The sequence below is a fragment of the Stenotrophomonas maltophilia group sp. msm4 genome, assembly GCF_032025605.1.
GTDB lineage: Bacteria > Pseudomonadota > Gammaproteobacteria > Xanthomonadales > Xanthomonadaceae > Stenotrophomonas > Stenotrophomonas sepilia.
On record NZ_JAVSKK010000002.1, the window covers coordinates 1 to 56,426 of the forward strand.

Here is a 56,426-nt window from a genome sequence, read left to right on the forward strand (position 1 = left end):
GGGCCCCGGAGGGGTACTTGCAGCGCCCCCCCTCAACCGGACCCACCCCGCCATCCGACGGAATGCACGCTGTTGCTGTTGCTGTTGCTGTTGCTTTGGCCTCGGCAGGTGCAGGGCTGCAAGCCCTGCCGAACACCCCTTAACGCCTGGGCGCCAGCTGCTCGAGCATTTCCCAGGACTTCAGCCCGCGCGGCCCCAGGTGATGGGCCAGCACCCGCCGCATCGGCAGGCGCAGGCTAGCCAGATCGGCGGCATCCGGCTCTTCGTCAGCCGCCAGCGCCAACAGCGCCGACCCGGTGGCGGCTGCCCGGCGCTCCCCGCCGCGCTCGCTCAACAGGCGCTGCGCACCCTCCTGCGGGTCCAGTTCGTACCGCGCCGCCGGGTCGATCGGCTGGCCATCGCTGGCGCTGTCCAGCTCGAAACCCAGGCCCAGCGCAGACAGCAGCTCGCGTTCGAAACGGCGCAGGGTCCAGGCCAGGCCAGCGCCCACCGCCAGCCGCGCACGCGCCTCGCCGTAGGCGAGGTACAGCTCCGGCAGCGGGTCCTGGCGCGGGGCCAGGCGCAGGGTCAGTTCGCTCAGGTAGAAACCGGCCAGCATCGCCTGCCCGACCAGGCGAGGCGCCGCATCCAGCGCCTCGGCGCCACGCAGCTGGGCCAGTTCCCCCCGCTGCTGGGCACTGAAGCGGATCCACTGCAACGGCTGCAGGGCGGCGCGCAGCACCTGGCCCTTGGCAGTGGACACGCCACGCGCAAGCAGGCCGATACGGCCATGCTGCGCGCTCAACACTTCGACCAGCAGGCTGGTCTCGCGGTAGGCCCGTGCGTGCAGCACGAAGCCGGTGTCGTCCTCGATCATCATCGAAGCGACTACAACGCCTTACTCGTAACCGAAGGCCTTCAGCGCGGCCTCGTCGTCGGACCAGCCTTCACGCACGCGCACCCAGGTTTCCAGGAACACCTTGGCCCCGAACAGACGCTCCATCTGCAGGCGGGACTTGGCGCCGATCTCCTTCAGGCGGGCGCCGCCCTTGCCGATCACGATGGCCTTCTGGCCTTCACGCTCGACCCAGATCACCGCACCGATGCGCAGCAGGTTGCCGTCCTCGGTGAAGCGTTCGATCTCGACAGTGGTGGCGTAGGGCAGTTCCTCGCCGAGCTGGCGCATCAGCTGCTCGCGCACCAGTTCACCGGCCAGGAAACGCTGGCTGCGGTCGGTGATCTCATCCTCGCCGAACATCGGCGGGGCTTCCGGCAGCAGCTTCAGCACGTCGCGCACCAGCGCTTCCAGGCCGTTGCGCTTCTGCGCGGAGATCGGATGCACGGCGGCGAAGTCGCGACCCTCGGTCACCTGCTGCAGGAACGGCAGCAACGCGCCCTTTTCCTTCAGGCGATCGATCTTGTTGACCACCAGCACCACCGGGATGCCGGCGTCGCGCAGCACGTTGAACGCCAGGCTGTCCTCTTCATCCCAGCGACCGGCTTCGATCACCAGCAGGCCGGCATCGACGCCTTCCAGCGAGCCACGCGCGGCGCGATTCATCACCCGATTCATCGCCCGCTTCTGCACCTTGTGCAGGCCGGGGGTGTCGACCAGCACCAGCTGGCCCTCCGGATAGGTGGCGATGCCCAGCAGGCGATGACGCGTGGTCTGCGGACGGTTGGAGACGATGCTGACCTTGGCGCCGACCAGGGCATTGGTCAGGGTCGACTTGCCCACGTTCGGGCGGCCGATGACGGCCACGCTGCCGCAATGATGGGGAGTTTGTTCGCTCACTTGGAATCCAGTTGTTCTAGGACGGCCGCAGCCGCCTGTTGTTCGGCAAGCCGCCGCGAGGCGCCTTCGCCCTCGGTGCTGGCGGCCGGGTCGGCTACGTTGCAGCGTACCCGGAAGTGCTTGGCGTGGTCGTCACCGGATTCTGACACCAGTTCATACTGCGGCAACGCCTTCTGTCGGGCCTGCAGCCATTCCTGCAGGCGGGTCTTGGGGTCCTTCTCGGGTCGGCCAGAGGCCGGCAGTGCCTCGATCGAAGCGCTGAACCAGGGCAGGACCACTGCCCGGCAGGCCTCGAAACCGGCATCCAGGTAGATCGCAGCCACCACGGCTTCCACCGCGTCGGCCAGGATCGAATCACGACGGTGGCCACCGGACTTCATTTCGCCCGGGCCCAGGATCAGCCGCTCGCCCAGTTCCAGGCTACGTCCAATCACCGCCAGCGCGCCCTCACGCACCAGTTCGGCGCGGGCACGGGTCATCGCGCCCTCGTCAGCCTTGGGCCAGCGTCGGTACAGCGCCTCGGCCGCCATCATGTTGACGATGCTGTCGCCCAGGAATTCCAGGCGCTCGTTGTGTGGCGCACCGGCACTGCGATGCGTCAGCGCCTGCTTCAGCAGCGCCGGGTCGCGGAAGGGATGACCGATCAGGTCACCACGTTGGAAAGGTTTATTCGGCACCGCTTCGAGTCAGGTCCTGGGATGAATCGAATTTGCCAACCACGTCCAGGTTGCCGACCAACGGACGGCGCACTTCGTAGTTGACCTTGAGGGTCCAGCCATTGTCGCGACGGTCGAACTTCACGTTGGCCGGCTTCACGTTTTCCGAGTAATTGATGTACAGGCGCTTGAAGAACAGATCCTGGATCCGGGCCGGCTCCATGCTGCCCACGCCCGGCTCCTTGGCCAGGCTCTTCATCGCCGAGCGCACCGCGTAATACTCCTGGTACATCGGGAACAGCTTCATGCCGATGTAAAGGAAGAAACCCACCACGATCAGGACCGCCAGGAACGAGGTCAGGGTCATGCCACGCTGCGTGTTCATCGTCTTCATTGCGTTCTCCCCAGATACGCGTTGGATGTGAAGGTACTCAGTTGATGCTCGAGCCGATCCGCGACGGCTCGAAGCCATCCTTGCAGAACCAGCCCTGGCAGTTCAGCCAGATCAGGAAGGCCTTGCCGCGCAGGTTTTCTTCCGGCAGCAGGCCCCAGAAGCGGCCATCGTCGCTGTTGTCACGATTGTCGCCCATCACCAGGTACTTGCCGGCCGGTACGGTCCACTGGCCCTGGCCACGCGGATAGTCGGTCTCCAGCACGGTATGGGTACGGCCCGGCAGGTGCTCGACCAGCAGGTTGGCGCCCTCGCCCTGGCCCTTGTGGCCGGCATAGATGCCCTTGTTGTCGTACTTCAGCGGTTCGCCATTGAGGATCACGCCGTCGCCTTCGAAGACCACGGTGTCACCCGGCACGCCGATCACGCGCTTGATGAAGTTCTCGCCCTTGGCCGGGTCGTTGTCGCTGTGGCCGGGGAAGTGGAACACCACCACGTCGCCGCGCGACGGCTCGCCGAAGGGGACGATCTTGGTGTTGCTGATCGGCAGGCGCAGGCCGTAGGAAAATTTGTTGACCAGGATGAAATCGCCGATCAGCAGGTTCGGCATCATCGAGCTGGACGGGATCTTGTACGGCTCGGCGATGAAACTGCGCACGATCAGCACGATCGCCAGCACCGGGAAGAATGCACGCGAGTAGTCCACCAGCACCGGCTCGGTGTCGAGCAGGCCCGCGCGCTGGGCGCGGCGCTTGGCGAGGTACAGCTTGTCGGCGAGCAGGATCAGGCCCGAGGCCAGGGTCAGCACGACCAGGAGGATCTCAAACAGTTTCATTCAGGGTCCTTTGCAACGTCACCAGACGACCGGCCCCGCGAGGCCGGTGCGGGCTTACTTGTTGTCCATCTGCAGCACGGCCAGGAACGCTTCCTGCGGGATCTCCACGCGGCCGACCTGCTTCATGCGCTTCTTGCCTTCCTTCTGCTTTTCCAGAAGCTTCTTCTTGCGCGAGACGTCGCCACCATAGCACTTGGCCAGCACGTTCTTGCGCATCGCCTTGACCGTGGTGCGGGCGATGATCTGCGAGCCGACGGCGGCCTGGATGGCCACGTCGAACATCTGCCGGGGGATCAGGTCCTTCATCTTCTCGCACAGCTCGCGGCCACGGCGGTCGGCGTGGCTGCGGTGCACGATCAGCGACAGTGCGTCGACCTTGTCACCGTTGATCAGCACGTCGACGCGCACGAACGGGCCGGCGTCGAAGCGCACGAAGTGGTAGTCCAGCGAGGCATAGCCACGGCTGACCGACTTGAGCTTGTCGAAGAAGTCCAGCACCACCTCGGCCATCGGCAGCTCGTAGCTGATCTGCACCTGGCTGCCCAGGTAGTTGATGCCGATCTGGCTGCCGCGCTTTTCTTCGCACAGCTTGATGATGTTGCCGATGTATTCCTCGGGAGTGAGCACATTGGCGCGGATGATCGGCTCGCGGATCTCCTCGACCTGGTTCACCGGCGGCAGCTTGGCCGGGTTGTCCATGTTGATGACCGAGCCGTCGGTCTTCAGGACCTCATACACCACCGTCGGCGCGGTGCTGATCAGGTCCAGGTTGTATTCGCGTTCCAGGCGCTCCTGCACGATCTCCATGTGCAGCATGCCCAGGAAGCCACAGCGGAAGCCGAAGCCCATCGCTTCGGAGCTTTCCGGCTCAAAACGCAGCGCGGCATCGTTCAGGCGCAGCTTGTCCAGCGCTTCGCGCAGGTCCGGGTAGTCCTCGGCATCGACCGGGAACAGGCCGGCGAACACGCGCGGCTGCATTTCCTGGAAGCCCGGCAGCGGCTTCGGCGCCGGATCGCCGGCCAGGGTGAGGGTGTCGCCGACCGGCGCACCATGCACGTCCTTGATGCTGGCGGTGACCCAGCCCACTTCACCGGCACGCAGCGCCGGCAGCACCTTGCGCTTGGGAGTGAACACGCCGACGTTGTCGACCTGGTGGTTGCGGCCGGTCGACATCACCTGCAGCTTGTCACCGGCCTTGATCTCGCCCTGCATCACGCGCACCAGCGAGACCACGCCCAGGTAGTTGTCGAACCACGAGTCGATGATCAGCGCCTGCAGCTTGTCGGTGTCGCGCGGCACCGGCGGCGGGATGCGATGGACGATCGCCTCCAGCACGTCCTGCACGTTGAGGCCGGTCTTGGCACTGACCGGCACGGCGTCGGAGGCGTCGATGCCGATCACGGCCTCGATCTCGGCCTTGGCGCGCTCGATGTCGGCGGTGGGCAGGTCGATCTTGTTGATCACCGGCACCACTTCCAGGCCCTGCTCCACTGCGGTATAGCAGTTGGCCACCGACTGCGCTTCCACGCCCTGCGCCGCGTCGACCACCAGCAGCGCGCCTTCGCAGGCGGCCAGCGAGCGGCTGACTTCATAGGAGAAGTCGACGTGGCCGGGGGTGTCGATGAAGTTCAGGTGATAGGTCTGCCCGTCCTTGGCCAGGTACGGCAGTGACACCGATTGCGCCTTGATCGTGATGCCACGCTCGCGCTCGATGGGATTGGAGTCGAGCACCTGCGCTTCCATCTCGCGGGCCTGCAGGCCACCACAGAGCTGGATGATGCGGTCGGCCAGCGTGGACTTGCCGTGGTCGACATGGGCGATGATGGAGAAGTTGCGGATGTTCCGCATCGAATCAGAAGACATAGGTGGCGGCGGCGCGCGGCGTCGTCAGGGTAACGGTCGATTATCGCATGCCCGGCGCCCGGCCGCGAAAACTGCCTCATCGGGCCGGGGCCAGAACGGCCCCCGCCCCCCCCGGGGGGGGGGGGGGGGGGCCCCCCGCGGGGGGCCCCCCACACCGGATTACGCGGCGACCGGTGCCTGCGGCGGCGAGGACGGGCTGTTGCCGTTGTCGTCCGGGTGATCGTCGTCATTGTCGGCGTCATCGCGCCAGCGCCAGTCGGCCGGCGTCAGCGGATCCAGGCCATAGGCAATGCGCGCCTTGTCGCACTGCGGGCTGGCCTTGCCGTATTCCCACGATGCATCCACCTCACGGCACACGCTGGGCCGGTTGGGGTGGATGGTGCAGCGTGAATACACGCCGATCTGCGCATCCAGCGCGACGCAGCGCACCGGCTTGGAATGGGTGCCGCGCATGCACAGGCGGTGCGGATCCAGCACCTCGGTGAGCTGATGCGGCACGCCGCCGGGGGTGACCTCGTCCGATTCCATCCAGTGGAAGGCCACGCGGTACTGGGTGCAGCAGGCGCCGCAGGTCATGCAGGGATGTTGCATGGGCAAGCCGCCTCGGGCGGCAGTCGGAATCAGGAACGAGGGAGCGGATTTTCCACGAAGTGGGCCGCCGCGCAAGAAATTCCGTAAGCGGCGACAATGAACGGATGAACCGACCCTGCAATATCGCCGCACGGCTGCCTGAACTGGCGCGTGAACGCCCCGACCAGATCGCCATCCGCTGCCCCGGCCGCCGCGGCGCCGGCAACGGCATGGCCGCCTACGATGTCACCCTCGATTACCGTCAGCTGGACGCCCGCAGTGATGCCATGGCCGCCGGCCTGGCCGGCTACGGGATCGGCCGTGGCGTGCGCACGGTGGTGATGGTGCGGCCTTCTCCGGAGTTCTTCCTGCTGATGTTCGCGCTGTTCAAGCTGGGCGCAGTGCCGGTGCTGGTCGATCCGGGCATCGACCGGCGCGCGCTGAAGCAGTGCCTGGACGAGGCGCAGCCGCAGGCCTTCATCGGCATTCCGCTGGCGCATGTGGCGCGGCTGGTGCTGCGCTGGGCGCCGTCGGCCACCCGGCTGGTGACGGTCGGCCGCCGCCTCGGCTGGGGCGGCACCACGCTGGCCGCGCTGGAGCGCGCTGGCGCCAGCGCTGGGCCGATGCTGGCCGACACCGATGGCGAGGACATGGCGGCGATCCTGTTCACCAGCGGCTCCACCGGCGTGCCCAAGGGCGTCGTCTACCGCCACCGCCACTTCGTCGGCCAGATCCAGTTGCTGGGCAGTGCCTTCGGCATGGAAGCGGGTGGGGTGGACCTGCCGACCTTCCCACCGTTCGCGCTGTTCGATCCGGCGTTGGGCCTGACTTCGGTGATCCCGGACATGGACCCGACGCGGCCGGCGCAGGCCGACCCGGGACGCCTGCACGATGCCATCCAGCGCTTCGGCGTGACCCAGCTGTTCGGCTCGCCAGCGCTGATGCGGGTGCTGGCCCGGTACGGGCGGCCACTGCCGACGGTGACCCGGGTGACCTCGGCCGGGGCACCGGTGCCGCCGGACGTGGTCGCCACCATCCGCAGCCTGCTGCCGGCCGATGCGCAGTTCTGGACCCCCTATGGCGCCACCGAGTGCCTGCCGGTGGCGGTGGTCGAAGGCCGCGAACTGGAGCGCACCCGTGCGGCGACCGAGGCCGGTGCCGGCACCTGCGTGGGCAACGTGGTGGCCCCCAACGAGGTGCGCATCATCGCCATCGACGACGCACCGCTGCCGGACTGGTCACAGGCGCGGGTGCTGGGGGTGGGGGAAGTGGGGGAAATCACCGTGGCCGGGCCGACCGCCACCGACAGCTACTTCAACCGCCCGCAGGCCACTGCGGCGGCGAAGATCCGCGAGACGCTGGCCGATGGCAGCACCCGCGTGGTGCATCGCATGGGCGACGTCGGTTATTTCGATGTGCAGGGCCGCCTGTGGTTCTGCGGGCGCAAGACCCAGCGCGTGGAAACCGCGCACGGGCCGCTGTACACCGAGCAGGTCGAGCCGGTGTTCAACACCGTGGCCGGCGTGGCGCGCACGGCACTGGTCGGCGTCGGCGCCGCCGGCGCGCAGGTGCCGGTGCTGTGCGTGGAACTGCAGCGCGGCCGGTCCGACAGCCCGGCGCTGCAGGAAGCGCTGCGTGCGCACGCGGCCGCCCGCCTGCCAGAGGCCGGCCTGCAGCACTTCCTGGTGCATCCGGCGTTCCCCGTCGATATCCGTCACAACGCCAAGATCGGCCGCGAAAAGCTCGCCGTCTGGGCCAGCGCCGAACTGGAGAAGCGCGCATGAAGATCCTGGTCACCGGTGGCGGTGGTTTCCTTGGGCAGGCGCTGTGCCGCGGGCTGGTCGAGCGTGGCCACCAGGTGCTGGCGTTCAACCGCAGTCATTACCCGGAACTGCAGGCGATGGGCGTGGGCCAGATCCGCGGTGATCTGGCCGATGCGCAGGCGGTGCTGCATGCGGTGGCCGGCGTCGATGCGGTGTTCCACAACGGCGCCAAGGCCGGCGCATGGGGCAGCTATGACAGCTACCACCAGGCCAACGTGGTCGGCACCGACAACGTCCTCGCGGCCTGCCGCGTGCATGGCATCAACCGGCTGGTCTACACCTCCACGCCCAGCGTGACCCATCGTGCCACGCACCCGGTGGAAGGCCTCGGGGCTGACGAGGTGCCGTACGGCGAAGATTTCCAGGCGCCGTATGCGGCCACCAAGGCAATCGCCGAACAGCGCGTGCTGGCCGCCAACGATGCGTCGCTGGCGACGGTGGCACTGCGCCCGCGGCTGATCTGGGGCCCCGGTGACCAGCAGCTGGTGCCCAGGCTCGCCGAGCGTGCGCGGCAGGGACGCCTGCGCCTGGTCGGCGATGGCAACAACAAGGTCGATACCACCTACATCGACAACGCCGCGCTGGCGCACTTCCTCGCCTTTGACGCCCTGGCACCGGGCGCTGCGTGTGCGGGCAAGGCCTACTTCATCTCCAACGGCGAGCCGTTGCCGATGCGCGAGCTGGTGAACAAGCTGTTGGCTGCGGTGGGTGCGCCATCCGTGGACAAGGCGATCAGCTTCAAGACCGCCTACCGCATCGGCGCCGTCTGCGAGCGGCTGTGGCCGCTGCTGCGCCTGCGCGGCGAGCCGCCGCTGACCCGCTTCCTGGCCGAGCAGCTGTGCACGCCGCACTGGTACAGCATGGAACCGGCGCGCCGTGACTTCGGCTACGTGCCGCAGGTCAGCATCGAAGAAGGGCTGCGCAGGCTGAAGGCTTCATCTGCTGCATAGATCGCCATCACTGGTTGCACACCGCAGGATCGGGAGGATGGACCCACGCCATCCAAGGCTCGACCACCCGCGAGGAGCGCCATGCTGCACTATGCCATCATCTTCTTTGTCATCGCCATCATCGCCGCCGTTCTGGGTTTCTCCGGAATTGCCGGCGCCGCAACGAACATCGCCTGGATCCTGTTCGTGGTGTTCCTGATCCTTGCGGTGATCTCGATGTTCCGCAAGCGAGGCTAGCTGGTAGTGCCGGCCGCTGGCAGGTATCGCTTTCCGCAGAGTCGAGCCATGCTCGACTCTGCGGGCGATAACAACGCTATACAGCGCTCTGCAGTTCGCGATCGGCTTCATGGCGCTCCAGCGCCAGCTCGATCAGGCGGGCGATCAGCGTGGTGTAGTCCACGCCGCTGGCACCCCACAGCTTCGGGTACATGCTGATGCGGGTGAAGCCCGGCAGCGTGTTGACCTCGTTGATGGTGATGTCGCCGCCCGCGGTGAGGAACACATCCACGCGCGCCATGCCGGCACACTCCAGCGCCTGGTAGGCCCGCAGCGCGATCTGCTGGATCCGCGCCTGGGTTGCAGCATCGATATCCGCGGGTACCACCACTTCGGCACCATCGGCGTTGATGTACTTGGTGTCGTAGGCGTAGAACTCGTCGTGCACCACCACTTCACCGCACAGGCTGGCCTGCGGATGTTCGTTGCCCAGCACCGCGCACTCGATCTCGCGGCCGATCACCGCCGATTCCACCAGCACTTTGTGGTCGTAGCGCAGCGCCAATGCCAGCGCTCCGGCAAAGCCCGCCGCATCCTTGACCTTGCTCACGCCTACCGATGAGCCTTGGTTGGCCGGCTTCACGAACAGCGGCAGGCCAAGCCGGGCGATCACCGCATCGACATCCACTTCCGCCACCTGGTGGCGGCGGATGCACAGCCACGGCGCCACCTGCAGCCCGGCGTCGCGCAGCAGGCGCTTGGTCACGTCCTTGTCCATCGCCGCTGCCGAGCCCAGTACCGGCGAACCGACGAAGGGCAGGTTGGCCATGCGCAGCAGGCCCTGCAGCGCGCCGTCCTCGCCCAGCGGCCCGTGCACGATCGGCAGCACCACATCGACCTGGCCGAGCGCGTAGGCCGCATCGCACGGCTGCAGCTGCCCCTGCTCGGCGCCCGGGCGCACCACCAGCGACGTGCCGGAGCGATGCAGCGCGATGCGCGAGGGATCTTCGGCATTGATCAGGAACGTCTCCGGCTGGCTCAGGTGCCACTGCCCCTGCTTGTCGATGCCGACCAGCACCGGCTCGAAGCGCTCGCGATCGAGCGCATCGAGGATGTTCTTCGCCGACTGCAGTGAAACTTCGTGCTCGGAAGACTTGCCCCCGAAGATGATGCCGACCCGGGTCCGTGCCATGGGGAATGCGATGTCCTGTGCGTTGCGTGGCCTCATAGCATGAACCTTCATCAGCCCTCCGCGTGAGGCACAGATGAACCGGATATCCATCCACGCATGGCGTGGATCTGCCGTGTCGACCAAGGTCGACACCCACCAACAGCAACACAGAACGCCGTCCCGACAGATCGCAGCAAGCTGTCGAAGGCGGGGTGGGTCCGGTTGCGGGGGCGTGAGCGCCATGGATGGCGCGACCGAGCTTACATGGACGTACTTGCAGCGTCCCCCGCAACCGGACCCACCCCGCCATCCCACGGATAGCCAGCTTTTGATGTTGCCCTGGCTGTTGCATCTGCGGGTGCCGGGCGGCAGCCCGGCCCAAGCCCCCCACCCACGCAGGTAGAATGCGCCCATGGCTCTTTCCCTGCTCAAGTCCCTCAAGCCGGTCGCTGGCCGCGCCCTGCAGATCGCCCTGAACCGCGCGCTGGCGCTGGATCCGGATACCCGCCATGCCCTGGCCAGCCTCGATGGCCGGCACATCGACCTGACCCTGGAAGCGCCGTCGCTGGCGATGCGCATCAGCGTCGACGGCGACCAGCTGCGGGTCGGCCCGGTGGATGCGCAGGAAGCCGACCTGGCCGTGCGCAGCAGCCTGGCCGGCGTGCTGGCGCAGCTGCCGCTGCTGGCCAACGCACGGCGCGGCGAGTCCAACAACAAGGGCCGTGTACGCGTGGCCGGTGACGCCGAACTGGCGCGGCGCCTGCAGCAGCTGGCCAAGGGCTTCGACCCGGACTGGCAGCAGCCGTTCGTCAGCGTGTTTGGCGAGGTACTGGGCGTGCAGGTCGCCAACACCCTGCGCAGCGCCCTGCAGCACGCGCGCCAGGGCGCGATCGACCTGGCCCACAGCGCCGCCGAATTCATCACCGAGGAATCGCGCGACGTGGTGCCGCGCGCCGAACTGGATGCCTTCCACGATGATGTGGACGTGCTGCGCGATGACGTCGAGCGTCTTGGCGCGCGGGTGCAGCGCCTGCGGGGTGCCGCATGAAGGCCGTGCTGCGGGCGAGCCGCATCGGCCGGGTGATCCTGCGTTACCGCCTTGACGACCTGCTGCAGGGCACGCCGGCCGAGCGTTGGCTGCGCCTGGCCAAGCCGTTCGTGCCGCGTGCCTCGGCCGACATCGCCGCACAGTCGCGCGGTGCGCGCCTGCGCCTGGCGCTGCAGGACCTCGGCCCGATCTTCGTCAAGTTCGGCCAGATCCTGTCCACCCGCCGCGACCTGGTGCCGCCGGACGTGGCCAACGAACTGACCCTGCTGCAGGACCGGGTCAAGCCGTTCGACGGTGACACCGCGCGTCGCATTGTCGAGGAAGCGCTTGGCTTGCCGGTCAGCGAGGCGTTCGCCAGCTTCGATACCGAACCACTGGCCTCGGCTTCGATCGCGCAGGTGCATGCGGCCACGCTGGCCGATGGCCGCCAGGTGGTGGTCAAGGTGCTGCGCCCGGGCATCGAGAAGCAGATCGATGCCGACATCGCCCTGCTCAACTCGCTGGCCGCGCTGGTCGAGCGTACCCATCCGCGTGCCGACAAGATCCGACCTCGCGAAGTGGTGGCCGAAGTCGAGAACACCCTGGCCGCCGAGCTGGACCTGCAGCGCGAAGGCGCCAATGCCAGCGTGCTGCGCCGCTTCTGGGAGAACAGCGACGACCTGTACGTGCCGGAAGTGATCTGGAGCCATACCGCCGAGCGCGCGCTGACCCTGGAGCGCGTGTGGGGCATCCCGTCCGACGACATCGCTGCGCTCGACAAGGCGGGCATCGACCGCAAAGCACTGGCCGCCAAGGGCGTGCGGGTCTTCTACACCCAGGTGTTCCGCGACAACTTCTTCCATGCCGATGCGCACGCCGGCAACATCTGGGTCGACACCGATCCGGCCCGCCGCGCCAACCCGCGATTCATCGCGCTGGACTTCGGCATCATGGGCCAGCTGTCGCAGGAGGATCAGTACTACCTGGCCGAGAACTTCATGGCCATCTTCAACCGCGACTACCGCCGCATCGCCGAACTGCATGTGCAGGCGCGCTGGATGCCGGACAACGTGCGCATCGATGATCTGGAAGCGGCCGTGCGTTCGGTGTGCGAGCCGTACTTCACCCGTCCGCTGTCGCAGATCTCGCTGGCCGAAGTGCTGATGAAGCTGTTCCGCGTGGCGCAGCGCTACCAGCTGACCCTGCAGCCGCAGCTGATCCTGCTGCAGAAGACCCTGCTGAACATCGAAGGTGTCGGCCGCCAGCTGGATCCGCAGATCGATATCTGGGCGGTGGCCAAGCCGGTGCTGGCGAAGATCCTGCGCGAGCGCTACAGCCCACGCCGGGTCGTGCGCGAGATCGGCAAGCGGTTGCCGGAAATCATGACCCACGCACCGGACATGCCGCGCCTCGTACACGCCTGGCTGACCCAGCAGGTGGAGGGGCGCCACGAGCTGGCGATGCGCTCGCGCGATCTGGTTGCGCTGGATGCCAGCGTGCAGCGCCTGCAGAAGCGCGCGGTCGGCGCGATCACCGGCGTCGGCCTGCTGGCCATCGCCGCGCTGATGTACGTGCTGCAGCCGCCGGGCTGGTACTGGGGCGACCTGCCGATGTGGAGCTGGGTGTCCGGTGCCGTCGGCGCGCTGGCGCTGGCGCGCGCGTGGTGGAGATAGACCCGGTGCTGCAGACGCTGAAGAACGAACTGATGCACTTCGGTGCTGAAAACGACGCGCATGAAACCGAGCGCGCTCGGCGCATGCTCAACATCACGCCGGATACCGGTGAATTCCTGTCGGTGCTGGTGCGTTTCGGCACCGCACGCCGTGTACTGGAAATCGGCACCTCCAATGGCTACTCCACGCTGTGGCTGGCCGAAGCCGCCGCCGCCATCGACGGCCACGTGACCACGCTGGAAGTCGCCGAGGACAAGGTGGCGATGGCGCGATCCACGTTCGCGCGCAGCGGCTTGGCCGCGCACATCACGCTGGTGCATGGCGATGCCGGGCAGTGGTTGGCAGAGGCCGGCGAAGGCTGCATCGACCTGCTGTTCCTCGATTCGGACCGCGGGCAGTACGCCGGCTGGTGGCCGCAGGTGCGCCGCGTGCTGCGGCCAGGGGGCCTGCTGGTGGTGGACAACGCCGCGTCGCACGCGGAAGAGATGAAACCCTTGTGCCTGCTGCTGGATGCCGATCCGGACTTCAGCACCAGCCTGGTGCCGGTGGGCAACGGCGAACTGCTGGCCGTGCGCAACGGCTGACCGCCGCGCCACACACCCGGGGTCAGATCCCTTTTCCGCAGGAAAAGGGATCTGACCCCGATCAGGGCGCCCGTATAATCCCGCGGTGAGTACCGAACCTGACACCCTCGCCGCGGTCGAGACTGAAACCGCGCCCCTGCAGCTGCTGCACCTGGATGAGCGCCTGGCCGTGGTCAACAAGCCTGCCGGGCTGATGGTCCACGACAGCAAGCTGGCCCGTGGCGAAGATGATTTCCTGGCCGACCGCCTGCGTGAGCAGCTGGGGCGGCCGATCTTCCTCGTGCACCGCCTGGACCGGGCCACCAGTGGCTGCCTGCTGCTGGCCTTCGGCCGCGAAACCGCCAGTTCGCTGGGCAAGGCACTGATGGGTGGCGAAGTGGCCAAGGACTACCTGACGGTCTGCCGAGGCTGGCCGGCCGAGCTGTCCTGGCGGGTGGACCATGATTTGGATGGCGGGCCGGGCAAGCCGGTGAAGAAGCCGGCGATCACCGATTTCCAGCGCCTGGCCACTGGCGAGCTGTCGGTGCCGGTGGGCGAATTCAGCAGCTCGCGCTACGCGCTGCTGCGCTGCCAGCCGCAGACCGGGCGCTTCCGGCAGATCCGCCGTCACCTCAAGCACCTCTCGCATCACATGATCGGCGATACCAGCCACGGCGATGGGCGCCATAACCGCATCTTCCGCATGCAGGGCGTGCACCGCATGCTGCTGCACGCCGAGCGCCTGCGTTTTCCGCATCCGGAGGGCGGCAACGTGGATGTCAGTGCGCCGCTGGACCGCCAGTTCCAGAAGGCACTGGACCTGTTCGGCTGGCAGGTGGACGCAGTTTGACGGTAGTGCCGGCCGCTGGCCGGCAGCTGCGTGATTCCAGGTGTACTGGGGAGCCGGCCAGCGGCCGGCACTACCTCATTCTCGTTTCTTTTCCGGCTCGTTGACGATCGCTTCCAGGTCTTTCTGCAGGTCCGCAAACAGCGGCTGCATGCGCGCCTGGATGGCCACCATCACGTTCTGCATCAGTGCCGGGGTCTTGTCCAGCAGGCTCTGGCCTGCCGCGCTCTCGTAGAACTCGGCCATCGCCAGCACGTCTTCCTTGCTGAACGTCTTCTTGTACAGGTCCACGTACATCGGCCGCAGCTGCTGCCACGACATGGCCTGGCGCAGGGTCTGGCTGGTCCGCGCCTGGATCCGCTTCAGCTGTTCCTGCTGCTGGGCGGTGAGCTGGCGCTGCGCGGCCACCTGCTGGAACTGCTGCTGCTGCATGGCTTCGATCTGCGGCACCATGGTGTCGATCATGCTCTGCGCGCGCGAGGCCGACAGCAGGCGGTTGATGTCGCCGTCGGTCGGCGGGGCGGCCAGTGCCGGGACGCTGGCCGTGGCCAGTGCCAGCAGCAGGGCGGCGCGGCGCAGCAGGGACGGCAGGGCGGGTGCGAAGCGGGTCATGCGGGCTTCCTGCGGTACGTGGGACCGCCAGCATACCTGCAGCCCAGGCGAAGGCGGCGTGTTCGGCGCCTGATCGGCGGCATACGGGGCGCGATGGCGCACTCCACCACGTGCCTGCCGCTACAATGCGCGGATGGGCAGTGGACCGGTCACCATCAGCGCGCAGCTTGAAATCCCCGACGGCGAGATCGTCGAGCGGTTCGTGCGCGCCAGTGGCGCCGGCGGCCAGAACGTCAACAAGGTGTCCACTGCGGTGGAACTGCGTTTCGACGTGGCCAACTCGCCCTCGTTGCCCGAACCGTTGCGCGCGCGGCTGTTGGCGCGGCGTGACCGGCGCATGACCGGCGAAGGCGTGCTGGTCATCGACGCGCAACGTTTCCGCACCCAGGATCGCAATCGCGAGGATGCGCGCGAGCGGCTGGCGGCCTTCATCCAGGCCGGGCTGAGCGTGCCCAAACCGCGCAAGGCCACCAAGCCGACCCTCGGGTCGAAACTGCGTCGTCTGGACGCCAAACGCGGGCGCGCGCAGATCAAGCGCGGGCGCTCATCACGTGACTGGGAGTGATTGCTTGAACAACCCGACTTCGTTGCTGCCGGCCGTCCCGCCGCAGATGCCGCAGGTCAAACCCAACGCCTTCCTGCGCTGGCTGGCGCGCTGCACCCTGCGCATGGGGGGCTGGAAGGTGACCGGCACCCTGCCTGACATCCCCAGGCTGGTCTTCATCATCGCCCCGCATTCGTCCAACTGGGACGGGCTGTGGGGCATGGCGGCGAAGATCGCGCTCGGCATGAAGGTGAAGGTGCTGGGCAAGGCGTCGCTGTTCTGGTGGCCGCTGGGCCCGTTGCTGCACCGGCTGGGCGTGATTCCGCTCGATCGCAGCTCGCCACAGGGCACGGTGGGCCAGGCGGTGGACCTGCTGCGCAACAACGAGAAGATGTGGTTCGCCATCACCCCCGAGGGCACCCGCAAGGCGGTGAAGGACTGGAAGGCCGGCTTCCTGAAGATCGCCCGGATGGCCGACGTGCCGATCCTGACTGCGTATTTCCACTATCCGGAAAAGACCATCGGCATCGGTCCGTTGTTCACCCCGAGCGGCGACGATGTGGCCGACATGGCTGCCATCCGCGAGTTCTACCGGCCCTGGATCGGCAAGACCCGCGGCACGGTCTGAGCCGGCCGCAGGGCGCCGCATAGACGCCACGTCCGGCACATGCCGGGCGAGCGCGACAGGAGTAGGGTGGAGGACTGGTATCCATACCGTCTGCCCAAGGAGCGTTTTTACATGTCGCGTACCGTAGTCCTGGCCGCCGCCATCAGCCTGGCGCTGGCGGCCTGTTCCGGCAAGGAGTCCACCCCCGTGTCCGATGCCCAGAAGACCCCGGCCCAGCAGCCGGCCGAAGCCTCCACCAATCCGCTGCTGAGTGCCAGCACGCTGCCGTTCCAGGCCCCGCCGTTCGACAAGATCAAGGACAGCGACTACCTGCCGGCGTTCGAAGAAGGCATGCGCCAGCACCTGGCCGACGTGCGCAAGATCGCCGACAGCAGCGAGCCGGCCACCTTCGACAACACCATCGTGGCGATGGAGCGCAGCGGCGAGACCCTGACCCGCGTGTCGCGCATCTTCTTCGGCCTGGTCCAGGCCGACACCAACGATGCGCGCCAGAAGATCCAGGAAGAAGTGGCGCCGAAGCTGGCCGCGCACCAGGATGAGATCAACCTCGATCCGAAGCTGTTCGCGCGCGTGAAGTCGCTGTACGACCAGCGTGACACGCTGGAGCTGGATCCGGTGCAGAAGCGCCTGGTCGAACACTATTACGATGGCCTGGTGCGCGCCGGTGCGCAGCTGTCCGACGCTGACAAGGCGACCCTGCGCAAGCTCAACGTGGAAGAGACCACGCTCTCCACCCAGTTCCACACCCGCCTGGTGGCCGCGACCGCCGCTGCGGCTGTTGTCGTTGACGACAAGGCCAAGCTGGCCGGCCTGGACGAGGGCGCGATCAACAACGCTGCGGCCGCCGCCAAGGACCGCAAGCTGGATGGCAAATTCCTGCTGCCGCTGCAGAACACCACCCAGCAGCCGGTGCTCGGCTCGCTGAGCGATCGCGACCAGCGTGCCGCCGTGCTGAAGGCCTCTGAAACCCGCGCCGAGCGCGGTGATGCCAACGACACCCGGCAGACCGTGCAGCGCCTGGCCCAGCTGCGTGCGCAGAAGGCCAAGCTGCTCGGCTTTGACACCTTCGCCGACTACCAGCTGGGCGACCAGATGGCCAAGACTCCGGCGGCCGCGCTCAAGCTGCTGACCGACACCGTGCCGGCCGCCACCGCCAAGGCGCGCGCCGAGGCCGGTGAGATCCAGAAGGTCATCGACGCGCAGAAGGGCGGATTCCAGGTCGCCGCTTCGGACTGGGACTTCTATGCCGAGCAGGTGCGCAAGGCCAAGTACGATCTGGACGAGTCGCAGATCAAGCCGTACTTCGAACTGGACAACGTGCTGCAGAACGGCGTCTTCTACGCCGCCACCCAGCTGTACGGCATCACCTTCAAGCCGCGCACCGACATTCCGACCTACAACCCGGACATGAAGGTGTACGAAGTGTTCGACAAGGACGGCACCTCGCTGGCCCTGTTCTACACCGACTACTTCAAGCGTGACAGCAAGTCCGGCGGCGCCTGGATGGACGTGTTCGTCGAGCAGGACGGCCTGACCGGTGCCAAGCCGGTGGTCTACAACGTCTGCAACTTCACCAAGCCGGCCGCCGGCCAGCCGGCGCTGATCAGCTTCGACGACGTCACCACCATGTTCCATGAGTTCGGCCATGCGCTGCACGGCATGTTCTCGAACGTGAAGTACCCGTCGATCGCCGGCACCGCCACCTCGCGTGACTTCGTCGAGTTCCCGTCGCAGTTCAACGAGCACTGGGCACTGGACCCGAAGGTGTTCGCCAACTACGCCAAGCACTACAAGACCGGCGAGGCGATGCCGCAGGAACTGGTCGACAAGATTCTCAAGGCGCGCAGCTTCAACCAGGGCTATGCGACCACCGAATACCTGTCGGCCGCGCTGCTCGACCTGGCCTGGCACACGCAGAAGGCCGATGCACCGCTGCAGGATGTCGGCGCCTTTGAAGCCAGCGCGCTGAAGAAGTTCAAGGTCGACCTGCCGCAGGTACCGCCGCGCTACCGCACCACCTACTTCGACCATATCTGGGGTGGTGGTTACTCGGCCGGTTACTACGCCTACTTCTGGGCCGAAGTGCTGGACCATGACGCCTACCAGTGGTTCACCGAACACGGTGGGCTGACGGCGGCCAACGGCCAGGAGTTCCGCGACAAGATCCTCTCGCGCGGCAACAGCGTGGAGTTGTCGACCCTGTACCGCGATTTCCGCGGCAAGGACCCGTCGGTGGAACCGCTGCTGAAGTTCCGCGGGCTGAAATAAGAAAGCGAAAACGGCGGGGGCAACCCCGCCGTTTTTCTTTGTGTAGAGCCGAGCCCATGCTCGGCTGGCTTTTTTCTGGAGACGCAGCCGAGCATGGGCTCGGCTCTACACAAGCGGATCACGTCCCCACGTGCACGCGGTTGGCCTGCTCGGCCAGGCCCAGGTGGTCGAGCGCGATATCCAGCGCCAGCACATAACTCTGCGCGCCATACCCAGCAGCAATGCCCAGGCGCTGGCCGACACCGGCCGGCAGGCACGGTTCGGCTACTGCGCCGTCGTCATGCACCTCTACGTACGCGTTGTGCAGATAGGGCAGCAGCCGCTGCAGGCGCAGACTGTTGGCACACGCACCCGGATCGAGCAGCGTCACCTCGCCACGGCTGTGGTCGGCCACGCGCAGCGCATCGAGTAGTTCCTGTTCCGAACCGCAGGCGCGGATCGCCACGCTGGTGCCGGCGTCGATCGCGCGATGCACCAGCGACTTCAGGACCGGTGCCGGCAGCGGCATCGCGGTGCGGATCAGGGCGCCGGCCGCTTCCGGGCCGCGGATGATGAAGATCGACATGACTCAGCTCTCCTGCGCCAGGCGGCGGCCGACAATGGCCAGCGACAACGGGTAACCGGCCTGCTGGCTGCGCTGGTCGACCACCACGGCGGCGGGGCCGTGCTGCAGGCGCAGGCGTGCATCCAGACCAGGTTCGCTGGGCGCCTGCAACTCGATGTACTGCGCCGGCAGCCGTTCCAGCGCCGCCTGCAGCGCGCCACCTTCGGCCTGCCATTGCGCCTCGTCGGCGGCACCGACATCCAGCAGTACCCAGTCGGCCGAGCGCGCCTGCGGCTGGCACAGGCACTGGCGTACCTCGGACAGGCTGGCGCAATCACTGCACAGCACGCGATGGCCGGCCAGCTGTGCCGGCAGTTGGGGACGCGGTGCCGACGAAGAGGCGTGGCGGATCACCAGGAGGGTCATACAACACCTTGCGGAATGCGCCGTGTGGCGCGGTGGGCACACGATGCGCGTGCTGCCCGTAAAGGTGCGATGCCCGCGGCCGGACCGGGGCGTAAAACCTGCGTAACCCTTCATGTAGAGCCGAGCCTACGCTCGGCTGCTCTGCGCCCCAGTCGGGCAACCTCGACGCTACAAAGAACAAGCCGAGCATGGGCTCGGCTCTACAGGAGCGCGGCGCGGGAACCTCTTGCGCCCGGATGTGGTCTGATGCAGCCACCACCCAACCGGAGCCTGTCATGGATGCTGTTGCCCGTCCCCCCTTTTCCCAACGCGCCGTGGCCTGGCTGAAGAAGGAAGCATTGCCGCTGCTGGTGATGCTCGGCCTGCTCGCCGCCGCCCGCGATACCCTGGCCAACCATTACGTGGTGCCGAGTGGTTCGATGCAGCCGACCCTGCAGCCCGGCGACCGGGTGGTGGTGGACATGCGCGCCTACGGTCTGCGCCTGCCATTCACCAACACGGAACTGATGGCGACCGGCACCCCGCAGCGTGGCGAGGTGGCGGTCTTCGACTCACCGGCCGACGGCACCCGCCTGATCAAGCGCGTGGCGGCGGTGGCCGGTGACCATGTGCAGATGCGCGAAGGCCATCTGAGCATCAACGGGCAGCCGCTGCAGATGGCCGACCTGCAGGACGTGGAAGCCTTCGGCGAGCGACGTGCCCGCCTTGATCTGGACATGGGCGGCGGTCCGGACATCGCCGACCTGGTGGTGCCGGCTGGCAAGGTGCTGGTGCTGGGTGACCACCGCGGCAACAGCTTCGATGGCCGCTTCTTCGGCTTCGTCGACGCCGACAAGCTCTACGGCCGCGCGGTGGCGGTGTACTACCGCCGGGGCGACGGCTTCGAGTGGCAGCGCCTGTAAGCTGAATTGATACTTCTCGTATATCAATCATGACCTATCAGGTTATGGATCGACTGGATAGACGGGCCTAGTCTGAGGCCCGTTCCCTCCCACGCTTGGCCGCCCCCACCGGCCCATCGATCCCATGACTGGCGAAACCGCGGCGGCCGTCGAACGCCGCCCTCCCACTGTCGATCCCAGCGCCGAGACCCGAATCCAGCAGGGCACACCGGCCTTTCGTCGCACCGCGCTGGCGCTGTTCCTGGCCGGCTTTTCCACCTTCGGCCTGCTGTACGCGGTGCAGCCGCTGCTGCCTGAGTTCAGCCGTCACTTCGGCGTGTCCGCCGCCGGCAGCGCGATGTCGTTGTCGCTGACCACCGGTACCCTGGCCGTAGCGATGCTGCTGGCCGGGTTGCTGTCCGACGCGGTCGGCCGCCGCCCGTTGATGATCGTCGCGTTGCTGGCCTCGGCCATGCTGTCGCTGAGCTCGGCGCTGGTGGATGACTGGACCACGCTGCTGGTATTGCGCACGCTGCTCGGCCTGGCGCTGAGCGGCGTGCCGGCGGTGGCGATGACCTACCTGGTCGAGGAAATGGACAGCCGCGCGCTGGGCCTGGCGATGGGCCTGTACATCGGCGGCAATGCCATCGGTGGCATGAGCGGACGCCTGCTGGCCGGCATCATCGCCGACCACTGGGGCTGGCGCTGGGGTATCGGCGTGGTCTCGATCATCGCCATCGCCAGTACCGTGCTGTTGTGGCTGCAGCTGCCGCCGTCGCGCCACTTCCATCCCCGTCGTGACGGCCTGCGCCGGTTGCCGTCGCGCTGGCGCCTGCTGTTCGCCGACCCAGGCCTGCCGTGGCTGTTCGCCACCTCGTTCGTGCTGATGGGCGTGTTCGTCACCCTCTACAACTACCTGGGCTACCACCTGCTGGCGCCACCGTACCACCTCAGCCAGACCGTGGTCGGCCTGATCTTCAGCGTCTATCTGGTGGGCACCTTCAGTTCGGCGTGGATGGGCCAGCAGGCAACGCGCTACGGGCGCGGCCGCATCCTGTCGATCTCGTTGGCGTTGATCGGCGCCGGCATCGCACTGCTGGCAATGCCGTGGCTGAGTGCGATGGCACTGGGTATCGCGCTGGTCACGTTCGGCTTCTTCGGCGGCCACTCGGTGGCCAGCAGCTGGGTTGGCAGCCGCGCCGGTACGATGCGCGCCGAAGCCTCGGCGATGTACCTGTTCGCCTACTACCTGGGATCCAGCGTGCTGGGCGGGGTCGGTGGCCTGGCCTATGCGGCCTGGGACTGGCGGGGGGTATGCGTGTTCGCTGCGGTGCTGACTCTGATCGGTGGTGGCATCGTCTGGGCACTGCAGCAGCGCGCGCCGCAGCCGGTGACGGCGTGAACCAAACTGTACAGTAGTGCCGGCCGCTGGCCGGCATGCCGGCCCCTGTGGGGTTGCCGGCCAGCGGCCGGCACTACCCGGGTGGAGTGCACGCCTACCCCTCGGCGAACGCTCCGCGCAGCAGCGTGGCGAAATTGCGGATCAGCGGCGTTACCCGTTCGCGGTGCCAGGCCAGCTGCACTTCCGAATGCGCGCCAGCATCGGCCAGTGCCACGAAGCGCGATCCTTCCACGCGTATGTGATCGCATGACGACGGCAGGATCGCCGCACCCAGGCCCGCAGCGGCCAGGCTGATCAAGGTCGATGCTTCACCGGCTTCCTGCACGATGCGCGGCGTGAAGCCCGCCGCTGCGCACAACGCGATCATGTGGTCGTGGATGCCCGCGCCGGCGCTGCGGCGGAACGCTACGAACGGCTCCTGCGCGAAGTCGCGCAGCGACAGCGCGCCCTGCTTCGACCGCCTGCGCAGGGCAGGGTGGTCGGCGTGCACGATCAGCGCCAGCGGGTCGACGAACAGGCTGTGCGCCACCAGTTCCGGCGGCAGCGCGCGCTTGCGGATGATGCCCACGTCCAGTGAACCGTCGAGCAGCGCATCGATCTGCTGCAGCGTGTTCATCTCGCTCAGCTGCAGCCGCACCTGCGGATACTGCTGACGGTAGCGCAGGATCGAACGCGGAATCTGCGGTGACAGTGGCGTGGCACGAGTCAGACCGATATGCAGTTCACCCTGCTCACCACGCTGTGCACGCTGTACCTCGTCCACGGCCGTTTCCACCTGCTGCACGATGGCGCGTGCACGTTCCTGCAGCAGTTCGCCCGCAGGCGTCAGCTGCACGCGGCGATGGCTGCGCACGAACAGGCGCGCGCCAGTCAGTTCTTCCAGCTGGCGGATCTGCTGGCTGAGCGGCGGCTGTGACATGCCCAGCCGCTCCGCCGCCTGGCCGAAGTGCAGCGTATCGGCGACGGCAAGGAAGTAACGCAGGTGGCGCAGTTCGATGGACATGGGGCCAGTCTAGCCAGACCGGCACCGTGCCAGCGTCTTCTTCGGGAAATGGGGTCAGATCCGTTTTCCTGCGGAAAACGGATCTGACCCCGGTCACTCGTCATCCACGCATGGCGTGGATCTACCGTGTCGACCAAGGTCGACACCTACCAACAGCGCCCCGCCTTTCCAAGCAATGCCTGCTTTTGACGTGGACGTTGATTCGGCAGGTGCAGGGCGCAGCCCTGCCGAACACCCCTCACCGCTCCGAATGCCCGCTCTGGTCGTAATCGCGCGGACTGAACAACTCCGGCTGGATCAGCTCGATGAACGCCCGCGCCTGCGCCGACAACGCCTTGCCCCGGCGCACGATCACCCCGTAGCTGCGCTCGGGGAACCAGCGCTTCATCGATCGCGCCGCCAGCCGCTCGTGGTCGGCCTCGTTCAGGCACAGCGCCGGCACGATGGAAATGCCCATGCCCATCGCCACGTACTGCTTGATCACTTCCCAGCCCCCTACCTCCAGCGCCACGGTGTAGGCGATGCGGTGGCGCTGGAACACCTGGTCCACCAGCCGGTAGGTGATCTGCCGCTTCGGCGGCAGCACCAGCGGATAGCGCGCAATATCAGCCAGCTCCAGCTCGCCGCCCTTGGCCAGCGGATGATCGTGCGGTGCGATCAGCACCTGCTCGAAGCGGTAGGCCGGGGCGTAGGTCAGGTCGGCCGGCACATCGGTCATCGAACCGATCGCCAGGTCGGCGGCATCCTCGCGCAGCAGGTCGGTGCCGTCGGCGCTGATCGCGTTGTGCAGGGTCAGGCGCACGTCCGGATGGTGCAGGCGGAATCGTTCGACGATCTTCGGCAGCAGGTACAGGATGGTCGAACTGTTGGCGGCGATGTTGAGCTCGCCCGCGTCCAGGCCGCGCACCTTGTCGCGGAAGCGCGCCTCCAGCCCGTCCAGGTTCTCCACCAGCGGCTGTGCCATCTCGTACAGCAGCTGGCCCTCGCGGCTGGGCACCAGGCGCCGCCCGCTGCGCTCGAACAATGGCACCCCCAGCTCCCGTTCCAACGCCTGCAACTGCAGGCTGATGGCCGGCTGGCTGACGAAAAGTGCCTCAGCCGCCCGTGAGACCGAGCCCAGGCGCACGGTCTGGCAGAACGCGCGCAGCGGCTTCAGCCGGTCGGATTTGTAGGAAAAACGCGGACTTGGCGCGGTGCGTGTGCTCATCGTGTAACGAGTATTAGCACAACTTATGTAAAACATTGCAAAAACTGTTTTGCCAAATACTGAGGCCCGGCGGCACCGTGGAGACGTTCCCCCACCGCTGGAGTCGCCCCATGTCCGCCGTCGCTTCCGCCGTTCCCACCCCCGCCACCAAGGCCACCCCCGGCATCGCCCTGGCGACCCGCGTGGCCGGCCAGGACACCGTGCTGCCGGCGCCGCTGCTGGCCCTGCTGGTGTCGCTGCACCGCGCGGTGGAACCGGGCCGGCAGGCACGGCTGCAGGCCCGCCGCGAGCGCCAGGCGTTCTTCGACCAGGGCGGCCTGCCGGACTTCCGTGAAGACACCACCGCGATCCGCAGCGGCGACTGGCGCGTTGCGCCGCTGCCGGCCGCGCTGCAGGACCGCCGCGTCGAGATCACCGGCCCGACCGACCCGAAGATGGTCATCAACGCGCTGAACTCGGGCGCCAAGGTGTTCATGGCCGACTTCGAGGATTCGACCTCGCCGACCTGGCGCAATCTGCTGGCCGGGCAGCAGTCGCTGGCTGCGGCGGTGCGCGGCGATCTGGAATACACCGCCGCCAATGGCAAGCACTACACGCTGCGCCCGTACGACGAACAGGCGGTGCTGATCGTTCGCCCGCGTGGCTGGCACCTGGACGAGAAGCACGTGCGCATCGACGGCCAGTTCCTCGCCGGTGGCCTGTTCGACGCAGCGGTGTTCGCCTTCCACAACGCCCGCACCCTGCAGGCGAAGGATCGTGGCCCGTACTTCTACCTGCCCAAGCTGCAGAGCATGGAAGAGGCGGCGCTGTGGGAGACCGCGCTCTCCCATATCGAGGGCATGCTCGGCCTGCCGCACGGCCAGATCAAGGTGACCGTGCTGATCGAGACGCTGCCGGCGGTGTTCGAGATGGACGAGATCCTGCACGCGCTGCGTGATCGCATCGTCGGCCTGAACTGTGGGCGCTGGGACTACATCTTCTCGTACCTGAAGACCTTCCGCCGCCACGCCGACCGCGTGCTGCCCGAACGTGGCCAGGTGACCATGACCCAGCCGTTCCTGAAGGCCTATTCGGAACTGCTGATCCAGACCTGCCACCGCCGCGGTGCGCATGCGATGGGCGGCATGGCCGCGCAGATTCCGATCAACAACGATGCCGCCGCCAACGAACAGGCCATGGCCCGCGTGCGCGCCGACAAGCTGCGTGAAGTCAGCGCCGGCCACGACGGCACCTGGGTCGCGCATCCGGCGCTGATTCCGGTGGCGATGGCGATCTTCGACGAACACATGCCCGGTGCGAACCAGCACAGCGTGCTGCGCCAGGACGTGCGCGTCGGCCGCGATGAACTGATCGCGCGGCCGCCGGGCACCATCACCCGTGCCGGCTTCGAAGGCAACGTGGAAGTCTGCGTGCGTTACCTGGCGGCGTGGCTGGATGGCAACGGCTGTGTGCCGATCCATCACCTGATGGAGGACGCGGCCACCGCCGAGATCAGCCGCAGCCAGTTGTGGCAGTGGCTGCATACGCCCGGCCAGCAGCTGGACGATGGCACCGCGATCGACCAGGCCCTGCTGGATTCCACCTTGGCGCAGCTGCCGGCACGGCTGGGCGATACCGCCGCGCTGCCTGGTGGCGCACGCATCAGCGAGGCCATCGCCCTGCTCGGCGAATTGAGCCGCAGCGACGAACTGACCGATTTCCTGACCCTGCCGGCCTACGCGCGCATCGACTGACTGCCGCCCGCGTCTGCCGCCGTTTCCCTCCCCGCCGCACGCACGAACCGAACTGGAGAAAGACATGAGCAAGCTGCCCACTGCCGAACAGATCCAGCACGACTGGGATACCCACCCGCGTTGGGAAGGCATCCAGCGCAACTACAGCGCTGCCGACGTGGTGCGCCTGCGCGGCACCGTCCACATCGAGCATTCGCTGGCCCGCCTGGGCGCCGAGAAGCTGTGGGCGTCACTGCACGAGCGCGAGTTCGTCAACGCGCTGGGTGCACTGACCGGCAATCAGGCCATGCAGCAGGTCAAGGCCGGCCTGAAGGCGATCTACCTGTCCGGTTGGCAGGTGGCGGCCGACGCCAACCTGGCCGGGCAGATGTATCCGGACCAGTCGCTGTACCCGGCTGATTCGGTGCCGGCGGTGGTCAAGCGCATCAACAACACGCTGCTGCGCGCCGACCAGCTGCATCACGCCGAAGGCAAGGATGACATCGACTTCCTGCAGCCGATCGTGGCCGATGCCGAGGCCGGCTTCGGCGGCGTACTCAACGCCTTTGAACTGATGAAGGCGATGATCGAGGCCGGCGCCGCCGGCGTGCACTTCGAGGACCAGCTGGCCTCGGTGAAGAAGTGCGGGCACATGGGCGGCAAGGTGCTGGTGCCGACCCGCGAGGCGATCGAGAAGCTCAACGCCGCACGCCTGGCCGCCGACGTGATGGGCGTGCCGACCCTGCTGGTCGCGCGCACCGATGCCGAAGCTGCGGATCTGCTGACCAGTGACATTGACGGCAACGACAAGCCGTTCACCACCGGTGAGCGCACCGTCGAAGGCTTCTACAAGACCCGAAACGGCCTGGACCAGGCGATCAGCCGCGGCCTGGCCTATGCGCCCTACGCCGACCTGGTGTGGTGCGAGACCGGCAAGCCGGACCTGGAATTTGCACGGAAATTCGCCGAGGCGATCCATGCGAAGTTCCCCGGCAAGCTGCTGGCCTACAACTGCTCGCCCAGCTTCAACTGGAAGAAGAACCTGGACGACGCCAACATTGCCAAGTTCCAGCGCGAACTGGGCAGCTACGGCTACAAGTTCCAGTTCATCACCCTGGCAGGGTTCCATGCGTTGAACTACGGCATGTTCAATCTGGCCCACGGCTACGCACGCCGCCAGATGAGTGCGTTCGTGGAACTGCAGGAAGCCGAGTTCGAAGCGGCCGAGCGCGGTTTCACTGCGGTCAAGCACCAGCGTGAGGTCGGTACCGGCTATTTCGATGCGGTGACCCAGGCGATCCAGCAGGGCCAGTCGTCGACCACCGCGCTGACCGGCTCGACCGAGGAAGAGCAGTTCCACGGCGGGCGGAGCGAACGCGCGGCGTGATCCGGTGCGCCGCGTGATCCGGTAGTGCCGGCCGCTGGCCGGCAATCACGGGATGCTCCGGGCGCTGCGTGGCAACCGGCCAGCGGCCGGCTCTACCGGGCCCTGGAAATCCGATCAGGGTGGCCAGGGAAGGGCCAGGCAACGCCGGCCGGTCGGGGGACCTGCCGGCGTTGTTGTATCGATGCAAGGGGCAGCCAGCGGGCAGCGTCAATCAGGCGCACCCCGGGTTCCGGCAACTTGGCCGAAACCCTGTGAAACCCGGCATCGAATTGATCCAGCAGGGGTTTTGCCCGGGCGCCCGTGACCAGAATGGGCCACCACCGATCTTCACATCAATCAAGATCGGCAGAGCGGTCAAAATGAGATAGGGCGCACACTTTAAAGCGGTGCTATGCTCCGCGGCTCACCAGGGGACGCTGGCGGCGGGTGCAGGGAATGACCGGCAGGGGTGCGGCCGAGAACAGTGATGTGACGACAGGTATCGCCCGGGTGGCGATGGCCGAGATCGTGCACGCGCTGTTGTCAGATGCCGAGGTGGCATTGTTTGCCAGATTCGCCCGCGCATGCAAGCTCCGTGCCGGACAGTGGCTGTTCCAGCGTGGTCACCGCGGCGAGCGCATGTATGTGATCCTCGAAGGCCAGATCGAACTGGACTTCGGCGAGGACCTGGTGATCAAGACACTCGGGCAGCATGAGTTCTTCGGAGAACTGGGCCTGCTGGTCGGCGACCACCTGCGCAGCGCGAGCGCGCGCGCGCTGGTCGACTGCGATGTGCTGGAACTGGGGCCGGCTGATTTCCACCGGCTGGTCGAATCCAATCCGGGCCTGGTGGCCTATTTCCTGCGCCGCACGATCATGCGCGTGCTGGCCAACGAACAGGCCCTGATCAGCCAGCTGCGCCGGCGCAACCACGATCTGGAAACCGCGCTGGACAACCTCTACATCACTACCCACCAGCTGACCCACACCCGCGAGCTGGTGCGTACCGATGAACTGACCGGCCTGCACAACCGCCGTGGCCTCACCCTGTACCTGCAGGAGTGCCGCGAGCGTGCCGAGGGGCCGCCACAGGCGCTGCTGCTGATCGACTGCGACCGCTTCAAGCAGATCAACGACCGCCACGGCCACCAGGCCGGCGACCGCGTGCTGCAGAGCATGGGCAACATCCTGCGCTCGATGGCTGGCGAGCAGGATCTGGCCTGCCGGCTTGGCGGCGATGAGTTCTGCCTGATGCTGCGCCGTGGCAACCGCGAGATCGTGCAGCACGCTGCCGAGTTCATCCTCAGCGCGGTGCACGGCCTGCTCGAGCGCAGTCACGGCACGCCGCATGTAAGCCTGGTCAGCATCGGAGCCAGCCTGCTGGATGCCGACGCGGGCTGGAGTGAGTGGTATGCCAGCGCCGATCGGGCGCTGTACCGGGCCAAGCGTGATGGCGGCAACTGCCTGCGCTGGGTGGATGATCCGGACGGCCAATAGGGAGATGCAGGCGATGAATGGCGACAACGGAACGTCAGCCCCGCATAGCCCACAGCTACGCGCCCTGCTGTTCACTGATCTGTGTGATTCGCTGCAGCTGGTCGAGCGGATCGGCGACGTGGCGGCGGCGAGCCTGTTCCAGGAACACGACCGCCTGGTGCTGGTGCTGCAGCACCGCTGGAATGGCCAGCTGATCGATCGTTCGGACGGCCTGTTCATGCTGTTCGAGCGCGCCATCGATGCCCTGGGCTTCGCCCTGGACTACCAGCGTGAACTGCATGCGCTGGGCCAGCAGCGTGCGATTGAACTGCGCGCGCGTGCTGGCCTGCATGTGGGCGACGTGCTGACCTGGGAAAACAGTGCCGAGGCAGTCCGCGCCGGCGCCAAGTCGATGGAAGTGGAAGGCCTGGCCAAGCCGATGGCGGCGCGCCTGATGATGCTGGCCCGGCCCGGCCAGATCCTGTTGTCGGCGGTAGCCGAATCGCTGACCCGCCGTGCCACCGATGCGTTGGGCGAGCGCGGCACGCGCCTGTTGTGGAAGTCGCACGGGCGCTGGCGCTTCAAGGGCGTGCCGGTGGTACAGGAAGTGATCGAAGTGGGCGAGATCGGCTCCGCACCGCTGCGCATGCCGCGTGCCAATGCCAAGGCCCGCCGCGACCTGCCGTTGTGGCGGCAGCCGCTGGTGCTGGCCGCCGAAGGCCTGGTGCTGGCGGTGGCGGTGCTGGGCGGCTGGCTGCTGCTGCGGCCGGAACCGGCGATCGCGTTCGCCGAGCGCGACTGGGTGGTGCTCGGTGATGTCGACAACCTCACCGGCGACCCGATCTTCGACGACTCGATGCGGCACGCGATCCGGATCGCGCTGGAGCAATCGCGCTACGTGAACGTGCTGTCGGAGGGCAAGATCCGCGAAAGCCTGGAAATGGCGCGGCTCTCGGGCGATACCCGGCTCAGCCGCGATACCGCGGCCAACGTGGCGGTGCGGGAAGGCGCGCGCGCCGTGCTGCTGCCGACGGTGCGGCAGAAGATCGGTGGCTACGAGCTGGCCATCGATGTCGCCGCACCCGGCAGCGGCCAGGTGATCCAGACGTTCACCGCCACCGTGGATCGATCCGACCAGATGGTGTTCGCGGTGGACGACGTGGTCGGGCGCCTGCGTCGCGGACTGGGCGAATCGGTGGCGAGCCTGGAACAGTCGTTGCCGCTGCCGCGGGCATCGACCCAGGATCTGCGCGCACTGCGTGCATTCGCACTGGCGGAAAGTGCACTGGGCCAGCGGCGCTTCGAGGAGGCGCGCAACCTGTACCAGGCGGCGATCGATATCGATCCCGGTTTCGCCCTGGCCTACATGGGCGTGGCCAAACTGCATGCGCGCGTCGAAGAAGGGCGGCGTGCACGCGAAGCCATGCAGCATGCGCTGGACCTGCAGGATCGGCTGCCGCCACGCGAGCGGCTGTATCTGAAGGCCTGGATGGCCGAGCTGGAGCCGGGTGGCTGGGCGCTGGAGCAATGGCGCACGCTGGCCAAGGTCTATCCGGATTCGTTCGCGGGGCTGTCCAACACCTCCTGGTACCTGCTGCAGGCCAACCAGTTCAGCGAGGCCGAACCCTATGCGCGTGCGGCCGCAGTACCGCAGGATCCGCTGCGGCTGTATCCGCTGGTCCATCTGGTGCGGATACAGATCGCTGCCAACCAACCGCAGCTCGCTGCCGAAACGCTGGCCCAGGCGCAGGTCCTGCGCGGCCGTGATGACGCCGATGAGACCGGTGTGGATGTGCTGGTGGCCCAGGGGCAGTACGCCAAGGCAGCGAAGCTGTTACCGCAGATCCATGGCAGCGATGCCCTGCAGCAGCGGATGAAGCTGCGTGCGCAGTTGTTGCTGGCGGCCGCGCAGCGCGATTGCGCGGCCATGCAGCAGGCGATACGCGAAGATGCAGCGGCGCCGACGCTGATCGACCTGCAGGTGCAGCAGCGCCTGCAGCACGCCAGCGTGGCGGCGCTGTGCCCGAGCGCTGACCGTGCCGGGCTGCAGGCCATTGCGGCGCTGCTGCAGCCGATGCTGCAGGAGCGTGATGATCCCATGCTGCATGCCCGTGGCCTGCAATGGCTGGCACTGGTCCACCTGGCGCAGCGGCAGGGCCAGTTCGAACTGGCCAGGCGCTGGCTGGACGAGCAGCGGCCCCTGCTGCGCAGCCTGCGCAGTCCGGTCGCGGACCGCTGGCTGCGCATCGTCAGCGCCATGGACGAACTGCAGATGCAGCGGCCCGATGCAGCCCGCGCGCTGATCGAGCCGATGCTCGATGGCAGCGAGCCGGTGCAGGCACACGTCGTGCTGCTGCTCGCGCTGCGCGCACAGGGCAATGAAGCCGCGGTACGCCGCGAGCAGGCCTGGCTGTCCCAGCATCGCGGCCAGGCCATTGCCGAGGTCACCGCCATGCAGGTCTGGCAACCACTGAACGTGCATGACGTGTCCATGTGGGCATCGCCGGCCACGGCCGGCGCGCCCTGATGGCGGGTCAACCGTCGATGCGCTCGCCGACCTTGCCGGCTTCGAAGCAGAACACCACGGTCATGGCCGCCACCGACCCGGACAGGTGGGCCTGCAGCCCGTCACGCACCTGGCTCAGCTCTTCGACCGAGGCCAGGGTGCCGATCTTCATGCAGTCGTTCTCGCCAACGGCACCGTCCAGCCCGATCGAGGCCAGGGCCTTGGCCGGCGACGCGGTGAAGTGGCTGCGGAAGTCGTCGCTGCCGATCAGGTGGTCCAGCAGGAGGCTGGCGTCTGCGGCGGAAAGGCGGGGATGGGTGCTCATGGGGATCGTCCGTAAGTGGAGTTTCTCGTATCGGCCGCGACAGCCTGCCATTGAGGGCCGCGCTGTGCACATCGCTAAAGTTGGCCGCGCCGCGGTCGTTGCTGCTATGCCGGTTGTGCGGCAGAAGGAAGGAAACCGATGCGCCTGCGCCGCTGCGCCAGCCTGATGTTCGAGCCCCGCGAGGCGGTCACCCTGGACCTGCGCGCGATGCTGGCCGGCCACGCCGAGATGGACAGCCAGATCAGCTGGGTGGCGCTGGCCGCGCATCTGGACCAGCCGCTGCCGGTGGACGCCGAGGAGCGCCAGCTGCTGGGCGAGCTCAGCGCGCACCGCTGGAGCGAACCGCCCGCCGATGCCTCCCCGGCGATGCTGGCCCGCCTGGTCGAGCAGGGCCTGCTGCTGACCGACCCGCCGAGCGAGGTGGGGCACCAGCTGCGCGACGAGGCGCTGCGGCGCAGCCAGTGGTGGCCGCTGGCTGCACTGGCCCATCGCCATGCACGCTGGCAGGCCGTGGACAGCGTGGAGGACATGCGCCGGCAGGGGTTGGACACCGCTGCCGGCCTGCGCCAGCGCCTCGGGCCGCCACCGCCGGTGGTGCAGCCCATGCAGGGCGACTACCAGCCGCTGCCGCGCAGCGAAGAGGCCGCGTTCGACGCACTGCTGGCGCGCCGCACCACCTGCCGCAATTTCGACCCGCAGCGCGCGTTGCCGCTGCCGTTGCTGGCCCAGGTGCTGCAGCGCACGCTGATGGCGCACGCGGTGCAGAAGGTCGAGCGCGATACCGAGTTCCTGAAGAAGAACGTGCCTTCCGGTGGCGGCCTGCATCCCACCGAAGGCTTCCTGCTGGTGCAGAACGTGGAAGGACTGGCACCGGGCCTGTACCACTACCACCCGGTGCAGCACGCCGTGCTGCCGCTGCCCTCGCCACCGCCGCAGGCACTGCCGGCGCTGGCGCGGCGGATGCTGTCCGGGCAGGCGTGGTTCGCCGATGCGCCGGCGCTGCTGGTGCTGGCGCCGCGCTATGACCGCTGCTTCTGGAAGTACCGCAACCACGCCAAGGCGCACCGTGCGGTGACGCTGGATGTCGGTCACATCTCGCAGCTGCTGTACCTGTGCGCGACCGAGCGCGGCCTGGCCGCCTTCGTCACCGCAGCCATCAACGATGCCGATGTCGATCGTGCCTTCGGCTTCGATGGCATCGGCCAGAGCGCGATGGCCATCTGCGGCCTGGGCTGGCGCAGTGCCACACTGGACACGGCCGAATTCGATCCCGCTGGTCGGGTGACGGCGGGCGACGACCGCTGAGCGACCGTCGCCCCGGCGTTCACGCCGCTTCGAAGTCCACCAGCACCGCGCCGTCGTTGACCTGGTCACCGGCCTTGGCGCGGTAGCCCTTCACCGTGCCGTCGGCCGGCGCCTGCAGGGTGTGCTCCATCTTCATCGCTTCCAACACCACCAGCGGCGTGCCGCGCTTGACCTCGGTACCGGCGGCGACCAGCGTGGCCACGATCTTCCCGGGCATCGGTGCCAGCAGGCTGCCGGCATCGGCCACGGCGTGGTCCGATTCGCTCACCGGATCATGCAGGGTGAAACGGTGCTGGCCGTCGGCGCCGAACAGGTACAGCTGGTCACCGTCGCGCAGCAGCTGCAGTGTCCAGCGGCGCCCCCCCAGCTGCACCGCCAGCCCCCGCACATCGGCTGTGCCGATCACCTGCACGGGTGCTGCGTCATCGCACTGCACGCGCCAGCCATCGGCCTGCGCCCACACCTTCAGCGTGTGCCGGCATTCGCCCTGCTGCAGCGGCAGCACGCGCGGCGCGGGCGCGCCAAGGCGCCAGCCGTCCTGCGCCTGCCACGGCGAATGCGGGTCGCGCGCGTCGCTGGCTGCACCTGCAGTAGTGGCCACGGCGGCTACCGCCGCCAGCAGCCACAGCGCATCATCGCTGTCACCCACCCGGCCCAATGCGGCCTGCTCGCGCTCGATCAGCGCGGTATCCAGCTTGGCGTGGGTAAACGAATCGGTATTCACCAGGCGGCGCAGGAAACCGGCATTGGTGGTCACGCCCACCACCTGGCAGTCGGCCAGGGCTTGGCTCATGCGGCGCAGCGCGGCGTCGCGGTCCACGTCCCAGACGATCAGCTTGGCAATCATGGGATCGTAGTACGGCGTGATGCTGTCGCCTTCCTCGACACCGGTATCCACGCGCACATGAGTCGACGGCGCCGGCAGGCGCAGGCGGCGCAGGAGGCCGGTGGACGGCAGGAAACCACGGTCGGCGTCTTCGGCATACAGCCGCGCCTCGATGGCGTGGCCGTGGATCGCCAGCTGCTCCTGGCGCAGCGGCAGTGGCTGGCCCGAGGCTACGCGCAGCTGCCACTCCACCAGGTCGGTGCCGGTGATGTACTCGGTCACCGGGTGCTCGACCTGCAGGCGGGTGTTCATCTCCATGAAGTAGAAATCGCCGTCCGGGCCGGCGATGAACTCCACCGTTCCGGCGCCGACGTAGCCCACCGCGCGCGCGGCATCGACCGCGGCCTTGCCCATCGCCGCACGACGTTCGGGGCTCATGCCCGGGGCGGGCGCTTCTTCCAGCACCTTCTGGTGGCGGCGCTGCACCGAGCAATCGCGCTCGAACAGGTAGACCGCATCACCGTGGCTGTCGCCGAACACCTGGATCTCGATATGGCGCGGGCGCTCGACGTACTTCTCGACCAGCACATGGTCGTTGCCGAATGCCGAGGCGGCCTCGCGCTGGCAGCTGGCCAGTGCATCGACGAAGTCCTCGCTGCGTTCGACCTTGCGCATGCCCTTGCCACCGCCACCGGCGCTGGCCTTGATCAGTACCGGGTAGCCGATGGCATCGGCCTGCGCGCGCAGGAACGTCGGCTCCTGCTGGTCGCCGTGGTAGCCCGGCGTCAGTGGCACACCGGCCTTGGCCATCAACGCCTTGGCCGCGCTCTTGTCACCCATCGCGCGGATCGCGCTGGCCGGCGGCCCGATGAAGGTGACGCCGGCGGCGGCGCAGGCATCGGCGAAGTCGGCATTCTCGGACAGGAAGCCGTAACCGGGGTGGATCGCCTGCGCGCCGGTCAGGCGTGCGGCGTCGAGCAGGGCGTCGCCGCGCAGGTAGCTCTCACGCGCGGCGGCCGGGCCGATGTGGATGGCCTCGTCGGCCAGGCGTACGTGGCGTGCGTTGCGGTCGGCATCGGAATACACCGCCACGGTGGCGATGCCGAGGCGGCGGCAGGTGGCGATGACGCGGCAGGCGATTTCGCCGCGGTTGGCGATCAGGACTTTGGTGAACATGGCAACAGGCTCGGTCATGGCACGGGTTACATGCGGAACACGCCGAAGCGCGTCTGCTGCGGGGCGGCGTTGAGGCTGGCCGACAGCGCCAGCGCCAGCACCCGGCGGGTGTCGGCCGGATCGATCACGCCGTCGTCCCACAGGCGTGCGCTGGCGTAGTACGGGTGGCCCTGCTGCTCGAACTGATCGCGGATCGGTGCCTTGAACGCGTCTTCCTCCGCTGCCGGCCACTGGCCGCCCTTGGCCTCGATGCCATCGCGCTTGACCGTGGCCAGCACGCTGGCGGCCTGTTCGCCACCCATCACGCCGATGCGCGCGTTCGGCCACATCCACAGGAAGTTCGGCGAGTATGCACGGCCGCACATGCCGTAGTTGCCGGCACCGAACGAGCCACCGATCACCACGGTGAACTTGGGTACCCTGGCGCAGGCCACCGCCATCACCAGCTTGGCCCCGTCCTTGGCGATACCACCCTGTTCGTACTTTCGACCGACCATGAAGCCGGTGATGTTCTGCAGGAACACCAGCGGGATGTTGCGCTGGGTGCACAGCTCGATGAAGTGCGCGCCCTTCAGTGCCGACTCGGAGAACAGGATGCCGTTGTTGGCGATGATGCCGATCGGGTAGCCGTTCAGATGGGCGAAGCCGGTGACCAGCGTTGCGCCGTAGCGCGGCTTGAATTCGTCGAAGCGTGAGCCATCGACCAGCCGCGCGATCACTTCGCGTACGTCGTAGGGCTTGCGCGTATCGGCCGGGATCACCCCGTACAGTTCGTGTGCCGGCAGCAGCGGTTCCTCGGGCGCCTGCACCGCCATGGCCGGTTCCGGCTTGCGCCAGTTGAGCTGGGCGATGATCGCGCGCACCCGTGCCAGTGCCTGCAGGTCGTTGTCGGCCATGTGGTCAGCCACGCCGGAGATGCGCGTGTGCACATCGGCACCACCCAGTTCCTCGGCCGTCACCACTTCGCCGGTGGCCGCCTTCACCAGCGGCGGGCCGCCGAGGAAGATCGTGCCCTGCTCGCGCACGATCACCGTCTCGTCGCTCATCGCTGGCACATAGGCACCACCAGCGGTGCAGCTGCCCATCACGCAGGCGATCTGCGGAATGCCCTGTGCCGACAGGTTGGCCTGGTTGTAGAAGATGCGGCCGAAATGGTCGCGGTCGGGAAAGACTTCGTCCTGCAGCGGCAGGAACGCGCCACCGGAATCGACCAGGTAGATGCACGGCAGGTGGTTCTGCTCGGCGATCTCCTGCGCGCGCAGGTGCTTCTTCACCGTCATCGGGTAGTAGGTGCCGCCCTTGACCGTGGCATCGTTGGCCACGATCACGCATTCCACGCCACTGACGCGGCCGATGCCGGCCACTACGCCAGCGGCCGGCACGGTGTCTTCGTACATGCCGTGCGCGGCCAGCGGCGCGATTTCCAGGAACGCGCTGCCCGGGTCGAGCAGGGCGTCGATGCGGTCGCGCACCAGCAGCTTGCCGCGCGCGGTGTGCTTGGCGCGTGCGGCTTCGCTGCCACCCAGCGCGGTGCGGGCGAGGGTGGCATGCAGGTCGTCGACCACGGCCTGCATGGCCGCGCGGTTGCTTTCAAACGTTTCGCTGCCCGGTTGCAGCTGGGTGCTCAATACGGTCATCGCAGTGGCCTTACAGGGTGCGCTGGAACAGTTCGCGGCCGATCAGCATGCGGCGGATCTCGGACGTGCCGGCGCCGATCTCATACAGCTTGGCATCGCGCCACAAGCGGCCGGTCGGGTATTCGTTGATGTAGCCGTTGCCGCCCAGGATCTGGATCGCCTGGCCAGTCAGCCAGGTGGCCTTCTCGGCGGCGTACAGGATGGCACCGGCGGCGTCCTGGCGGGTGGTGCGGCCCTGGTCGCAGGCGCGTGCCACGGCATAGACATACGCGCGGCAGGCACCCAGGCCCACGTACATGTCGGCGATCTTGGCCTGGATCAGCTGGAAGCTGCCGATCGGCTCGCCGAACTGGTGGCGCTCGTGCACATACGGCATCACCACGTCCATGGCCGCGGCCATCAGGCCCAGCGGGCCACCGGACAGCACCACGCGCTCGTAGTCCAGGCCGGACATCAGCACGCGCACGCCACCGCCAACCTGGCCCAGCACGTTCTCTTCAGGAATCTCGCAATCCTGGAACACCAGCTCGCAGGTGGGCGAAGAACGCATGCCCAGCTTGTCCAGCTTCTGCGCGGTGGAAAAGCCCTTCATGCCCTTCTCGACCAGGAACGCGGTGATGCCCTTGGCGCCGGCCTCCATGTCGGTCTTGGCGTAGACCACCAGCACGTCGGCATCCGGGCCGTTGGTGATCCACATCTTGTTGCCGTTGAGCACGTAGCGGTCGCCGCGCTTGTCCGCGCGCAGCTTCATCGACACCACGTCCGAACCGGCGCCCGGTTCGCTCATCGCCAGCGCGCCCACCCTGGCGCCGCTGCACAGGTCGGGCAGGAAGCGCTGCTTCTGTTCCTCGTTGCCGTTCTTGCGCAGCTGGTTCACGCACAGGTTGGAGTGCGCGCCATAGGACAGGCCGATGCCGCCGGAAGCGCGCGAGATCTCTTCCATCGCCACCACATGGGCCAGGTAGCCCATGCCGGTGCCACCGTATGCTTCTTCCACGGTGAGGCCCAGCAGCCCCTGTTCGCCCAGCTTCGGCCACAGGGCCAGCGGGAACTGGTTGCTGGCATCGGCCTCGGCGGCCAGCGGCGCGACCTCGGCGGCGGCAAAATGGGCCACGCTCTGGCGCAGCAGGTCGATGTCTTCGCCAAGATCGAAGTTCAGGGATGGCACGTGCATTGTGGTGGCTCCACGGCGGGATGGCAGGAATGGACGCACCCGGCGGGGGAGTGGGCGGCGGTCTGCAGGACCGTCACCTACACGGGCGATGGCCCCAGCGTAGCGGGGTTCGGGTAAGAAGTGAATACGAATTCAAAAATTGAAACTAGAATCAGAACATGGCCTATAAACGCTCTGCATTGATGGAAGAACGCCTGGCGGGCGCCCGAGAACGGATCCTGCTGGCCACCCGCGCGCTGGTCGCCACTGGCGGCTGGCGCAATGCCCCGGTGACGGCCGTGGCAACCCAGGCGGGGGTGTCCACCGGCCTGATCTACCGGCATTTCCCATCCAAGGCGGAGCTGTTCGTGGAAGTCCTCAATGCCGCCGTGGCCCACGAGGTCGCGATCATGGAGCGGATCGCCAGTGGCCCGGAGGCGGCCAGCGAGCGGCTGCGGCTGGCGATCACCGCCTTCGTCCGCCGTGCCCTGGCCGGGCCGGGGCTCGCGCACGCCTTCATCGTCGAACCGGTCGACCCGGATGTGGAAGCCGAGCGCATGCGCGGTCGTCGCGCATTCGGCGACGTGTTCCTGCGGCTGGTGGAGGAGGGCGTGTCGGCCGGTGAGCTGCCTGCGCAGGACGCGCATGTGGCCGCCGCCTGCCTGGTGGGTGCCTTCACCGAAGCGATGGTCGGCCCGACCGCACCCAGCCGCGAAGCGCACCGCGACGAAGACGCGCTGGTGGATGCGATCTGCAGCTTCTGCCTGCGCGCGATCGGCGCCCCGGCAATCCGGTAGCGCCGGCCGCTGGCCGGCTTCTGCACGATCCATCTGGCAGGAGGGTGATGCCGGCCAGCGGCCGGCACTACCGGGTGGGCATGCTGCGCCGCATCAGCAGTGACGCCTGTTGTCGCACGCAAAGTGCGTTCTATACTCGGCCCATCACGCAGTCGCTCAGCCGTGGTCCAACGACTATCAGCCAGGGGTAACGAAGAGTGCGGAATTACGATCTGGAGTTCCTGAAACGCTTCTCCATGGTGATCGCGCTGCTGGCGACCATCACCCTCGGCCTCATTCTCCTTGCCGCCTACATCCACACCCGGATTCCGCCCGAGGTGTCGCCGACCGCGGCCAAACGCACCGAACAGCGCATCTCGCCCACCGGTGCAGTCTATGCCGGCAGCACCGGCGCCGCCGCGCAGGCTGCCGCCAAGGCCGCCGCGCTGGCCAAGGCCGCGTCGCAGGTGGCCTACGGCGGCACCAAGGATGGCAAGGTGATCTTCGACAACCTGTGCACCGCCTGCCACACCACCGGCGTGGGCATGGCACCGACGCTGGACCATTCGCACTGGGACAAGCGCATCGCGCAGGGCAAGGACACGCTCTACAAGCATGCCATCGAGGGCTATACCGGCCCCGACGGCGGCATCATGCCGCCCAAGGGCGGCAACCCGGCCCTGACCGAGGAGCAGATCCACGCCACCGTGGACTGGATGCTGGGCAACCTGAAATAGCCGCCGCAACGCGCCGCTTCCTGTAGAGCCGAGCCCGCGCTCGGCTGCTCTGCGCGCGGTGTGGCCAGGTGCAGCCGAGCATGGGCTCGGCTCTACGATCCCCCGGCTTTGCCCACCGAGGCCTGATCGCTCATATGCCCCCGCTGCGCAGGCGGCGTTTCGCATTTCAGGGTTAGTCTGTGCGCCTCTTCCATGGAGTCGCCCGTTGATGCGCCGCCGTTCCCTCGCCCTTGCCCTGTCCCTGCTGCTGCCGGCCGGCGCCTTTGCCCAGGCCCAGCCGCAGGCCGCACCGGTCGCGCCACCCTCCGCCGCGCGCAGCAGCGCCACCGTGGTGCTGACCGCCGCGCCGGCCGACTGGCGCGCGCTGGATGGCCAGCGGGTGCGCATCGCCGCACCGCTGACCCTGGCCGGTACCGACGGCCTGGAGCGCTTCGGCCAGCTCACCGTAGCCTTCGATGGTCGCCTCTGGCAGCCGACCGAAGTGGCCGCGCCGGGTACTGCCGGCTATGAGCAGGTGATGGCCGACAACCAGCGCCGCCGCCTGGTGCTGGAAGATGGCCGTGATGCCCGCGATCCGGCCAGCGTGGCGTACCTGCCGGGCAGCCCGGTGCTGCGCACCGGCATGCAGCTGCGCGACGTGCAGGGCATCGTGCGCATGGACGCGCAGGGCCATCCGCGCCTGCAGGTCGAAGGTGTGCTGAAACTGCCGGAACTGAAGCGTCCGGCGGTGCCGACGGTGCCAGGCAGCCTGCACGTGGCGGCCTTCAACCTGGAGAACTTCTTCAACGGTGACGGCCAGGGCGGCGGCTTCCCGACCCTGCGCGGCGCCCGCACGCTGGACGAGCACAAGGCGCAGGTGGCCAAGCTGGTCGCCACGGTCAACGCGCTGGGTGCCGACGTCGCCGCGCTGATGGAGCTGGAGAACGACGGCTACGGCCCGCAGTCGGCCATCGCCGAACTGGTCGATGCGCTCAACCGTCACCGCGGTGCGCAGGGCGACTGGCGCTTCGTCGATGCCGGCAACGGCCCCGGCGACAACCCGATCCGGGTCGGCATCATCTACCGCAGCTCACGCCTGCAGCCGGTCGGCACGCCGGCCACGTTGACCGGCGGCCCATTCGTCGAGCACAGCCGCGTGCCGCTGGCGCAGGCCTTCCAGGGCAAGCAGGGCGCGCCGTTCGTGGTCGTGGCCAATCACTTCAAGTCGAAGGGCTGCCGCGACGCAAGCGGCGCCGACGCCGATCGCAACGACAACCAGGGCTGCTGGAACGCCACCCGCGTGGCCTCGGCGCAGCAGCTGCATGCCTGGCTGCAGACGGATCCGACCGGTACCGGTACAAAGGACGCGGTACTGCTCGGCGATTTCAATGCCTACGCGATGGAAGATCCGATCCGCACCCTGCACGACCTGGGCTGGCAGGACGCGTTCAAGGTCGCCAAGGCCGAGCATCCCTACAGCTACGTCTACAACGGCTACACCGGCCGCCTCGACCACGCGCTGCTGAGCCCGGCCATGGCCAGGCGCCTGCGCGGTGCCGCCGAATGGCACAGCAACGCCGACGAGCAGGACGCCAGCGGCTACCAGGGCCGCAATGTGCAGGGCCCGTGGCGCAGCTCCGACCACGACCCGCTGCTGCTGGGCTTCGACAGATAGGGTTCGCCGGGGATCTGCTCTGGGAGCGACCTTGATCGGCACGGATCCTGCTGTTGCTTTTGATCTTCCATTCCGCCTTCAAGCGAGCCGAGCGTCGCAGGGTACCGGTGCACAGCACCGGCTCGCGGCTGGCGGCGCGTTTCTTTTGGTCACTTTTCTTTTCGCGCGAAAAGAAAAGTGACATCCCTCCGCGGGCGCGGAAATGGCACGCCGCGACCAATGCTCACCCCCAGGCGATCAAGCCGATCGCCAGCACCGCCAGCGCCAAACCGGCACGGTTCCACTTCGTGGTGGTTTCGCCGAAGGCAAACACGCCCACCAGTGCACCCAGCACCACCACGCCGATGTTCATGCCTGCGAACACAGTGGCCGGGTTGTCCGGCATCGACTGGTGCGCATGCACATAGAACAGGATGTTGCCGCCATTGAGCAGGCCCAGCAGCGCGCCCGCGCCCAGGTTCCGCCAGGCCAGCCGGCTGCGGCCACGCGCATGCCGCCACAGCTGCAGGGCCAGCATCAGCACGAAGGCTACGCTGAAGCTGGCCAGCACCGCCGCCATCGACGGCGTGCCCGACAGCGCCACCTGCTTGAGCAGCACGTCCACCACCGCAAACCCGGCCCATACCCCCAGCAGCCAGCCCCAGCCACCGGGTGAGGACGCCACCGCCGGTCCGCGCGGGCGCAGGCTGATCGCCACCATGGCGACCAGGCCCAGCGCCAGGCCGACCAACTTCCACGGCGTCGCGGTCTGGCCGAAGAACAGGAAGGCGGCAGCCAGTGACAGCAGCAGCGACAGGCGCTGTGCCACATCGCTGCGCACGATGCCGGCCACCGCCACCGCGCGGCCCAGCACCAGGAAGATCGAGGGCAGCACCACCGCCAGCGCCAGCAACGACAGCCACGGGGCATGTGGCGCGCGCAGCGCATCCAGCGGCGGCTGCAGCACCGCGGCGGTGAGCGTTGCCGCCACCAGATAGTTCCAGGTGACCATCTGCGAGACATCCAGCTGGCGGCGTCCAGCCACCTTCAACACCCCCGAAACCAGCACGCTGCAGATCACGGCCAAAGACAGGTAGAGCATGGGGCGGGCACAGGGCAGGGGCGGGGGACGGTATCATGGTGCCATGCACAAGCCCTCGTTCCCCGTCGCCCCCGGCGAAACCGCCTGTCTCCAACTGGATGGCCCGGCCGGCCCGCTGGAAGTGGTCGTCGACCTGCCCAAGGCCGACGCGCCGGTGCAGCCGATCGTGGCCATCGTCTGCCATCCGCTGTCCACCGAAGGCGGTACCCTGCACAACAAGGTGGTCACCATGACCGCCACCACCCTGCGCGAGCTGGGCATCGCCACGGTGCGCTTCAACTTCCGCAGCGTCGGCGCTTCGGCCGGTACCTTCGATGGCGGCGTGGGCGAGCAGGATGACCTGAAGGCGGTCGCCGCCTGGGTGCGCAGCCAGCGCCCGCACGACCGGCTGTGGCTGGCCGGTTTCAGCTTCGGTTCGTTCGTTTCGCTGAGGGCCGCTGCCGCGCTGCAGCCGGAGGCGCTGATCTCGATCGCGCCACCGGCCGGCCGCTGGGACTTCGATGGCATCGTACCGCCGGCGCGCTGGCTGGTGATCCAGGGCGAGCAGGACGAGATCGTCGACCCGCAGGCTGTCTACCAGTGGCTGGACACGCTGGAGTTCCCGCATGAGCTGGTGCGCATGCCCGAGACCAGCCACTTCTTCCACCGCAAGCTGATCGACCTGCGCGGCGCGCTGACCCACGGCGTGAAGCACTGGCTGGGCGCGGCGGCATGAGTGCAACCGAGCTGACCCCGTCGCAGCGGTACGCGGAAGGGGTCGCCCGTGGTGACTGGCAGGACGACCCGGCCCAGCATGCAGCGCTGGCCGAGCTGGACCGCATCCACCTGGGCCTGCTGGACAGTGCCGAGGACGGTTGGCTGGACCGCCTGTCCGCGTTCTGGAAGAAGCCCGAGCCGGTGAAGGGCCTGTACTTCTGGGGCGGCGTCGGCCGCGGCAAGACCTTCCTGGTCGACCTGTTCTACGACGGGCTGCCGATCAAGCAGAAGTACCGCACGCATTTCCACCGCTTCATGCGCAGCGTCCATGAGCGCCTGCGCGAGCACCAGGGCCAGAGCGACCCGCTGGCGAAGATCGCCCAGGAATGGCGCAGCAACCTGCGCGTGCTGGTGCTGGACGAGTTCTTCGTCACCGACATCGGCGATGCGATGCTGCTGGCGCGGCTGCTGGAGCGCCTGTTCGCCGAGGGCGTGACCCTGGTCACCACCTCCAACACCGCAGTGGAGAACCTGTACCTCAACGGCCTGCAGCGTGAGAGCTTCCTGCCGGCCATCGGCCTGCTGCAGCGCTTCTGCGTGGAGCTGTACGCAGAAGGCACCGAGGACTACCGGATGCGCGCGCTGACCCGCTCGCCGGTGTACCGCGCACCGTTGGCCGCCGACAGCGACGACTGGCTGGCCACGCGCTGGAGCGAACTGAGCGGCGGCCAACCGGCCAAGCCCGGCAACATCGAGATCGAGGGCCGCAAGATTCCGGTCCGCGGCCGCGGCAAGAGCATCGCCTGGTTCGATTTCGCCGCGCTGTGCGAGGGCCCGCGCGGGCCCTCGGACTACATCGAGATCGCGCACGAGTTCAACACGGTGCTGCTGGGCGGCATTCCCGCCTTCGATCGCCTGAACGAGGATGCCGCGCGCCGCTTCGTCAACCTGATCGACGAGTTGTACGACCGCCACGTCAACCTGGTCTGCACCGCCAGCACCTCGCCGGTCGAGCTGTACACCGGCCAGCGCCTGCAGGGCGCGTTCGAGCGCACCGCCTCGCGCCTGATCGAGATGCAGAGCGCCGAGTACCTGGGCACCCCGCACCGGGCGTGAGGGGGCCTGAGGGCGTGCGTTGCCGGCCAATGGCCGGCACGACCACCCCGGAATTCCGGTAGTGCCGGCCGCTGGCCGGCAATGATCGGGGGGGAGGGCGCAACGGCGTTTCCCTGCGGCCACTCCTCCGGCCCGGCCGACACATGCGGCCTCGCGTCGCTGCCTGGCGGGTGATCCCGACGTCCACCGGATGCCCACCACCTATCCACAGGGTTGTCCCTAGCCAGTTTCATCACTGTCATGTGAAGCTGTCATTGTTCCGTTTCCGCGGTGCGTTGTGCCACCGCAGTGACGCCTTTCGGGCTTGACTGCGCAGCCCGTTCCGGCAGGTCTGAAGCGTCTGATCAGGGCGCCGATGGCACGATCCTTGCGGCGCAAGGGATTGCCGAATTTCACTACATTTGGCGTTGACGGACCCCATTACCCCCACTATCTTGTGGCCGTCGGTCGCCGCAACCCCACGGCTGGGGGTTGGCCGCAGTCTCCATTGGCGATCGTCAACGGCAGTGGCAGGCGCAGGGTCTCATCCCCTGCGACGCCGTCCTGCCATCCTGGGCCGTCATGTCCCGGGCTGCGTCACCCCGATGCATCGAGCACCCCCAATCACGCCAAGAGGACATACGCCGTGAGCACCGAATCCAGCGCCACCATCGAGAAGGAAAGCGAATTCCTGTTGACGTCGCCGCCGACGGCCAACGCGATGAGTGTGACCAAGCGCAACGGGACCACCGAGCTGGTGGACCTGAACAAGATCGTGCGCGCGGTGCAGCGTTCCTCCGAAGGCCTGCACGCCGTTGACCCGATGCGCGTGGCCACCCGCACCATTTCCGGCCTGTACAACGGCGCCACCACCCGCGAGCTGGACGAACTGTCCATCCGCACCGCCGCCCTGCTGATCGGTGAAGAGCCCGAATACGGCCGCCTGGCTGCGCGCCTGCTGGCCAACTACATCGCCAAGGAAGTCTCCGGCCAGGAAATCTACGCCTTCTCGCAGTCGGTCAGCCGTGGCCATGAAGTCGGCCTGATCAACGACCGCCTGCTGAACTTCGTGCAGACCAATGCACGCAAGCTCAACGACGCCATCGACATCTCGCTGGACCTGAACTTCGATTACTTCGGCCTGCGTACCCTGTACGACCGTTACCTGCTGCGCCATCCGCACACCCGCAAGGTGATCGAGACCCCGCAGCAGTTCTTCCTGCGCATCGCCAGCGCGCTGAGCGAGGACGTGTCCGAGACCCTGGCGCTGTACAAGCGCATGGGCAACCTGGACTACCTGCCGTCCAGCCCGACCCTGTTCAACTCCGGCACCACCCACGAGCAGCTGTCCTCGTGCTTCCTGCTGGACTCGCCGCAGGACTCGCTGGAGTCGATCTATGCCAAGTACGGCGACATCGCCCAGCTGTCGAAGTTCTCCGGCGGCATCGGCGTCAGCTACACCCGCGTGCGTTCGCGTGGCTCGCTGATCAAGTCGACCAACGGCCACTCCAACGGCATCGTGCCGTGGCTGAAGACCATGGATTCGTCCGTGGCCGCGGTGAACCAGGGCGGCAAGCGCAAGGGCGCAGCCTGCGTGTACCTGGAAACCTGGCACGCCGACATCGAGGACTTCCTCGAACTGCGTGACAACACCGGTGACGAAGCCCGCCGTGCGCACAACCTGAACCTGGCCAACTGGGTGCCGGACCTGTTCATGAAGCGCGTCGAGGCCGACCAGGAATGGTCGCTGTTCGATCCGCGCGTCGTGCCGGAGTTCACCGACCTGTTTGGCGAAGCCTTCGAGGCTGCCTACCTGCAGGCCGAAGCCCAGGGCAAGGCCAGCCGCACCATCCCCGCGCGCAAGCTGTACGCCCGCATGATGCGTACGCTGGCCGAGACCGGCAACGGCTGGATGACCTTCAAGGACAAGTGCAACCGCGCCAGCAACCAGACCCTGCGTCCAGGCAACGTGATCCACCTGTCCAACCTGTGCACGGAAATCCTGGAAGTCACTTCCAACGATGAAACCGCAGTGTGCAACCTGGGTTCGATCAACCTGGGCAACCACTTCGACGAGCACAACGAGTTCGACTTCGACAAGCTGGCCGAGACCGTGCGCCTGGCCGTGCGCCAGCTCGACCGCGTCATCGACCTGAACTTCTACCCGATCGAAACCGCCCGCCGCGCCAACCTGCGCTGGCGTCCGGTCGGCCTGGGCTGCATGGGCCTGCAGGATGTGTTCTTCCGCAAGCGCCTGCCGTTCGACAGCGCCGAAGCCCGCGCGCTGTCGAAGAAGATCGCCGAAGCGATCTACTTCCACGCGCTGGAAACCTCCTGCGAGCTGGCCCAGGAACGCGGCAAGCACCCGTCGTTCAACGACACCCGTGCCGCCAGTGGCGAACTGCAGTTCGACGCCTGGAACGTGGTGCCGGAAGACACTGCGCGCTGGGATGCCCTGCGTGAGCGCATCAAGGAACACGGCCTGCGCAACTCGCTGATGATCGCGATCGCGCCGACCGCGACCATCGCCTCGATCGCCGGTTGCTACGAGTGCGTCGAGCCGCAGGTGTCCAACCTGTTCAAGCGCGAGACCCTGTCCGGTGACTTCCTGCAGGTCAACCGTTACCTGGTCAACGAGCTGAAGAAGCTGGGCCTGTGGACGCCGGAAATGCGCGATGCCATCAAGCTGGCCGAAGGCTCGATCGCCGGCGTGGCGCAGATCCCGGAAACGCTGCGCGAGGTCTACCGCACCGCGTGGGAACTGCCGATGCGTTCGCTGATCGACATGGCCGCCGAGCGTGGCGCCTTCATCGACCAGTCGGCCTCGCTCAACCTGTTCATGGAAAGCCCGAACATCGGCGCGATGTCCTCCATGTACATGTACGCCTGGAAGCAGGGCATCAAGACCACCTACTACCTGCGTTCGCGCCCGGCCACCAAGATCGCCAAGACGACGGTGAGTGCCGCCGCACCGGCCAAGGTGTTCAGCCCGGACGAAGCCATCGCCTGCTCGCTGGAAAACCCGGAAGCCTGCGAGGCCTGCCAGTAACACGCCGCGCGGTGGGTGCCGACCGTTGGTCGGCACTCGAACACCTCGCACCTGTAGAGCCGAGCCATGCTCGGCTGCAGCACGGAAACACCAAGGTAGCGCCGGGCCATGCCCGGCGTTTTGACCCGAGAATTCAAGGAAACACCCATGGCCGACAAGCCCAAGCAGATGCTGCTCGATCCCGGTTTTGAACTGACCCTGCGCCCGATGCGCTACCCGCAGTTCTATGACATGTACCGGAATGCGATCAAGAACACCTGGACGGTGGAAGAGATCAACTTCCAGATCGACATCACCGACCTGCACAGCAAGATGTCGCCGGGTGAGCGCCACCTGATCCACCGCCTGGTCGCGTTCTTCGCCACCGGCGATTCGATCGTGTCCAACAACCTGGTGCTGAACCTGTACCAGCACTTGAATGCGCCGGAAGCGCGCATGTACCTGTCGCGCCAGCTGTATGAAGAAGCACTGCACGTGCAGTTCTACCTGACCCTGCTCGACAACTACCTGCCGGATCCGGAAGAGCGCGCCAAGGCGTTCTCGGCGGTGGAGAACATCGACTCGATCAAGAAGAAGGCCGATTTCTGCTTCAAGTGGATCGACTCGATCCAGGACCTGACCCGCATCGAGACCCGCGAACAGCGTCGCCAGTTCCTGCTCAACCAGATCTGCTTCGCCGCCTGCATTGAAGGCCTGTTCTTCTTCGCTGCGTTTGCCTACGTGTACTACTTCCGTTCGCGCGGCCTGCTGCCGGGCCTGGCCTCGGGCACCAACTGGGTGTTCCGCGACGAAAGCGCGCACATGGAGTTCGCCTTCGAGTCGGTGCGCGTGGTGCGTGAGGAAGAGCCGGACCTGTTCGACGACGAGATGAAGCAGCAGGTCTACGACATGTTGGCCGAAGCCATCGAATGCGAAGTGCAGTTCGCCGAGGACGTGCTGTCCGGCGGCGTGGCCGGCATCTCGACCCGTGACATGCGCCAGTACCTGCAGCATTGTGCCGATCAGCACTTCGCCAAACTGGGCATGGAAAAGAAGTACAACGTGCGCAACCCGCTGCCGTTCATGGAACTGCAGGACGTGCAGGAACTGACCAACTTCTTCGAACGCCGCGTCTCGGCCTACCAGGTCGGCGTGCAGGGCGAAGTCGCCTTCGACATGAACTTCTGATCGAACCGGTCAGGCCTTTCGCAACGAAAAACCCCGGCCAATGCCGGGGTTTTTTGTTGCGCGCCTGGCTTTTGTAGAGTCGAGCCGTGCTCGACTGCTGTTCGCAAGAAAGTCGAGCATGGCTCGACTCTACAAAGCGCTAGCGCCGTCCTTCCACCGCCATGCGCACCGCCAGCCCGGCCAGCACCGTACCCATCAGCCAGCGCTGCACCCTCTGCCAGGTGGGGCGCGCGGCCAGGAAGCCGGCGATGCTGCCGGCGGCCAGCGCGATCAGGCCGTTCACGCTGACGCTGACCAGGATCTGGGTGCAGCCCAGCACGATCGACTGCATCAGCACACTGCCTTCGCTGTCCGGATGCAGGAACTGCGGCAGCAGCGACAGGTACATCACCGCCACTTTCGGGTTCAGCAGATTGGTCAGCAAGCCCATCGTGAACAGTCTGCGCGGGCTGTCCTGCGGCAGCTCGCGCACCGCGAACGGCGAACGGCCGCCGGGCTTCAGCGCCTGCCACGCCAGGTACAGCAGGTACAGCGCGCCACCGATGCGCAGCGCCTCATAGGCGAACGGCACGGTCATCAGCAGGGCGGTGATGCCCAGTGCCGCGCACAGCATGTAGAACACGAAGCCCAGCGCCACCCCGCCCAGCGAGATCAGCCCGGCGAGCGGCCCTTGGCAGATCGAGCGCGAGATGACGTAGATCATGTTCGGCCCGGGCGTGAGCACCATGGCCAGCGAAACCAGCGCAAAGGCCAGCAGGTCGGAAAGTGCGGGCATGGGCGGTCCTGGCAGTGGGCGTGGCGCAGTGTAGCGTCGCCTGCACGGGGCCTGGCTTAAAATTGACGGACCCCACACCGAAGCCCCCCCATGACCCCGATCCCCGAGACCGTGCCGCCCACCGAAGTGCGCATGGCCGAAATCGTCTTCCCCAACCACACCAATCACCTCGGCACCCTGTTCGGTGGCCAGGCATTGGCGTGGATGGACAAGGCCGCCTTCCTGGCCGCCGCCCGCTATTCGCGCCGCACCGTGGTGACCGCGCGCAGCGACCAGGTCGACTTCAAGCTGCCGATCCGCATCGGCCAGATGGTGGAAACCATCGGCCGCATCGTCGAAGTCGGGCGCAGCTCGATGAAGGTCGAGGTGGAACTGGTCGCCGAGGACCTGCACAGCGGCGAGCGCAAGCTGTGTACCCGCGGCCACTTCGTGATGATCGCGCTGGACGAGGACGGCCACCCGATCGCGGTGCCGCCGCTGCCGGCCGCCTGAGCCGGCGCTTGCACGGGCGCTGCGGCGCCCCCATCTGGCAGCCATGACCTCGCCGCTGACCGACTTCATCGACCGCGCCCAGCGCCTGTTCGTGCTGACCGGCGCCGGTTGCAGCACCGCCTCGGGCATTCCCGACTATCGCGATACCGACGGCCAGTGGAAACGCACGCCGCCGGTGACCTACCAGGCGTTCATGGGCGAAGCGGGTACCCGCCAGCGCTACTGGGCGCGCAGCCTGCTGGGCTGGCCGCGCTTCGGCCTGGCCCGGCCCAACGGTACCCACCAGGCCCTGGCCGCACTGGAAAACAGCGGCAAGCTGCAGCTGCTGCTGACCCAGAACGTGGACGGCCTGCACCAGCGCGCCGGCAGCCACAAGGTGATCGACCTGCATGGCCGCCTGGACCGGGTGCGCTGCATGGGCTGTGAGCGCCGCAGTGGCCGCGAGGATTTCCAGCAGCGGCTGCTGGACGCCAATCCGGGCTGGGATGCGCTGGAGGCCGGTATCGCGCCCGATGGCGATGCCGATCTGGAGACCGATTTCTCCACGTTCGTGGTGCCCGATTGTCCGTACTGCGGCGGCCTGCTGAAGCCGGATGTGGTGTTCTTCGGCGAGAACGTGCCGCGTGAACGGGTGGCGGCGGTGCACGATCACCTGCAGCAGGCCGACGCCGTGCTGGTGGTGGGCTCGTCACTGATGGTCTATTCCGGCTTCCGCTTCGTGCAGGCGGCCGCGAAGGCAGGGTTGCCGGTAGCGGCGCTGAACCGAGGCCGCACCCGAGCCGACGACCTGCTGTTGTTCAAGGATGAGCGGGACTGCGCTGAAGCGCTGGCCACGTGGGCTGCGCGCTGAGCCGAGCACGGGCTCGGCTCTACAAGGGGCGAGGGCTTCTGTAGAGCCGGGCGCACGCTCGGCTGCTGCAGGTCACGCGAAACAGCGATCCATCCAGATGGTTGATCCGCGAGCCGCGCAGCGGTGCAATACGCACCCCCTACGTCGTTCATCACCGTCTTGAGCCAGCTGTTCTCGCCGATTTCGTTCGGCCCCCTGACCCTGTCCAACCGCATCGTCATCGCGCCGATGTGCCAGTACTCCGCCGAGGACGGCCGCGCCAGCGACTGGCACGCCATGCACCTGGGCAACCTGGCGCAGTCCGGTGCCGGCCTGCTGATCCTGGAAGCCACCGCCGTCGAACCGCGCGGCCGCATCAGCTGGGCCGACCTGGGCCTGTGGGACGATGGCACCGAGGCCGCGCTGGCACAGGTGCTGGCCAGCGTCCGCCGCTGGTCGCCGATGCCATTGGGCATCCAGCTCGGCCACGCCGGTCGCAAGGCCTCGGTGAAGCGCCCGTGGGACGGCGGCGGCCAGCTGCCGGCCGATGATGCGCGTGGCTGGGCCACGGTGGCGCCGTCGCCGCTGCCGTTCCATGCCGCCGATCCGGCACCGCAGGAACTGGACGAGGCCGGCATCGCCGAGGTGATCGCCGCCTTCGCCGCCAGTGCGGTGCGCGCCGAGCGCCTGGGCTTCGAGCTGATCGAGCTGCATGCCGCGCACGGCTACCTGCTGCACCAGTTCCTGTCGCCGCTGAGCAACCGCCGCACCGATGGCTATGGCGGCTCGCTGCCGAACCGCCTGCGCCTGCTCGTGGAAGTGTTCGACGCGGTGCGTGCGGCGGTATCGGACAGGATCGCCGTGGGCGTGCGCATTTCCGCCAGCGACTGGGTCGAGGGTGGCTGGGATCTGGTGCAGAGCGAAGCGCTGGCCCAGGTGCTGGATGCGCGCGGCTGCAACTTCCTGCACGTTTCCAGCGGTGGCCTGGACGAGCGCCAGAAGATCACCGTCGGTCCCGGCTACCAGGTGCCGTTCGCCGCGGCGATCAAGGCCAAGGTACGCATGCCGGTGATCGCGGTGGGCATGATCACCGAACCGGAGCAGGCCGAATCGATCCTGCGCCATCGCCACGCCGATGCGGTAGCGCTGGCACGCGGCATCCTCTACGACCCGCGCTGGCCGTGGCACGCTGCTGCCGCATTGCGCGACAGCGTGGAACCGGCGCCGCAGTACCTGCGCTGCGAGCCGCGCGAGGCGCGTGGCGTGTTCAAGGCGCGCTGAGGTTCACACCCGCCAGGCCGGCGCCATGCCGGCCTGCAGGTGCTCGAACAGCGCGCGGATCTTGGCGGTGAAATCGCGGCGGTCGCTGACGCAGAAGTAGACCTCCATCGGTTCCGGGCGCCACGCGGTGTCGGCGCCGAACACCGCCTGCAGGCGGCCATCGCGCAGGTACGGCTCGGCCACGAATGCGGCGAGCCGGGTGATGCCGGCACCGGTCGCCGCCAGCGTCGCCAGCGCATCGATGTCATCGCAGACCATGCTCGGTGGCAGCGCGGCGTCCACGCGCTGGCCGTCCTTCAGCAGACCCCAGCGCAGCGGTCGGCCATCGGTGGGGAAGCGGTGCAGCAGCCCGCGATGGCGACCCAGTTCGGCGGGTTCCTGCGGCGTGCCATGGGCCTGCAGGTAGGCTGGCGCGGCACAGAACACGAACGGCACGCGCGCCAGCTGCCGTGCGACGACGCCGTCTTCCAGCTGCGCGCCGATGCGGATGCTGGCATCCACCGCCTCTGGACCATGCTGCACGGCGCGGTCGGTCAGGCGCAGCTCCAGCTGCAGTTGCGGGTAGCGCTGCTGCAGTGACGGCAGCAGCGGTGCCAGCACGTGGCGGCCGAAGGCGCTGCTGCTGGCGATGCGCAGGGGCCCGGCCGGTTCGATATCACCGGCAGTGACCCTCGCCTGCGCGCGCGCCAGGTCGCCCTCGATATGGCGCACCTGCGCCAGGTACAGCGCGCCGGCCTCGCTGAGGGCGAGTTGGCGCGTACTCCGGTTCAGCAGCCTTACGCCCAGATGCGCCTCCAGCCGGTGGATGTTCTGGCCGACTGCGGTGGCGCTGATGCCAAGGATGCGGGCCGCAGCGGCAATGCTGCCGGTCTCTGCGGTGCGGGTGAAGCTGCGGATCAATTGCAACAGGTTCATGACCGGCCAGCTTGCCACGGGATCGGCCAAGTATCGCTTGGGACAGAACCAAGCCCTTCGCTTGCATCGGTGACCATCGCTCCGATCGACACCCTGCTGCCCTACACTGTGGCGATGCGCCCCGACTCCATCCTCACCCTGTCCTGCCCCGACCGTACCGGCATCGTCTACCGTGTGTCCGGCCTGTTGTTCGACCACGGCTGCAACATCCTCGACGCCCAGCAGTTCGGTGACGAGGAGAGCGGCCGCTTCTTCCTGCGCGTGCATTTCGACCGCGACGCCGGCCTGCCGCTGGAGACCGTGCATGCCGCGATGGCCAAACTTGCCGAAGGCTTCGGCATGGACTGGCAGCTGCATGACGGCCGCCGCCGGGCACGCCTGCTGGTGCTGGTCAGCAAGCAGGGGCATTGCCTCAACGACCTGCTGTTCCGCGCCCACAGCGGCCAGCTGAAGGTCGACATCGCGGCAGTGGCGTCCAACCACGCCGACTTCGCGCCATTGGCCGCGTCCTACCAGGTACCGTTCCACCACCTGCCAGTGACCGCCGATACGCGTGCGGTGCAGGAGCAGCAGATCATCGACCTGGTCGAGCGTGAGCGCATCGACCTGGTGGTGCTGGCGCGCTACATGCAGATCCTGTCACCCACGCTGTGCCGTGCGCTGGCCGGCCGTGCGATCAACATCCACCACAGCTTCCTGCCCAGCTTCAAGGGCGCGCAGCCCTATCACCAGGCGCACGCGCGCGGGGTCAAGATCATCGGTGCCACCGCGCACTACGTCACCGAGGATCTGGACGAAGGCCCGATCATCGAACAGGACGTGGCCCGCGTCGACCACGCCATGGCGCCGCGCGAGCTGGTGCGGCTGGGCAGCGACACCGAATCGCTGGTGCTGGCACGCGCGGTTCGCCGCCATGTGGAGCACCGCATCCTGCTCAATGGGCACCGCACGGTGGTGTTCCGGTAATCGCCCATCCCGCGTCCGCCGGGCATGGCCCGGCGCTACCACGGGTGCTATCCGGTAGTGCCGGCCGCTGGCCGGCAACTGCAGGGATCTCTGCAGTTGCCGGCCAGCGGCCGGCACTACCGAATCCTGATTTCATCCAATGAAAAGCCCCCGGTTCGGCCGTCCCGCGATCTGTAGGGGGCGTAGTTAGGGGGCTGGATGAATCGATTGTGTTGTTGTGGGCAGGAGCGCGAAAGCGGCATAAGCGACGTGCGCGGTAGCGCCGGGCCATGCCCGGCGGTCACGCCTCAGGCGATCGCGATCCCTGCCTTGCCCAGCGCTTCGCGCACCATCGCGTCGTTGGCCTCGGTCACCGGCCGGGTCAGGTCCCACAGGAACTTCACCCGGAAGCCGGATTTCACCGCGTCCTGCGCGCTCCACAGCACGCAGTAGTCGCGGGCCAGACCGCACACGTGCACCTCGCGGATGCGGCGCTCATGCAGCCAGCCGGCCAGGCCGGTGGCCGGGCGCTCGCCATCGGGGCCGTGGTTCTCGCGGAAGGCGCTGTACGAGTCCACCTGTGGGCGGGTGCCCTTGCGCAGGATCAGGTCGGCCACGGTCCAGTCCACGCCCGGGTGCAGGTCGGCACCCGCGCTGCCCTGCACGCAGTGGTCCGGCCACAGGGTCTGCGGCTGCGCGTGCAGCAGGATGGTTTCGAACGGTCGCTTGCCGGGGTGCTGGCTGGCGAACGAGGCGTGGTCGGCCGGGTGCCAGTCCTGAGTCGCCACCACGGTGCGGTAGCGACGCTGTGCCAACAGATCGCCAATCGGTGTTACCAGCGCATCGCCCTGGTCGCAGGCCAGCGCACCGCCGGGCATGAAGTCCGGCTGCAGGTCGATCACCAGCAGGGCGACATCGGCGGGCAGGGCGGTCATGGCAGGTCCACTACAACGTAAAGGAGTGACCAGCGTGGCCGCCTCGGCGGCACAGGTCAATCGCCCTGCGGCGCCTCAGCGTCCTGCCCGTAGTACAGCAGGCCGATCCGGATCCGCTCGCGGCCGTTCTCTCGGCGATGGCGGTTGGCATCGCGCAGCGAGTACACGCAGCCGCAGTACTCCTGCTGGTAGAACTGCTCGCGCTTGCTGATCTCGATCATGCGGCTGGCACCGCCGCCCTTGCGCCAGTTGTAGTCCCAGTACTGCAGGCCTTCATAGCGCGACGCCGCACGGATGCCGCAGTCGTTGATCTGCGCCATGTTCTTCCAGCGCGAGATGCCCAGCGACGAACTGATGGTGTCGTAGCCGTGCTCGTGCGCGTACAGCGCGGTGCGTTCGAAACGCATGTCGAAGCACATCGTGCAGCGGATGCCGCGCTCGGGCTCGTTCTCCATGCCACGCGCACGGCTGAACCAGTTGTCGGTGTCGTAGTCGCAGTCGATGAATGGAATGCCGTGCTGCTCGGCGAAGCGGATGTTCTCCTGCTTGCGCAGCTCGTACTCCTTCACCGGGTGGATGCTGGGGTTGTAGAAGAAGATCGCGTAGTCGATCCCGGAAGCGGTGATCGCCTCCATCACTTCGCCCGAGCACGGCGCGCAGCACGAATGCAGCAGCAGGCGTTTGCCATCGGCGGGCAGGGTCAGGGTGGGGCGTTGGAACTCGGTCATCGTGGCGTGCGTCAGGGCGTGGGAGCGGTCTGGCCGGTTACCGTGAACAGGACGCGCGCGGCCACGCCGCCTGCACATGCAGGCTGGCGATGGCCCCGGCACCCTCCCCGCGGAGAGTCCAGGTCGAATCAGGGGACGGTCGTGTCCCCCGGCCGGGGCCGGTATTCGGGCTGATGGACACGGGCCGCAGCCCACCTACTCCCTGCCGCTTCCCAGGCGCGAGCCCAGTGCTGTTGGCAGGATTCGTTTCCATTCACCGCTGCGGGGCAGCTCCGGAATGGGCGCACGAAGCGCCTTCACCGGATTCCCGTTTAACTCCCTGCCGCCATCCAGCCACGGCAGGGATACCTTCGGCGTGTGCAAGGTGGACCTGTTGGCTGCAGGGGTCAAGGCCCGGGGTCGGATCCCCGTTGCCCCGCAACGGGCCCTGCCCCCCGCAAATGCCTTCAGCGCCCCGCTGCGGCCCGGGCCCGGATGTCGTCCAGCCGCTGGTCGTGCAGCAGGCGCCCGTTCTCCCACACGGTCACCATTGCATCCTCGAAGCCGGTCGGCAGCGCCTCGTCACCGCTGGGAGGCAACGCCACCGTGTGCAGGCTGCCGTCATCCAGGCGCCGCAGCAGGCGCATGCGGCCACGCTTGCTGGTCTTGCCGGCATCGGTGACCGGATCCTTGTAGACGTCGATCCACGCACCCTCGACCCGTGCTGCCGAGCACTTCAGCGCGAACTTCTGGGTGTCGCGGTCCAGCCGCTGCAACAGCGCGCCGCCCATGCCGAAGGCCACGTTGTCGGCCGAATAGCCGTCGCCGGTGATGCGCTGCAGGATGGCGCGGATCGTATCCGGGTTGATGCCATCGCCCTGGATCACCCGCACGTGGTTGAGTACGCGGTAGCCCTTGCCGTTGAGGGTGTGGCCGAACGCTTCATCCAGCCGGCGCAGGCTTTCGGCCACCACGTCCACCGGGTCACCCGAGTCGGGGCGGATGACCAGGGTGGCGCCCGAAGCGATCACTTCATCACGCAGCGTCGTGCCCCAGTGCTCACTGATCGCGCGGTAGATGTCATAGCTGTCCGACACCACTGCCACGATCGCGCCCGGCTTGCCGAACTGGCGCAGCATGTTGCGGTAGGCGTCCACTTCGCGCTCGCGGCCCCAGCTGGTGATGGTGCTGTGCTCGGCGGCAGGAATCGAATAACCGGCCATTGGCGCGTGATAGTGCGCGCGGGCCAGGCACAGGGCCGATACAGTGTCGGTGCCGAGGAAGTTGACCAGGTGTGCGGCACCGCCCAGCGCGGCCGATTCCAGGCTCGATACACCGCGGGCGCCGAAGTCGTGCAGCTTGAACGGCAGCTGCCCCTGCGGATCGTCGCTGGTCTGCTGCAGGAACGCAGCAATGGTCTGCCGTGCATGCCAGCTGATGGTGGCCACGGTGACCGGGTACCACACGCGCAGCAGCAGTGTTTCCAGGTACGACGGCACCCAGAACGCAGCCGGGTCGGTCGACTCGACGGTCATCAGTGCCTGGTGGGTGGGTACCACGCTGCCCTCGGGCACGGCACGGATGCGCACCGGCAGGTGGCCGCCGAGCCGATCGACGATATCGCGCCAGCCGGCTTCGTTGAACGGCTCGCCATGGGCGGCGAATACCGCAGCAGCGTCGTCGATGTCAGCGTGGGTGACCGGCCGTGCCAGCGCGTCCTTGAGGATCGCCTGCAGGCCGAAGAACACCGTGCGATCGTGCAGGCCGCCACGTGATTCCACGTAGAAGAACGTGGCATCGGTACCCGGCGGGTACTGCAGCCAATGGCTGGCCTTGTAGCTGTCGGTGTTGAGGAGAAGGTTATCGAGGTAGTGCATGACGGAAGCTCCTTCGCGTCGAGTGACACCAGCGGTCTATCCGCCGGTGGGGAGAGCCG

At 67.5% G+C, this 56,426-nt stretch carries 51 protein-coding genes and 1 riboswitch; of the genes, 28 read left to right on the forward strand and 23 right to left on the reverse strand.

Annotated features, from left to right (window positions below; genetic code table 11):
* Positions 1-139: 139 nt before the first annotated feature.
* The 7 genes from recO to ROV93_RS09120 all read right to left on the reverse strand — a co-directional run bounded on the left by recO (position 140) and on the right by ROV93_RS09120 (position 6,110).
* Entirely contained in the window at positions 140-859 is a 720-nt protein-coding gene (recO, locus tag ROV93_RS09090; RefSeq protein WP_049447075.1) for a DNA repair protein RecO, read from the reverse strand.
* An 18-nt stretch (positions 860-877) separates the two neighbouring features.
* Positions 878-1,774, reverse strand: coding sequence for a GTPase Era (gene era, locus ROV93_RS09095; protein ID WP_005410599.1), 897 nt, complete (start codon positions 1,772-1,774; stop codon positions 878-880).
* Entirely contained in the window at positions 1,771-2,451 is a 681-nt protein-coding gene (gene rnc, locus ROV93_RS09100; protein WP_005418230.1) for a ribonuclease III, read from the reverse strand. Before rnc ends, era begins: the two co-directional genes overlap by 4 nt.
* Positions 2,441-2,824 carry a DUF4845 domain-containing protein gene (locus tag ROV93_RS09105; RefSeq protein WP_014038086.1) on the reverse strand — a complete coding sequence of 128 codons (384 nt, stop codon included), beginning with the start codon at positions 2,822-2,824 and terminating at the stop codon, positions 2,441-2,443. The genes rnc and ROV93_RS09105 overlap by 11 nt, the downstream gene beginning before the upstream one ends.
* A 37-nt stretch (positions 2,825-2,861) precedes the next feature.
* Entirely contained in the window at positions 2,862-3,656 is a 795-nt protein-coding gene (gene lepB / locus ROV93_RS09110; protein ID WP_005418234.1) for a signal peptidase I, read from the reverse strand.
* Between the two features lie 54 nt (positions 3,657-3,710).
* On the reverse strand, positions 3,711-5,504 hold the full coding sequence (lepA, locus tag ROV93_RS09115; protein ID WP_005418237.1) for a translation elongation factor 4: 1,794 nt from the start codon (positions 5,502-5,504) through the stop codon (positions 3,711-3,713).
* A 174-nt stretch (positions 5,505-5,678) separates the two neighbouring features.
* Complete coding sequence (locus ROV93_RS09120) at positions 5,679-6,110, reverse strand: YkgJ family cysteine cluster protein (protein WP_005407630.1); 432 nt, start codon at positions 6,108-6,110, stop codon at positions 5,679-5,681.
* A 104-nt stretch (positions 6,111-6,214) separates the two neighbouring features.
* On the opposite strand from ROV93_RS09120, the gene oleC reads away from it, so the two are divergent.
* The 3 genes from oleC to ROV93_RS09135 all read left to right on the forward strand — a co-directional run bounded on the left by oleC (position 6,215) and on the right by ROV93_RS09135 (position 9,099).
* Positions 6,215-7,873, forward strand: coding sequence for an olefin beta-lactone synthetase (oleC, locus tag ROV93_RS09125; protein WP_072167324.1), 1,659 nt, complete (start codon positions 6,215-6,217; stop codon positions 7,871-7,873).
* On the forward strand, positions 7,870-8,862 hold the full coding sequence (gene oleD / locus ROV93_RS09130; RefSeq protein WP_072167323.1) for a 2-alkyl-3-oxoalkanoate reductase: 993 nt from the start codon (positions 7,870-7,872) through the stop codon (positions 8,860-8,862). The genes oleC and oleD overlap by 4 nt, the downstream gene beginning before the upstream one ends.
* Before the next feature lie 81 nt (positions 8,863-8,943).
* On the forward strand, positions 8,944-9,099 hold the full coding sequence (locus ROV93_RS09135; RefSeq protein WP_005407633.1) for a DUF1328 domain-containing protein: 156 nt from the start codon (positions 8,944-8,946) through the stop codon (positions 9,097-9,099).
* Positions 9,100-9,175: 76 nt separating this feature from the next.
* On the opposite strand, the gene ddlA is transcribed toward ROV93_RS09135, so the two are convergent.
* Positions 9,176-10,270 (reverse strand): D-alanine--D-alanine ligase, encoded by a 1,095-nt coding sequence (gene ddlA / locus ROV93_RS09140; protein WP_072167430.1) that lies wholly within the window; start codon positions 10,268-10,270, stop codon positions 9,176-9,178.
* Positions 10,271-10,661: 391 nt separating this feature from the next.
* Between ddlA and ROV93_RS09145 the strand changes: the two genes are divergently transcribed.
* The 4 genes from ROV93_RS09145 to ROV93_RS09160 all read left to right on the forward strand — a co-directional run bounded on the left by ROV93_RS09145 (position 10,662) and on the right by ROV93_RS09160 (position 14,362).
* Positions 10,662-11,297, forward strand: a complete 636-nt coding sequence (locus ROV93_RS09145) for an SCP2 sterol-binding domain-containing protein (RefSeq protein WP_005420772.1) — start codon at positions 10,662-10,664, stop codon at positions 11,295-11,297.
* Positions 11,294-12,949 (forward strand): ubiquinone biosynthesis regulatory protein kinase UbiB, encoded by a 1,656-nt coding sequence (gene ubiB, locus ROV93_RS09150; protein WP_061479344.1) that lies wholly within the window; start codon positions 11,294-11,296, stop codon positions 12,947-12,949. Before ROV93_RS09145 ends, ubiB begins: the two co-directional genes overlap by 4 nt.
* Positions 12,950-12,981: 32 nt before the next feature.
* Complete coding sequence (locus tag ROV93_RS09155) at positions 12,982-13,533, forward strand: O-methyltransferase (RefSeq protein WP_072167429.1); 552 nt, start codon at positions 12,982-12,984, stop codon at positions 13,531-13,533.
* A gap of 85 nt (positions 13,534-13,618) precedes the next feature.
* Positions 13,619-14,362 carry a pseudouridine synthase gene (locus tag ROV93_RS09160; RefSeq protein WP_180890595.1) on the forward strand — a complete coding sequence of 248 codons (744 nt, stop codon included), beginning with the start codon at positions 13,619-13,621 and terminating at the stop codon, positions 14,360-14,362.
* 75 nt (positions 14,363-14,437) lie between these two features.
* On the opposite strand, the gene ROV93_RS09165 is transcribed toward ROV93_RS09160, so the two are convergent.
* A complete protein-coding gene (locus ROV93_RS09165) occupies positions 14,438-14,971 on the reverse strand; it encodes a DUF2059 domain-containing protein (protein ID WP_005420757.1) in 534 nt (177 codons plus the stop codon).
* A gap of 133 nt (positions 14,972-15,104) precedes the next feature.
* On the opposite strand from ROV93_RS09165, the gene arfB reads away from it, so the two are divergent.
* The 3 genes from arfB (at position 15,105) to dcp (ending at position 18,411) form a co-directional block, all read left to right on the forward strand.
* Positions 15,105-15,536: an alternative ribosome rescue aminoacyl-tRNA hydrolase ArfB gene (arfB, locus tag ROV93_RS09170; protein WP_005420755.1), complete on the forward strand. Its 432-nt coding sequence runs from the start codon at positions 15,105-15,107 to the stop codon at positions 15,534-15,536.
* Positions 15,537-15,540: 4 nt separating this feature from the next.
* Positions 15,541-16,143: a lysophospholipid acyltransferase family protein gene (locus ROV93_RS09175; protein WP_049413619.1), complete on the forward strand. Its 603-nt coding sequence runs from the start codon at positions 15,541-15,543 to the stop codon at positions 16,141-16,143.
* 111 nt (positions 16,144-16,254) lie between these two features.
* Entirely contained in the window at positions 16,255-18,411 is a 2,157-nt protein-coding gene (dcp, locus tag ROV93_RS09180; RefSeq protein WP_061480256.1) for a peptidyl-dipeptidase Dcp, read from the forward strand.
* A 118-nt stretch (positions 18,412-18,529) separates the two neighbouring features.
* On the opposite strand, the gene ROV93_RS09185 is transcribed toward dcp, so the two are convergent.
* Both ROV93_RS09185 and ROV93_RS09190 read right to left on the reverse strand, forming a co-directional pair.
* A complete protein-coding gene (locus tag ROV93_RS09185; RefSeq protein ID WP_004153636.1) occupies positions 18,530-18,976 on the reverse strand; it encodes a 3-dehydroquinate dehydratase in 447 nt (148 codons plus the stop codon).
* A 3-nt stretch (positions 18,977-18,979) separates the two neighbouring features.
* Entirely contained in the window at positions 18,980-19,381 is a 402-nt protein-coding gene (locus ROV93_RS09190) for a hypothetical protein (RefSeq protein ID WP_061480257.1), read from the reverse strand.
* Positions 19,382-19,656: 275 nt separating this feature from the next.
* Between ROV93_RS09190 and lepB (ROV93_RS09195) the strand changes: the two genes are divergently transcribed.
* Positions 19,657-20,283 (forward strand): signal peptidase I, encoded by a 627-nt coding sequence (gene lepB, locus ROV93_RS09195; RefSeq protein WP_005420745.1) that lies wholly within the window; start codon positions 19,657-19,659, stop codon positions 20,281-20,283.
* Between the two features lie 124 nt (positions 20,284-20,407).
* Positions 20,408-21,664, forward strand: a complete 1,257-nt coding sequence (locus ROV93_RS09200; protein WP_072167322.1) for an MFS transporter — start codon at positions 20,408-20,410, stop codon at positions 21,662-21,664.
* Positions 21,665-21,758: 94 nt separating this feature from the next.
* On the opposite strand, the gene ROV93_RS09205 is transcribed toward ROV93_RS09200, so the two are convergent.
* Positions 21,759-22,667: a LysR family transcriptional regulator gene (locus ROV93_RS09205; protein ID WP_072167321.1), complete on the reverse strand. Its 909-nt coding sequence runs from the start codon at positions 22,665-22,667 to the stop codon at positions 21,759-21,761.
* Positions 22,668-22,905: 238 nt separating this feature from the next.
* Positions 22,906-23,874, reverse strand: coding sequence for a LysR family transcriptional regulator (locus ROV93_RS09210; RefSeq protein WP_061480260.1), 969 nt, complete (start codon positions 23,872-23,874; stop codon positions 22,906-22,908).
* Positions 23,875-23,984: 110 nt separating this feature from the next.
* Between ROV93_RS09210 and aceB the strand changes: the two genes are divergently transcribed.
* From aceB to ROV93_RS09230, 4 genes are all read left to right on the forward strand, one after another.
* Positions 23,985-25,607, forward strand: coding sequence for a malate synthase A (gene aceB / locus ROV93_RS09215; protein WP_072167320.1), 1,623 nt, complete (start codon positions 23,985-23,987; stop codon positions 25,605-25,607).
* Between the two features lie 64 nt (positions 25,608-25,671).
* The gene (aceA, locus tag ROV93_RS09220; protein WP_312539499.1) at positions 25,672-26,973 is read left to right on the forward strand and encodes an isocitrate lyase; all 1,302 of its coding nucleotides are present in this window, start codon (positions 25,672-25,674) and stop codon (positions 26,971-26,973) included.
* A gap of 435 nt (positions 26,974-27,408) precedes the next feature.
* A complete protein-coding gene (locus ROV93_RS09225) occupies positions 27,409-28,449 on the forward strand; it encodes a GGDEF domain-containing protein (protein ID WP_061480263.1) in 1,041 nt (346 codons plus the stop codon).
* A gap of 13 nt (positions 28,450-28,462) precedes the next feature.
* Positions 28,463-30,955: a putative peptide modification system cyclase gene (locus tag ROV93_RS09230; RefSeq protein ID WP_255299128.1), complete on the forward strand. Its 2,493-nt coding sequence runs from the start codon at positions 28,463-28,465 to the stop codon at positions 30,953-30,955.
* 7 nt (positions 30,956-30,962) lie between these two features.
* On the opposite strand, the gene ROV93_RS09235 is transcribed toward ROV93_RS09230, so the two are convergent.
* The gene (locus tag ROV93_RS09235; protein WP_072167317.1) at positions 30,963-31,259 is read right to left on the reverse strand and encodes an NHLP-related RiPP peptide; all 297 of its coding nucleotides are present in this window, start codon (positions 31,257-31,259) and stop codon (positions 30,963-30,965) included.
* Between the two features lie 138 nt (positions 31,260-31,397).
* Between ROV93_RS09235 and ROV93_RS09240 the strand changes: the two genes are divergently transcribed.
* Positions 31,398-32,564 carry a putative peptide maturation dehydrogenase gene (locus ROV93_RS09240; RefSeq protein WP_005420721.1) on the forward strand — a complete coding sequence of 389 codons (1,167 nt, stop codon included), beginning with the start codon at positions 31,398-31,400 and terminating at the stop codon, positions 32,562-32,564.
* 19 nt (positions 32,565-32,583) lie between these two features.
* On the opposite strand, the gene ROV93_RS09245 is transcribed toward ROV93_RS09240, so the two are convergent.
* From ROV93_RS09245 to ROV93_RS09255, 3 genes are read right to left on the reverse strand one after another with little or no spacing between them, the layout of a single operon-like run.
* The gene (locus tag ROV93_RS09245) at positions 32,584-34,566 is read right to left on the reverse strand and encodes an acetyl/propionyl/methylcrotonyl-CoA carboxylase subunit alpha (protein ID WP_072167316.1); all 1,983 of its coding nucleotides are present in this window, start codon (positions 34,564-34,566) and stop codon (positions 32,584-32,586) included.
* Positions 34,567-34,592: 26 nt separating this feature from the next.
* A complete protein-coding gene (locus tag ROV93_RS09250) occupies positions 34,593-36,203 on the reverse strand; it encodes a carboxyl transferase domain-containing protein (protein ID WP_065196009.1) in 1,611 nt (536 codons plus the stop codon).
* Positions 36,204-36,213: 10 nt separating this feature from the next.
* On the reverse strand, positions 36,214-37,377 hold the full coding sequence (locus ROV93_RS09255; protein WP_072167315.1) for an isovaleryl-CoA dehydrogenase: 1,164 nt from the start codon (positions 37,375-37,377) through the stop codon (positions 36,214-36,216).
* Between the two features lie 158 nt (positions 37,378-37,535).
* On the opposite strand from ROV93_RS09255, the gene ROV93_RS09260 reads away from it, so the two are divergent.
* The 3 genes from ROV93_RS09260 (at position 37,536) to ROV93_RS09270 (ending at position 40,523) form a co-directional block, all read left to right on the forward strand.
* Positions 37,536-38,153, forward strand: coding sequence for a TetR/AcrR family transcriptional regulator (locus ROV93_RS09260; protein WP_072167314.1), 618 nt, complete (start codon positions 37,536-37,538; stop codon positions 38,151-38,153).
* 197 nt (positions 38,154-38,350) lie between these two features.
* Positions 38,351-38,869: a c-type cytochrome gene (locus tag ROV93_RS09265; protein ID WP_005407662.1), complete on the forward strand. Its 519-nt coding sequence runs from the start codon at positions 38,351-38,353 to the stop codon at positions 38,867-38,869.
* Positions 38,870-39,077: 208 nt separating this feature from the next.
* On the forward strand, positions 39,078-40,523 hold the full coding sequence (locus tag ROV93_RS09270) for an ExeM/NucH family extracellular endonuclease (protein ID WP_072167313.1): 1,446 nt from the start codon (positions 39,078-39,080) through the stop codon (positions 40,521-40,523).
* Positions 40,524-40,746: 223 nt separating this feature from the next.
* Here the strand turns inward: ROV93_RS09270 and ROV93_RS09275 are convergent, their stop codons facing one another.
* Positions 40,747-41,604, reverse strand: coding sequence for a hypothetical protein (locus tag ROV93_RS09275; RefSeq protein ID WP_072167312.1), 858 nt, complete (start codon positions 41,602-41,604; stop codon positions 40,747-40,749).
* A 43-nt stretch (positions 41,605-41,647) separates the two neighbouring features.
* Between ROV93_RS09275 and ROV93_RS09280 the strand changes: the two genes are divergently transcribed.
* From ROV93_RS09280 to ROV93_RS09295, 4 genes are all read left to right on the forward strand, one after another.
* Positions 41,648-42,319, forward strand: coding sequence for a CocE/NonD family hydrolase (locus tag ROV93_RS09280; protein ID WP_072167311.1), 672 nt, complete (start codon positions 41,648-41,650; stop codon positions 42,317-42,319).
* Positions 42,316-43,416 (forward strand): cell division protein ZapE, encoded by a 1,101-nt coding sequence (gene zapE, locus ROV93_RS09285; RefSeq protein ID WP_061480271.1) that lies wholly within the window; start codon positions 42,316-42,318, stop codon positions 43,414-43,416. Before ROV93_RS09280 ends, zapE begins: the two co-directional genes overlap by 4 nt.
* Before the next feature lie 625 nt (positions 43,417-44,041).
* The gene (locus ROV93_RS09290; protein WP_072167310.1) at positions 44,042-46,444 is read left to right on the forward strand and encodes a ribonucleoside-diphosphate reductase subunit alpha; all 2,403 of its coding nucleotides are present in this window, start codon (positions 44,042-44,044) and stop codon (positions 46,442-46,444) included.
* Positions 46,445-46,591: 147 nt separating this feature from the next.
* Complete coding sequence (locus ROV93_RS09295; protein ID WP_005420683.1) at positions 46,592-47,611, forward strand: ribonucleotide-diphosphate reductase subunit beta; 1,020 nt, start codon at positions 46,592-46,594, stop codon at positions 47,609-47,611.
* 139 nt (positions 47,612-47,750) lie between these two features.
* Here ROV93_RS09295 and ROV93_RS09300 read toward each other — a convergent pair whose 3' ends face one another.
* Positions 47,751-48,386, reverse strand: a complete 636-nt coding sequence (locus ROV93_RS09300) for a LysE family translocator (protein WP_072167309.1) — start codon at positions 48,384-48,386, stop codon at positions 47,751-47,753.
* Positions 48,387-48,476: 90 nt separating this feature from the next.
* Between ROV93_RS09300 and ROV93_RS09305 the strand changes: the two genes are divergently transcribed.
* The 3 genes from ROV93_RS09305 to ROV93_RS09315 all read left to right on the forward strand — a co-directional run bounded on the left by ROV93_RS09305 (position 48,477) and on the right by ROV93_RS09315 (position 50,988).
* Complete coding sequence (locus tag ROV93_RS09305) at positions 48,477-48,878, forward strand: acyl-CoA thioesterase (protein ID WP_021203756.1); 402 nt, start codon at positions 48,477-48,479, stop codon at positions 48,876-48,878.
* 43 nt (positions 48,879-48,921) lie between these two features.
* Positions 48,922-49,728, forward strand: a complete 807-nt coding sequence (locus ROV93_RS09310) for an NAD-dependent protein deacetylase (RefSeq protein WP_072167308.1) — start codon at positions 48,922-48,924, stop codon at positions 49,726-49,728.
* 159 nt (positions 49,729-49,887) lie between these two features.
* Positions 49,888-50,988 (forward strand): NADH:flavin oxidoreductase/NADH oxidase, encoded by a 1,101-nt coding sequence (locus tag ROV93_RS09315; protein ID WP_072167307.1) that lies wholly within the window; start codon positions 49,888-49,890, stop codon positions 50,986-50,988.
* 3 nt (positions 50,989-50,991) lie between these two features.
* On the opposite strand, the gene ROV93_RS09320 is transcribed toward ROV93_RS09315, so the two are convergent.
* Positions 50,992-51,903, reverse strand: coding sequence for a LysR family transcriptional regulator (locus ROV93_RS09320; protein WP_072167428.1), 912 nt, complete (start codon positions 51,901-51,903; stop codon positions 50,992-50,994).
* A 114-nt stretch (positions 51,904-52,017) separates the two neighbouring features.
* Here ROV93_RS09320 and purU point away from each other — a divergent pair, with 114 nt between their 5' ends.
* Positions 52,018-52,869 (forward strand): formyltetrahydrofolate deformylase, encoded by an 852-nt coding sequence (gene purU, locus ROV93_RS09325; protein ID WP_061480748.1) that lies wholly within the window; start codon positions 52,018-52,020, stop codon positions 52,867-52,869.
* Between the two features lie 287 nt (positions 52,870-53,156).
* Here purU and pncA read toward each other — a convergent pair whose 3' ends face one another.
* The 3 genes from pncA to ROV93_RS09340 form a co-directional block, all read right to left on the reverse strand.
* Positions 53,157-53,783: a bifunctional nicotinamidase/pyrazinamidase gene (gene pncA / locus ROV93_RS09330; protein ID WP_072167306.1), complete on the reverse strand. Its 627-nt coding sequence runs from the start codon at positions 53,781-53,783 to the stop codon at positions 53,157-53,159.
* 56 nt (positions 53,784-53,839) lie between these two features.
* Positions 53,840-54,511 carry an epoxyqueuosine reductase QueH gene (locus ROV93_RS09335; protein ID WP_180890597.1) on the reverse strand — a complete coding sequence of 224 codons (672 nt, stop codon included), beginning with the start codon at positions 54,509-54,511 and terminating at the stop codon, positions 53,840-53,842.
* A gap of 138 nt (positions 54,512-54,649) precedes the next feature.
* Positions 54,650-54,864: riboswitch (cobalamin riboswitch) on the reverse strand.
* A 93-nt stretch (positions 54,865-54,957) separates the two neighbouring features.
* A complete protein-coding gene (locus tag ROV93_RS09340; protein WP_072167305.1) occupies positions 54,958-56,367 on the reverse strand; it encodes a nicotinate phosphoribosyltransferase in 1,410 nt (469 codons plus the stop codon).
* Positions 56,368-56,426: the final 59 nt, after the last annotated feature.

What these genes read in the sequence shown, in the direction of transcription:
- oleD (WP_072167323.1), top strand. Translation starts at nt 7,870, where the DNA reads ATGAAGATCCTGGTCACCGGTGGCGGTGGTTTCCTTGGGCAGGCGCTG.
- pncA (WP_072167306.1), bottom strand. Translation starts at nt 53,783, where the DNA reads ATGACCGCCCTGCCCGCCGATGTCGCCCTGCTGGTGATCGACCTGCAG.
- zapE (WP_061480271.1), top strand. Translation starts at nt 42,316, where the DNA reads ATGAGTGCAACCGAGCTGACCCCGTCGCAGCGGTACGCGGAAGGGGTC.
- ROV93_RS09250 (WP_065196009.1), bottom strand. Translation starts at nt 36,203, where the DNA reads ATGACCGTATTGAGCACCCAGCTGCAACCGGGCAGCGAAACGTTTGAA.
- ROV93_RS09340 (WP_072167305.1), bottom strand. Translation starts at nt 56,367, where the DNA reads ATGCACTACCTCGATAACCTTCTCCTCAACACCGACAGCTACAAGGCC.
- ROV93_RS09135 (WP_005407633.1), top strand. Translation starts at nt 8,944, where the DNA reads ATGCTGCACTATGCCATCATCTTCTTTGTCATCGCCATCATCGCCGCC.
- dcp (WP_061480256.1), top strand. Translation starts at nt 16,255, where the DNA reads ATGTCGCGTACCGTAGTCCTGGCCGCCGCCATCAGCCTGGCGCTGGCG.
- aceB (WP_072167320.1), top strand. Translation starts at nt 23,985, where the DNA reads ATGTCCGCCGTCGCTTCCGCCGTTCCCACCCCCGCCACCAAGGCCACC.
- arfB (WP_005420755.1), top strand. Translation starts at nt 15,105, where the DNA reads ATGGGCAGTGGACCGGTCACCATCAGCGCGCAGCTTGAAATCCCCGAC.
- ROV93_RS09230 (WP_255299128.1), top strand. Translation starts at nt 28,463, where the DNA reads ATGAATGGCGACAACGGAACGTCAGCCCCGCATAGCCCACAGCTACGC.
- ROV93_RS09145 (WP_005420772.1), top strand. Translation starts at nt 10,662, where the DNA reads ATGGCTCTTTCCCTGCTCAAGTCCCTCAAGCCGGTCGCTGGCCGCGCC.
- ddlA (WP_072167430.1), bottom strand. Translation starts at nt 10,270, where the DNA reads ATGGCACGGACCCGGGTCGGCATCATCTTCGGGGGCAAGTCTTCCGAG.
- ubiB (WP_061479344.1), top strand. Translation starts at nt 11,294, where the DNA reads ATGAAGGCCGTGCTGCGGGCGAGCCGCATCGGCCGGGTGATCCTGCGT.
- ROV93_RS09235 (WP_072167317.1), bottom strand. Translation starts at nt 31,259, where the DNA reads ATGAGCACCCATCCCCGCCTTTCCGCCGCAGACGCCAGCCTCCTGCTG.
- ROV93_RS09295 (WP_005420683.1), top strand. Translation starts at nt 46,592, where the DNA reads ATGGCCGACAAGCCCAAGCAGATGCTGCTCGATCCCGGTTTTGAACTG.
- ROV93_RS09305 (WP_021203756.1), top strand. Translation starts at nt 48,477, where the DNA reads ATGACCCCGATCCCCGAGACCGTGCCGCCCACCGAAGTGCGCATGGCC.
- ROV93_RS09120 (WP_005407630.1), bottom strand. Translation starts at nt 6,110, where the DNA reads ATGCAACATCCCTGCATGACCTGCGGCGCCTGCTGCACCCAGTACCGC.
- ROV93_RS09300 (WP_072167309.1), bottom strand. Translation starts at nt 48,386, where the DNA reads ATGCCCGCACTTTCCGACCTGCTGGCCTTTGCGCTGGTTTCGCTGGCC.
- ROV93_RS09275 (WP_072167312.1), bottom strand. Translation starts at nt 41,604, where the DNA reads ATGCTCTACCTGTCTTTGGCCGTGATCTGCAGCGTGCTGGTTTCGGGG.
- ROV93_RS09200 (WP_072167322.1), top strand. Translation starts at nt 20,408, where the DNA reads ATGACTGGCGAAACCGCGGCGGCCGTCGAACGCCGCCCTCCCACTGTC.
- ROV93_RS09335 (WP_180890597.1), bottom strand. Translation starts at nt 54,511, where the DNA reads ATGACCGAGTTCCAACGCCCCACCCTGACCCTGCCCGCCGATGGCAAA.
- oleC (WP_072167324.1), top strand. Translation starts at nt 6,215, where the DNA reads ATGAACCGACCCTGCAATATCGCCGCACGGCTGCCTGAACTGGCGCGT.
- ROV93_RS09245 (WP_072167316.1), bottom strand. Translation starts at nt 34,566, where the DNA reads ATGTTCACCAAAGTCCTGATCGCCAACCGCGGCGAAATCGCCTGCCGC.
- ROV93_RS09105 (WP_014038086.1), bottom strand. Translation starts at nt 2,824, where the DNA reads ATGAAGACGATGAACACGCAGCGTGGCATGACCCTGACCTCGTTCCTG.
- ROV93_RS09155 (WP_072167429.1), top strand. Translation starts at nt 12,982, where the DNA reads ATGCACTTCGGTGCTGAAAACGACGCGCATGAAACCGAGCGCGCTCGG.
- lepA (WP_005418237.1), bottom strand. Translation starts at nt 5,504, where the DNA reads ATGCGGAACATCCGCAACTTCTCCATCATCGCCCATGTCGACCACGGC.
- ROV93_RS09270 (WP_072167313.1), top strand. Translation starts at nt 39,078, where the DNA reads ATGCGCCGCCGTTCCCTCGCCCTTGCCCTGTCCCTGCTGCTGCCGGCC.
- lepB (WP_005418234.1), bottom strand. Translation starts at nt 3,656, where the DNA reads ATGAAACTGTTTGAGATCCTCCTGGTCGTGCTGACCCTGGCCTCGGGC.
- ROV93_RS09310 (WP_072167308.1), top strand. Translation starts at nt 48,922, where the DNA reads ATGACCTCGCCGCTGACCGACTTCATCGACCGCGCCCAGCGCCTGTTC.
- ROV93_RS09205 (WP_072167321.1), bottom strand. Translation starts at nt 22,667, where the DNA reads ATGTCCATCGAACTGCGCCACCTGCGTTACTTCCTTGCCGTCGCCGAT.
- ROV93_RS09190 (WP_061480257.1), bottom strand. Translation starts at nt 19,381, where the DNA reads ATGACCCTCCTGGTGATCCGCCACGCCTCTTCGTCGGCACCGCGTCCC.
- ROV93_RS09260 (WP_072167314.1), top strand. Translation starts at nt 37,536, where the DNA reads ATGGCCTATAAACGCTCTGCATTGATGGAAGAACGCCTGGCGGGCGCC.
- ROV93_RS09185 (WP_004153636.1), bottom strand. Translation starts at nt 18,976, where the DNA reads ATGTCGATCTTCATCATCCGCGGCCCGGAAGCGGCCGGCGCCCTGATC.
- ROV93_RS09255 (WP_072167315.1), bottom strand. Translation starts at nt 37,377, where the DNA reads ATGCACGTGCCATCCCTGAACTTCGATCTTGGCGAAGACATCGACCTG.
- ROV93_RS09225 (WP_061480263.1), top strand. Translation starts at nt 27,409, where the DNA reads ATGACCGGCAGGGGTGCGGCCGAGAACAGTGATGTGACGACAGGTATC.
- purU (WP_061480748.1), top strand. Translation starts at nt 52,018, where the DNA reads ATGCGCCCCGACTCCATCCTCACCCTGTCCTGCCCCGACCGTACCGGC.
- recO (WP_049447075.1), bottom strand. Translation starts at nt 859, where the DNA reads ATGATGATCGAGGACGACACCGGCTTCGTGCTGCACGCACGGGCCTAC.
- ROV93_RS09165 (WP_005420757.1), bottom strand. Translation starts at nt 14,971, where the DNA reads ATGACCCGCTTCGCACCCGCCCTGCCGTCCCTGCTGCGCCGCGCCGCC.
- aceA (WP_312539499.1), top strand. Translation starts at nt 25,672, where the DNA reads ATGAGCAAGCTGCCCACTGCCGAACAGATCCAGCACGACTGGGATACC.
- ROV93_RS09320 (WP_072167428.1), bottom strand. Translation starts at nt 51,903, where the DNA reads ATGAACCTGTTGCAATTGATCCGCAGCTTCACCCGCACCGCAGAGACC.
- ROV93_RS09240 (WP_005420721.1), top strand. Translation starts at nt 31,398, where the DNA reads ATGCGCCTGCGCCGCTGCGCCAGCCTGATGTTCGAGCCCCGCGAGGCG.
- ROV93_RS09280 (WP_072167311.1), top strand. Translation starts at nt 41,648, where the DNA reads ATGCACAAGCCCTCGTTCCCCGTCGCCCCCGGCGAAACCGCCTGTCTC.
- ROV93_RS09210 (WP_061480260.1), bottom strand. Translation starts at nt 23,874, where the DNA reads ATGAGCACACGCACCGCGCCAAGTCCGCGTTTTTCCTACAAATCCGAC.
- lepB (WP_005420745.1), top strand. Translation starts at nt 19,657, where the DNA reads ATGGATGCTGTTGCCCGTCCCCCCTTTTCCCAACGCGCCGTGGCCTGG.